Annotated in this window: 34 protein-coding genes and 1 pseudogene; 8 read left to right on the plus strand and 27 right to left on the minus strand. The window is 60.6% G+C overall.

Features of this window, described 5'->3' with window-relative positions:
- Nucleotides 1–1,227: 1,227 nt before the first annotated feature.
- Nucleotides 1,228–2,559, plus strand: coding sequence for an oxygen-independent coproporphyrinogen III oxidase (gene hemN / locus OHD58_RS27365; protein WP_065518348.1), 1,332 nt, complete (start codon nt 1,228–1,230; stop codon nt 2,557–2,559).
- 487 nt (nt 2,560–3,046) lie between these two features.
- On the opposite strand, the gene OHD58_RS27370 is transcribed toward hemN, so the two are convergent.
- Entirely contained in the window at nt 3,047–3,325 is a 279-nt protein-coding gene (locus OHD58_RS27370) for a hypothetical protein (RefSeq protein ID WP_263806786.1), read from the minus strand.
- Nucleotides 3,326–3,603: 278 nt separating this feature from the next.
- Between OHD58_RS27370 and OHD58_RS27375 the strand changes: the two are divergent.
- A pseudogene (locus OHD58_RS27375) lies at nt 3,604–3,819 on the plus strand (ATP-binding cassette domain-containing protein); the annotation flags it as partial.
- Nucleotides 3,820–4,019: 200 nt separating this feature from the next.
- The gene (locus OHD58_RS27380; protein ID WP_263806787.1) at nt 4,020–5,450 is read left to right on the plus strand and encodes a hypothetical protein; all 1,431 of its coding nucleotides are present in this window, start codon (nt 4,020–4,022) and stop codon (nt 5,448–5,450) included.
- Nucleotides 5,451–5,921: 471 nt separating this feature from the next.
- On the opposite strand, the gene ssuD is transcribed toward OHD58_RS27380, so the two are convergent.
- From ssuD to OHD58_RS27415, 7 genes are all read right to left on the minus strand, one after another.
- A complete protein-coding gene (gene ssuD / locus OHD58_RS27385) occupies nt 5,922–7,073 on the minus strand; it encodes an FMNH2-dependent alkanesulfonate monooxygenase (protein ID WP_263806788.1) in 1,152 nt (383 codons plus the stop codon).
- Between the two features lie 44 nt (nt 7,074–7,117).
- The gene (locus tag OHD58_RS27390; protein ID WP_263806789.1) at nt 7,118–7,966 is read right to left on the minus strand and encodes an ABC transporter permease subunit; all 849 of its coding nucleotides are present in this window, start codon (nt 7,964–7,966) and stop codon (nt 7,118–7,120) included.
- Entirely contained in the window at nt 7,963–8,757 is a 795-nt protein-coding gene (locus OHD58_RS27395; protein ID WP_263806790.1) for a taurine ABC transporter ATP-binding protein, read from the minus strand. The genes OHD58_RS27390 and OHD58_RS27395 overlap by 4 nt, the downstream gene beginning before the upstream one ends.
- 67 nt (nt 8,758–8,824) lie before the next feature.
- Nucleotides 8,825–9,832 carry a taurine ABC transporter substrate-binding protein gene (gene tauA, locus OHD58_RS27400; protein ID WP_263806791.1) on the minus strand — a complete coding sequence of 336 codons (1,008 nt, stop codon included), beginning with the start codon at nt 9,830–9,832 and terminating at the stop codon, nt 8,825–8,827.
- Between the two features lie 543 nt (nt 9,833–10,375).
- Entirely contained in the window at nt 10,376–12,532 is a 2,157-nt protein-coding gene (locus OHD58_RS27405) for a peptidase domain-containing ABC transporter (RefSeq protein ID WP_263806792.1), read from the minus strand.
- 33 nt (nt 12,533–12,565) lie between these two features.
- Entirely contained in the window at nt 12,566–13,651 is a 1,086-nt protein-coding gene (locus tag OHD58_RS27410; protein ID WP_263806793.1) for an HlyD family secretion protein, read from the minus strand.
- A gap of 324 nt (nt 13,652–13,975) precedes the next feature.
- Nucleotides 13,976–14,137, minus strand: a complete 162-nt coding sequence (locus OHD58_RS27415; protein WP_156788635.1) for a hypothetical protein — start codon at nt 14,135–14,137, stop codon at nt 13,976–13,978.
- Between the two features lie 216 nt (nt 14,138–14,353).
- Here OHD58_RS27415 and OHD58_RS27420 point away from each other — a divergent pair, with 216 nt between their 5' ends.
- On the plus strand, nt 14,354–14,530 hold the full coding sequence (locus OHD58_RS27420; RefSeq protein ID WP_263806794.1) for a hypothetical protein: 177 nt from the start codon (nt 14,354–14,356) through the stop codon (nt 14,528–14,530).
- A 265-nt stretch (nt 14,531–14,795) separates the two neighbouring features.
- On the opposite strand, the gene OHD58_RS27425 is transcribed toward OHD58_RS27420, so the two are convergent.
- From OHD58_RS27425 to OHD58_RS27450, 6 genes are all read right to left on the minus strand, one after another.
- Nucleotides 14,796–15,923, minus strand: a complete 1,128-nt coding sequence (locus OHD58_RS27425) for a PLP-dependent aminotransferase family protein (protein ID WP_263806795.1) — start codon at nt 15,921–15,923, stop codon at nt 14,796–14,798.
- 19 nt (nt 15,924–15,942) lie between these two features.
- Nucleotides 15,943–17,532, minus strand: a complete 1,590-nt coding sequence (locus tag OHD58_RS27430; protein WP_263806796.1) for a class I tRNA ligase family protein — start codon at nt 17,530–17,532, stop codon at nt 15,943–15,945.
- Nucleotide 17,533: 1 nt separating this feature from the next.
- Nucleotides 17,534–17,857 (minus strand): cupin domain-containing protein, encoded by a 324-nt coding sequence (locus OHD58_RS27435; protein ID WP_263806797.1) that lies wholly within the window; start codon nt 17,855–17,857, stop codon nt 17,534–17,536.
- Nucleotides 17,858–17,886: 29 nt separating this feature from the next.
- The gene (locus OHD58_RS27440; RefSeq protein ID WP_263806798.1) at nt 17,887–18,666 is read right to left on the minus strand and encodes a phytanoyl-CoA dioxygenase family protein; all 780 of its coding nucleotides are present in this window, start codon (nt 18,664–18,666) and stop codon (nt 17,887–17,889) included.
- A gap of 63 nt (nt 18,667–18,729) precedes the next feature.
- Nucleotides 18,730–20,109 (minus strand): lysine N(6)-hydroxylase/L-ornithine N(5)-oxygenase family protein, encoded by a 1,380-nt coding sequence (locus OHD58_RS27445; RefSeq protein WP_263806799.1) that lies wholly within the window; start codon nt 20,107–20,109, stop codon nt 18,730–18,732.
- An 81-nt stretch (nt 20,110–20,190) separates the two neighbouring features.
- Nucleotides 20,191–21,384 carry an MFS transporter gene (locus OHD58_RS27450; RefSeq protein WP_263806800.1) on the minus strand — a complete coding sequence of 398 codons (1,194 nt, stop codon included), beginning with the start codon at nt 21,382–21,384 and terminating at the stop codon, nt 20,191–20,193.
- Here OHD58_RS27450 and OHD58_RS27455 point away from each other — a divergent pair.
- A complete protein-coding gene (locus OHD58_RS27455) occupies nt 21,374–22,882 on the plus strand; it encodes a PLP-dependent aminotransferase family protein (RefSeq protein ID WP_263806801.1) in 1,509 nt (502 codons plus the stop codon). The genes OHD58_RS27450 and OHD58_RS27455 overlap by 11 nt on opposite strands.
- Before the next feature lie 808 nt (nt 22,883–23,690).
- Here the strand turns inward: OHD58_RS27455 and OHD58_RS27460 are convergent.
- The gene (locus OHD58_RS27460; RefSeq protein ID WP_263806802.1) at nt 23,691–26,333 is read right to left on the minus strand and encodes an AAA family ATPase; all 2,643 of its coding nucleotides are present in this window, start codon (nt 26,331–26,333) and stop codon (nt 23,691–23,693) included.
- Nucleotides 26,334–26,366: 33 nt separating this feature from the next.
- Nucleotides 26,367–32,348: a DUF3320 domain-containing protein gene (locus OHD58_RS27465; protein WP_263806803.1), complete on the minus strand. Its 5,982-nt coding sequence runs from the start codon at nt 32,346–32,348 to the stop codon at nt 26,367–26,369.
- Between the two features lie 362 nt (nt 32,349–32,710).
- Here OHD58_RS27465 and OHD58_RS27470 point away from each other — a divergent pair, with 362 nt between their 5' ends.
- Nucleotides 32,711–33,970, plus strand: a complete 1,260-nt coding sequence (locus OHD58_RS27470) for a metallophosphoesterase family protein (RefSeq protein WP_006205502.1) — start codon at nt 32,711–32,713, stop codon at nt 33,968–33,970.
- Nucleotides 33,967–37,431 (plus strand): AAA family ATPase, encoded by a 3,465-nt coding sequence (locus OHD58_RS27475; RefSeq protein WP_006205503.1) that lies wholly within the window; start codon nt 33,967–33,969, stop codon nt 37,429–37,431. Before OHD58_RS27470 ends, OHD58_RS27475 begins: the two co-directional genes overlap by 4 nt.
- A gap of 122 nt (nt 37,432–37,553) precedes the next feature.
- Here OHD58_RS27475 and OHD58_RS27480 read toward each other — a convergent pair whose 3' ends face one another.
- The 8 genes from OHD58_RS27480 to OHD58_RS27515 all read right to left on the minus strand — a co-directional run bounded on the left by OHD58_RS27480 (nt 37,554) and on the right by OHD58_RS27515 (nt 46,372).
- Complete coding sequence (locus tag OHD58_RS27480) at nt 37,554–38,630, minus strand: ABC transporter ATP-binding protein (RefSeq protein ID WP_263806804.1); 1,077 nt, start codon at nt 38,628–38,630, stop codon at nt 37,554–37,556.
- Nucleotides 38,627–39,427: an ABC transporter permease gene (locus tag OHD58_RS27485; protein WP_263806805.1), complete on the minus strand. Its 801-nt coding sequence runs from the start codon at nt 39,425–39,427 to the stop codon at nt 38,627–38,629. The genes OHD58_RS27480 and OHD58_RS27485 overlap by 4 nt, the downstream gene beginning before the upstream one ends.
- Nucleotide 39,428: 1 nt before the next feature.
- Nucleotides 39,429–40,289, minus strand: a complete 861-nt coding sequence (locus OHD58_RS27490) for an ABC transporter permease (RefSeq protein ID WP_263791420.1) — start codon at nt 40,287–40,289, stop codon at nt 39,429–39,431.
- A gap of 68 nt (nt 40,290–40,357) precedes the next feature.
- Nucleotides 40,358–41,392, minus strand: a complete 1,035-nt coding sequence (locus tag OHD58_RS27495; protein ID WP_263806806.1) for an ABC transporter substrate-binding protein — start codon at nt 41,390–41,392, stop codon at nt 40,358–40,360.
- An 82-nt stretch (nt 41,393–41,474) separates the two neighbouring features.
- Complete coding sequence (locus OHD58_RS27500) at nt 41,475–42,953, minus strand: aldehyde dehydrogenase (RefSeq protein WP_263806807.1); 1,479 nt, start codon at nt 42,951–42,953, stop codon at nt 41,475–41,477.
- On the minus strand, nt 42,950–44,002 hold the full coding sequence (locus OHD58_RS27505) for an LLM class flavin-dependent oxidoreductase (RefSeq protein WP_263806808.1): 1,053 nt from the start codon (nt 44,000–44,002) through the stop codon (nt 42,950–42,952). The genes OHD58_RS27500 and OHD58_RS27505 overlap by 4 nt, the downstream gene beginning before the upstream one ends.
- Before the next feature lie 5 nt (nt 44,003–44,007).
- On the minus strand, nt 44,008–45,792 hold the full coding sequence (locus tag OHD58_RS27510) for an alpha/beta fold hydrolase (protein ID WP_263791414.1): 1,785 nt from the start codon (nt 45,790–45,792) through the stop codon (nt 44,008–44,010).
- Entirely contained in the window at nt 45,785–46,372 is a 588-nt protein-coding gene (locus tag OHD58_RS27515) for an amino acid synthesis family protein (RefSeq protein WP_263791413.1), read from the minus strand. Before OHD58_RS27515 ends, OHD58_RS27510 begins: the two co-directional genes overlap by 8 nt.
- Nucleotides 46,373–46,513: 141 nt before the next feature.
- Here OHD58_RS27515 and OHD58_RS27520 point away from each other — a divergent pair, with 141 nt between their 5' ends.
- Entirely contained in the window at nt 46,514–47,191 is a 678-nt protein-coding gene (locus OHD58_RS27520) for a GntR family transcriptional regulator (protein WP_263791411.1), read from the plus strand.
- A 230-nt stretch (nt 47,192–47,421) separates the two neighbouring features.
- Here OHD58_RS27520 and OHD58_RS27525 read toward each other — a convergent pair whose 3' ends face one another.
- The 3 genes from OHD58_RS27525 to OHD58_RS27535 form a co-directional block, all read right to left on the minus strand.
- The gene (locus tag OHD58_RS27525) at nt 47,422–49,065 is read right to left on the minus strand and encodes an MFS transporter (protein WP_263806809.1); all 1,644 of its coding nucleotides are present in this window, start codon (nt 49,063–49,065) and stop codon (nt 47,422–47,424) included.
- A gap of 1,069 nt (nt 49,066–50,134) precedes the next feature.
- Nucleotides 50,135–50,587 carry an aspartate 1-decarboxylase gene (gene panD / locus OHD58_RS27530; RefSeq protein ID WP_006205530.1) on the minus strand — a complete coding sequence of 151 codons (453 nt, stop codon included), beginning with the start codon at nt 50,585–50,587 and terminating at the stop codon, nt 50,135–50,137.
- Nucleotides 50,588–50,642: 55 nt separating this feature from the next.
- Nucleotides 50,643–50,831: 3-oxoacyl-[acyl-carrier-protein] synthase III C-terminal domain-containing protein (locus tag OHD58_RS27535; RefSeq protein WP_318528300.1), on the minus strand; the 189-nt coding region annotated here is incomplete at its 5' end.

The following is a 50,831-nucleotide window of genomic DNA, read 5'->3' on the forward strand; positions in this document are numbered from 1 at the left end:
GTAGTGCTTGTCAACGTCTAGGGTGACGGCTGGAGCTGGAGCGGTCATTACAATGGCCAACGCCGTGGCAGCAAGGATCGTTCGTGGCCAGCGAGACCGCAATTTCTGGAGCCTCGAGCGCCCCACAGCGTCTTTTTCTGAGGTAGGCATGTTTCGTTTTCCTTTTGGATCATCACGGATTTGAAGAGGATCTGGTGTTATGTCCCGTTGGGACAGCCGGCGAAGCGGCCGATATTCATGTGGTCGAGTCATAAGTTCTCCTGAATGTTTGTTTTACGAGAACCCTTATGGCAGCCCCAGCTGACAACAGGCTGAAAGCGGTCTTCGGGATGGCAATCCTGTCTGCCGATCGCAGCGAGATCCAACCGAGCTGGGGGGTCCCATGGGATGCGCAGCCTGTATTGCGTTCGGGCGAATGTCATGTGAACTCCTGGGCTAAAGACTGCGCGACGAGCCATGTCGGAACACGTATCATGGCTATGAATATGCAATTGGCGTGCCACCAAACGGGTTGTGAGCAGCGACCACAAATCGGAGGAGTCGCCCTCTGGCCGGCTTGATCCTAACCCCTAGGATGTCTGGATCTGAACACAGATTGTCGTCAATCGGACTCGGACAAAATGCTGTGACCGGCTTCGGCACCGGCTGACGCTAGAGTCCTCGGTTGAGAATTGCGCGTCTGAGGGCGGATTGGGCAACAGGCGATCGCCGGGGCCGGTCGATTTGCGCAGCCGTGTGTTGCGGTTAGCGTGGCGGCATAGGGCCGTACGTGCGAGCCCGCCTCGTAGCAGAGGTGGATCCGATCGAACTTGGCGGCGATCCGTTAGATAACGCGGCGCATGCTTGTGTCCGATGCATCGACCTCACCGAAGTAGAGAACCTCTCCTTCCCGGCCGGCTTCCGCAATCGTCGGGACGCACAGGCTCCGCCGTCAAAATCTCGAATGTTCGATGATGGCTCATACTGTCGCTCATAGGATTCTCCGCATGATTCATGCTGAAAATGAGCGATCAACCGCCTTCACACTACGTGGGGACGCGGGGCGGTGTCTTTGGGAAGGTGATGGTGCGCTTGTCGCTGACGGCGAGGTGCTCATACCATCACCATCCAGCCAAAAGATTGCTGCGAAATACAGGTTTTGTGAAGACGGAACGGACTGACATAGCGCAAAGACACAGGCGAGCGCGGTGGTAGGGATGACAGTTATCAGCATAGGAACGGTACCTGTTGCAAACCTCACTGACAAAATATCGCGAGGCCCGCCTGCCTTGGTACACCATCTATCCGACTGTGTCGGAGTTCTCTGGGGCGGTTGGAGCCGAGGCTTATGAGGAATGGCTCAGGAACCTGCCGGCTGACGATCCGGTGTCACTCTATTTCCATGTTCCGTTCTGCCGATCAATGTGCTGGTATTGCGGCTTCCCCACCACCATCACCCGCCATAATGCACCGATCCACAACTATCTGGCGGTGCTGCTTGACGAGATCCGTTTGGTCTCAGAACGAGCGCCGCAGGCGCTGCCTGTGAGCGACGTTCATTTCGGCGGCGGAACGCCGACTCTCATCGGGCCAGCTGATTTCCTCGCTCTGATGGGATTCCTGCGCCACCGCTTTGCGCTCACGAAAACAGCTACGGTCGCCGTCGAGATTGACCCACGCACGCTCACGGCCGAGATGGCCGATGCCTTAGGAGCAGCCGGCGTCAGCCGCGCGAGCCTCGGCGTGCAGAGCTTCGACCCCATTGTTCAAAAAGCGATCAACCGGGTCCAGAGTGAAGCACAAACGGTGGCCGCCGTCGAAATGCTGCGTCGCAACGGAATAAGCCGCATCAACTTCGACCTCATCTTCGGTCTCCCGCATCAAACGGTGCAGTCTTGCGTCGAGACCGCGAGGACGGCGGTCGCCATGCGCCCCAGCCGGCTCGCGGTGTTCGGTTACTCGCACATTCCGTCCTTCATAAAGAATCAGCGCCTCATCGAGGACGCATCTCTTCCGGGCAGCGCTGCCCGCGCCGAACAGGAGGCGGCCGTGGCCGTGACGCTGATTGCCGCCGGCTACCGAGAGATCGGGCTTGACCATTTCGCCTTGCCGGATGACGAGCTCGCGCTGGCCCAGAAAACCGGTCGCCTGCGGCGCAACTCGCTGGGCTACTCGGGCGACACCTGCAAAACCCTGATCGGTTTCGGCGCGTCGGCTATCGGCCGTGTCGGCGAGGGGTACGTCCAGAATGAGGTTACACGGGAGTCCTATATCGGACACGTCGCAGCTGGCCGTCTGGCGACGTCAAAGGGCTGCCGCCTTAGCGACGACGACCGCGTGCGAGCTGCAATCATCGAGCGACTAATGTGCGATCTCGAGGCCGATGTGCCTGCAATCTGTGCCGCCCACGGATCTGATACGATCCGTTTGCTCGATTCAGCTAAAGGCTTGGCTATGCTGGCCGAGGACGGGATAGTGGACATCGAAAAGGGTTTTATCCGCGTGCGGCCGGAGCATCGATTTGTGGTTCGCTCTGTTGCTGCTGCATTCGATTCTTTTCTCGACCGGATTGTCCCGTAACGGCGCGCCCTATGGGCGGACAGGTCTCCGGGCCGTTCTGCAGGGCGACGATACCTCGGCGTTGGCCGTTGCAGAAGGTAAGACCAGGGCGACTTCAACTAAACGGGGCGTTCCGCCTCCCGCCGATTTCGCGCGCGCGAATCTGGAAATCAAGCCCATACAGCGCCGGTGGCAGCCATTCAGTCGGACCGTGAGGGCGAGCGCACCCCGTGCGACCGCGATAGGCCGAGACCGCTGCTCCGCCCACGCCCCGAACAGTTCCATCTGCGCAGGGAATGGCAGCCGCTTCGGGACCGCGTGCTAGACCTCCTCCGTCCAACTACGGTGATTGCGCTTTAAGGGCGTACGCCTCGTGTGCGAGCTGCCGCAGCTGCCGTCCCCATTCGCGAGCCTCAGCCGTCTTGGTGCAGTTGAGGAGAGTGTGAGCATGCGGCTTCTCACAACACTGTGGATTGTCCAACGGCAACTTGGTGCTGGCGGTGCTTTCTCAGTTGAACTTGAGGCCTGCCTGCACGAACACGCCATACCGCTCAGCCTCCCAATGCAGTTCCTTCGGCCTCCCCCCGAGCGGCGTCTCCTCGAAATGCGCGGTGCCAGTAGATGCCGCGCATTGGCAGCGGCCGATCTTGAACAAATTCGTGACCTTGTAGTTCAACACCGCCTCGAGCTGGACGCCATGCCCGTCGCCGTCGTCGGGAAGCGGGTTGATCCCGGGGCGCAGATGGTGGCGATCCTTGCCGTCAAGCCGCGTGAACCGAAACGCCACGTCGCCAGAGAGGCTGAGTCGTTCGGTGAGTTGCGTCTGCCGGCCAGGCCGAGTCGCAGCGATGCCAATCGTTGTCCTGGCTGATGATACCGACGTTGGTTGGGATGGCTGGTACGCAAATCCGCTGCGCGCAACCGACGGCGTCGTAGCTCTTGCTCCAGAAATTGTAGCCCGACAAGAGCAGCGATGCGGTAGCGCGGCGTGTTCCAGAAATTGTAGCCGAGCCGCGAGACCAGCACCGTGCCGCTAGTGTAGAAAAGTCCTTCGATGCTTCGCCGCTATCCCTCGACGTCCGGTCGGGCGAATGCCTGGTCATCACGGCGCCGGCGGCTCGTGCAAGACCATGCTGTCGCGCATTCTTGTCGGACTGGAGACCGCCGACAGCGGCCGTTGCGCCATCGACGGCAAACCGGTGCATGGGGTCTGCCGAACGCGCGCTGATCTTCCAGGAACCACGCCTGCTGCTCTGGCTGACAGTGCTCCGCAACGTCGCCGTCGCCGCGGTTGAGGCGGCGCGGCACGGTTGATGCTCCATCGCGTCTTGTGGCCAAATTGCTGCCAGAACGTGTCCGCTTTGCCTCCTAATTGCGACGTGGAACGCTCTCCGACACACGTAGGCGGACAGCACCAATTTGGCACCGCTGCGGCGAGCAGTTCGAAGTTCCATTCAATCGAAACCAAAGAGGAGGAGGCAGTGGCGAAGGCGAAAGGTTCGATGAAGACGGCCAAGACGGAGGGAAGCAATTCGGTTTCCGTATGGGAGGACGATCCTGGAACGGGGGTACTGGTTAGCCGACCCATTCCAGACCTTTCCAGGAAGCCTCTTGCCTTTGGGTTTCCCAAGCCTGCTCCAAAGCCAAGCGTATATCCTCCCGGAGCGGCCGATTTCAGGTATTGGACTGCAGCCGAAGCGTTGCGACGGGGCGCAGACTTCTGGTCGGCGCGCGTTCCGCTGACGAAGTGGCAGGTCGGTGCGACGCTGAAGGTCATCCTCGACGAAGGAGTCGATCTCAACGCCTATTATGATCGCACGGCGCTTAACTTCTTCCACGGCCACTCTCCAACGGGCACCGTCTATTCGGGAGAGAGCCCCGATGTGGTTTGCCACGAGATGGGACACGCGGTGTTGGACTCCTTCAAGCCGGAGTTGTGGGACGTAGGCAGCCAGGAAGTCGCGGCATTCCATGAATCTTTCGCGGACATCAGCGCCATCTTGTCGGCCATCCAGCTACCGTCGCTCCGCACCAGCATACTGGAGGATACATGCGGCCGCCTGTACAGGAACTCACGGCTTTCTCGCCTCGCTGAGCAGCTCGGAGCGGCCATCCGCGCGCGGCATCCGGACACTGTAGATGCGGACTGCCTGCGCAACGCAGTGAATTCCTTTGCGTACCAAGATCCGAGCACGCTCCCCAATTCCGCTCCGGCAGCACACCTTTCCTCCGAGCCGCACTCGTTCTCGCGAGTTTTTACAGGCGCGTTCTTCGAGTCGCTCGGTACGGCTCTTTCCGCCAAGGCGCAAAATCCGGCGATGCCGACGGAGGCTGAATTGCTATCAGTTGCAAGCGATCTGGCTGGCATTCTCATAACTGCGATCAAAGCTTCGCCGGTGGTGCCCAACTGGTACGCCCAAGTGGCCGCGAATATGGTGATCGCAGCTGGCTCGGTGGATGCCAGATACCCGCCGATCATCAAGGCAATCTACGTGCGTCGTTTGATCCTCTCTCTGCACTCCGCAGCGAGTATTGCCCATGTGCCGCCGGCGCGAGCTGCCGTGGCTGCCCCCACTACCGCACAGGAAGACCTGGCCGAGACAGCGTTGCCCGCAGACGACTACGGCATCAGCGGGGTGCTCTTCGTCAAGACGCCATCTCAGAGTTGCCATTTCGTCGCATTAAGCGCGGCCGGCGACTTGTCTTCGGTACAGCCTCTGGGCGCAGCGACCGCGGCTCAGATGTTCGTCGACGATCTGTTTTGCCGAGGTCGCGTGGACTATGGCAAGGTGGTCTTGCCTGAGGCTCGGCTGGATCACGGACATAACCTAAAGTCACATCGGCTGGTGATGGCCCCCGGCGGCGCGCGCTTGGATAGGCTGCTATTCGATTGCGGCTGTAGATGCCAATGATAAGTTGGGCAATATGATAGTGGAACTTGATTGAGAGAGCGAAGGTGCCATCTAAAAGGGAGGCCGATCTAATCGTCCCGGACGACGCCGAGAAAGCGGCGTTCGTACGAGGTTTGATCGAACGGGGCGAAGCCGTAGAGGCCAATCCCGACGGCTCTTTGCCTCCTGGGGCCACGCATCTAATTGTCGGCAAGACAGAGAATGGGCTGCCGATCGTAATGCGTGCCAGGTTCAGCGCATTCTAGACCCACCCACCACATCGTCCTGGAAGACTATGTCAAAGATCGGCAAAGCTGACCTCAACGACCGACTGCTGCGCAGAGCAGCTATTAGGTGAGAGCCTCAGGAAGTTCACCTATGAATCAGAGGCCGACAATCGGCTGGTGGGCCGCTGGTACGGCGCGCGCTAAGTTGCCGAAACTTCCGTTTGTCGCTTGAAGCCAACCTTGGCGAATTAACAAATGGCGTGCCCTACGATGCGGATGCTGCGACCTTGGAAGGCACACCGCGTCCGAACTCGACGTCCCAGCTTCGCTCCACGGGTGCGGCTTCGCCACTCAACCCGAGTTTGGGGAAAAGCAGTTCGGCGACGTTGAACGCCTCTTCCAGGTGCGGGTAGCCGGACGCGATGATCGTTTCGATGCCGATGTCCTGATACTCACGTATGCGCGCTGCAACATTGTCGGGATTGCCGACCAGCGCCGTTCCCGCGCCGCCACGCACCAGCCCAGGTCCAGCCCACAGATGCGGACCGACAACCAGCCGGTCGCGCCGGCCCTGATGAAGTGCCGACATTCGCTTCTGCCCAACGGATTCCGAGATGTGGACAAATCCGTTCTGGGCTTCGGCGATCAGGTCGTCGGTGACGTGGCTGATCAGCCGGTCAGCGGCAGCCCAGGCCTCATCCTCCGTTTCGCGTACGATCAGATGAATGCGAAGGCCGAAACGGATCGTGCGGCCTTGTGCAGCCGTTGCTTTCCTCACGCGATCGATCTTCTCAGCAAGCTGGTCCACCGGTTCGCCCCAGCTCAGATAGGCGTCCACATGCTTGGCGGCGATTGCAATGCCGGCGTCGGAAGAGCCTCCGAACCAGAGTGGCGGATGGGGTTGCTGAACCGGCGGGAAGGAAATGTCGGTGCCGTGGGCGGACAGGTACTTGCCCTCGAAATCCGCTGGCTCACCCGAAAGGATCCGCCGCCAGATGGTCAGGAACTCGTCGGTTTGCGCATAGCGCTCGTCATGGCCGAGCTTGTTGCCGTCGCCGGCGAGGTCGGCTGGATCTGCACCGGTGACGACATTGAGCAGGACGCGGCCGCCGGAGATGCGGTCCAAGGTGGCGGCATGACGGGCAAACAGGGCCGGTGTTCCGCTGCCCGGCCGAAGCGCCACGAGGAACTTCAGCCGTTCGGTGAGCGGGATCAGCCCGGCCGCTACGATCCAGGCGTCCTCACACCGCGTCCCCGTGGGCAGCAGCACGCCCTTGAAGCCAAGCCGGTCGGCGGCCTGGGCGATCTCCTTGAGATAGCCGAAGGTTGCCGGGCGGTGGCGCTCGTCGGTGCCGAGATACGGTCCATCGCCATGCGTCGGCAGGTACCAGTAGAGGTCGAGCGGCTTGCTGGGCATCGGATTGTTCCTTCAGCGATTTGGAATGTGTGGGCAGGCAAGCTTCAGAGCTTGCCCTTCCAGGGGATGAGATGGTGCTCCAGCCAGCGCATGCCGCTGGTGAAGGCAAAGGCAAGGATGGCGATGACGATGAGGCCGACGAAGACGACGTCGGTGGCGAGGAAATTGGCGGCCGACATGATCATGTAGCCAAGGCCCGACTGGGCCGCGATAAGCTCGGCCGCGACCAGCGTCGACAATCCGGCACCGATGGCAATCTTCAGGCCGGTCATGATTTCCGGCAATGCGGACGGCAGGATGATGGTGGTGAACAGTTGCAGCCGGCTGGCGCCGAGCGACAGCGCGGCATTGATGCGTTCAACCGGCACTGACCGGACACCGGCCTGTGCGGCAAAGCAGATTGGGGCAAAGGTTGACAGCGACAGGAGCACGATCTTGGAAGTCTCGCCGATGCCCAGCCAGATGATCAGCAGCGGCAGGTAGGCCAGCGGCGGCAAGCCCCAGTAGAGATCGATCGGCACGCTGAAGATGCCTTTGACCCAGCGATTGAGGCCCATCAGCAGGCCAAGCGGAATGCCAAGGAAAATGCCGACGCCGAGCGCCGCCGCGATACGGCCCAGGCTTGCCAGTGTGTGGTCGAGAAGCGTGCCGTTGGCATAACCGTCGGCCCAGACGGCACTGAACTGGGTCAGCACCTCGGCCGGAGACGGCAGGAACAGCGGCGACGCCCAGCCAAAGCGCGCGGCGATGAACCACAACGCAATCAGCGCAGCCAGCGTGACCAAGCTGATGCCGAGCGTGCTTGTCGACGCGGATCGGCGTGGCCGGAGGGACGGCCTGCGCTGGGTCGTCGAAGGTGGGAACGAAGTCGGAGAATTGGCGGCAAGCGTCATTGCAAGGTTCCTGTGCGGGCGCCTTCCGGCTGGTGGATCAGCGAGCGGATTTCCTGACGCAGTTCAATGAAACGAGGGTGGGACTGGATCGGCCCGATGTCGCCACTCCTGGCAAACTCGCGGACGAAATCGGCCTCGAACCTGGCAACGATACGGCCAGGTCGTGGAGACATCACAACGATGGTCGTGCCGAGCGTGAGGGCTTCCTCGATGGAATGGGTGATGAACAGGATCTGCTTGCCGGTCTTGGCCCAGACCGAGGCCAGAAGCTGCTGCATTGTCTCGCGCGTCAGACTGTCGAGGGCGCCGAACGGCTCATCCATCAGCAGGATCTTCGGATCGGTGGCCAGGGCTCGCGCGATGCCGACGCGCTGGCGCATGCCGCCGGACAGTTCATAGGGCGGCTTTTCGGCGAAATCGGCGAGCCCGACCAGTTCCAGCAGACGCCTTGATCGCTCATGGCGTTCGCTGCGCCGCACGCCCCGGTATTTCAGGCCGAGAGCAACATTTTCCAGCACATTGGCCCAGGGCAACAAGGTATCCTTCTGGAAGACGACACCACGATCGCCGCCGGGCGCGACAATCTCCTTTCCATCCAGAGTGATCGTGCCCTCGGTGAGCGGCAAGAAGCCGGCGATTGCGTTGAGCAATGTCGACTTGCCGCATCCGGAAGCACCGACGGCGACGACAATGGAATCAGGTGCAATGTCGAGCGAGACGTGATCGAGCGCGTGAACGTCCTGGCCGTCGGAAGCTGGAAAGGTGACGCTGGCGTCGCGAATTCGAAGCATGGTGGCCTCCAGGCAGTCTGGCTGGCGAGATTGCCGCCAGCCAGAACCGAATGTCGTTCAGGGATGTCTAGTTGGAGGCCTTGGCGGCCTGCACATATTGCGGGTCGGCGGCTGCGGCGTAGCTGTCCTTGATGGCGGTGATCTTCTTCTGGTCCTTCAGGAAGCCCGCAGTGTCCTTGAGGATTTTCGCGACGGCGCTCTTGTCACCACCGCCCAGCCATTTATCGGAAACCTGCTCATCGAGTGGCGGAACAACCGTCGTCTTCAGCTGCTCCGAATTCTCGGCCGCCGTGCCGCCCTGCAATTTGGCGATCGCCTTGGCGCTCTCGGAGTCCGGTCCCCAGGAAGCTGGGTTGGTCAGGTATGACGTTGTGTAGCCATCGATCAGCCGGACATACTGGCCGAGGAAGTCGGGATTGGCCTTGGCGAATTCACCGGTCACGACAAGTGCGCTGAAGGTCGGAGCGCCACGATCGGCGACCTGGCCGGCTGTGAGCAGGACCTTTCCGTTCTTCTTGAGTTCGGAGAGTGCCGGATCCCAGACGAAGGCGCCATCGATGTCACCGCGCTTCCAGGCAGCGACGATTTCGGGCTGCGGAATGGCGATGACCTGGGTTTCCTTCTCCGTGATACCTTCCTGCTTGAGTACGGCGAGAAGCTGGTAATGGTCAGTCGAGACGGGTGCTGCGGCGAGCTTCTTGCCCCGCAAGTCGGCCGGCGACTTGATCTCGGGCCGCACCACCAGGGCTTCGCCGTCACGAGAGACCGAGGAGATGTAGAACGCCTTCACGTCGATGCCCCTGCTGACAGCAGCGGCGAACGGGCTCGATCCGACATCGCCAATCTGGACGTCGCCGGATGCAATGGCGGCGAAAATGTCGGCGCCCGAATTGAAGCGGCGGAATTCGATGTCCCAGCCGGTCTTCTTGGCAAGATCGCCATTGGCAATGCCGAGATTGTATGGATTGGCACCCGTCTGGTAGGCGATGACGACTTTCTTGTCGGCGGCAAGCGCTGCGGCGGAGCTGGCAGCCAGGGCAAGCCCGACAAGGGCAGCGGAAATCAGTTTTCGCATGGGCGTAATCCTTTGAAGGAGGTCATGGCCTCGATTGCCAGCCCCATCGTGGGGACCACGCATTATAGTCCACTAATTTTATAGACTTAACAGAAATGAAATCCTGAAAACGCGTCTTGGGTTGAAAAATTGACCAGCTTAAAGGCCACGAAGCCGTTCTAGAAATGATGCCCGCCCCAAAACGCGGCGTTCTCAATTACTCGGGTTTATGGGCTCAGTGGCGTGCGCGCTGGTTGTTAAGACCAATAGCGTTCGCAGCATCATAGCAATTTATCGTCCGGGACTAACACGAGGCGACCTACTGCGTGGTTCTCGGTTATGTCCCGCTATAAGGAATTGACAAAGCTAACTTCCATCCGGTTTCGCCACCAGTCTCGAACGCTGGCTCGCCTCCTACAATGGTAATCGTGAGAATTCGCTGCGTTGCGCCGGAGTTCAGGAGATTGTCGAGGTGGCCCGCCCAGGCGGCGCCCAATCGCCTGCCTGGAATGGTCGTCGTGCCTAGGATCCCGGAAATTCTGCGATAACCCCCACCTGAACCCGTCAACTGGATCCGGTTTGCGCCCGCCACAGGCGAGCGTAAGCGCCTTCAGCTGTCAGCAGATCAGCATGCCTTCCCTCCGCAACAACCCGCCCCTTTTCCAAGACCACGATCTTGTCGGCCCCACGAATGGTGCTGAGTCGATGAGCGATGACCACGATGGTCTTACCAGCCCGACGCAGATCTTCAACGACCCCCAGGACAAACGCTTCGGCGATCGAGTCAAGAGAGGAGGTCGCCTCGTCGAGGATCAGGATCTCTGGATCCCGGTAGAGAGCCCGAGCCAATGCAAGGCGTTGCTTCTCGCCGCCGGAGAGGCGTAGGCCGTTCTCGCCAAGATAGGCCTGGAAGCCACCGGGCCAGCGCTCAGCTAACTCCCGTAGCCCTATTTGATCGCAGATTTGCAGGATCTTCTCCATGTCCGGCTCGAACTCGCCAAGGGCGATGTTCTCGATCACCGAGCCCGAGAACACGTCGATCGATTGCGGTACCGCTGCGACAACCTTGAGCAGCGATTCGGTCGAGAGGTCCTGGAGGGCATAGGGGCCGATCCGGATGCGTCCACCCTCAAGCGGGTAGACATTCTGCAGCAGCGCCGCAAGGGTACTCTTGCCGGAGCCACTTTCCCCTACCACGGCCGTCATCTCGCCCCGACGGAAGGTGACGCTGAGATCCTCGAAAAGATGCGGCTGCGCGCCATGGCGGAACGTCACGTTTTCCAAACAGACATTGCCAAGGTCGGACTTGGTGGCATCGATGCCCCCGCCGCTTGCCGACTCCAGGTCCAATATCTCGAACAGGCGATCCGCCGCGATAAAGGCATCCTGAACGATCCGGTTGGTTTGGATCAGGCTGGCAACCGGTCGGGTGACATAGCCAAGCAACGTATAGCAGGACAGCAATTCGCCGGGCGTTACGGTCTGATCGAGGACAAGCGTCGTTCCGAACCACATCAGCACGATGGTGAATATGGTCGAGACGAAAGTCGAGGCATTATCTCCGAAGATCGAGATGAGGCCGGAGCTGTAGACGGAGTGCAGCATCTTGACGAAGCGGGTCTCCATCTTGAAGTTGGCGAAGCTCTCCATGCCGGAGGTCTTGATCGTGGAGACAGCTCCAAGTGATTCCACCAGTTGCGCCTCCAGATCGGCGGCATTCTCCATAATGGCGCGCTGGCGCTTCCTATTCAGCCGGTTGATGGTCCAATAGACGAAGAGGTACAACGGGATGGAGATCGCCACGACCAAGGCGATCTTCCACGAGTAGATGCACATCAGCCCGAACGAAAACAGTATCACCAGCACGTCGACGAACATGTTGATCGACACGTCGTTCAGGAAGCTCCTGATCTTCACCGCGTCGTTCATGCGGGAGACGATTTCGCCCATGCGCATGCTGTCGAAGAATTTCTGGGGCAGGCTTAGGATGTGATTGTAGTAGCCGAGGATCAAGTAGACATCGATCTTCTGCCCCGTTTGCAGGACGAGCCGGTTTCTGAGGAGATTGATCAGGATCTGCGCCACCAGGATCAGCACCATAGCGACGCTCATCAGGTTGAGGAGGTTGCGGTTGCCCGCTGTGATCACATGATCAACGACCTTCTGGACGTAGATAGCCGTCGAGAGGCCGAGGATTGTCGTCACCAGTGCCCCGACGAGAGCCTGCGCCATCACCGCCCTGTGTGGCGCAAGCACACTGGCGAGGCGGGCGAGGGGCGAGGTGGTCTCTTCGCCGCGCTTGAAGGTGTCTGCCGGAACCAAGAGCACCAGGACGCCAGTCCATTGCGTCTTGAATTCCTCGTGTGGCATCTTGCGGATTTCGCCATAGGCTGGGTCCATGACGGTGATCCACCTCGCGTCGATCGACTGGATGACGACGAAGTGGTGAAGGACCTCCTTGACGACGACGTGCGCGATAGCGGGTTTGGGGATTTTGTATAGGCTGTCGAAGCCGCCCTTCACCCCCTTGGCAACGAACCCCAGCTTCCGGGCCGCTTCCGTGAGGCCCAGCACGGTGGTCCCGGAGCGGTCGGTCGAGGCATACTGGCGGATGCGCGACAATGGCTGCTTGTGGCCATAGAAGGCAGCGACAGAGGCAAGGCTGGCGGCCCCGCAATCGGTGATGTCGCGCTGCTTGAACTTGATGACCTTGCTCGACATGGCGGCTCGCTGGCGTTTTGGAAAAATGAAGGATCAGCGGCCCGCCAGAAGCGGATCGAGCCAATCGTCGATCTCATTGTAGAGGAGTTGCAGGAGGGTGCGGTCGGCCACGAGGAAGCGGGCCCGCACGGTCATGCCTTTCTTCAGGTGACCGGTGACGCCGTTCTTGAGAACGAGATAGTTGCGAGAGAGCGCGCAGCGGACCTTGAAGACCGGGCTCCTGTCATGGAGGGTGAAGTCCTGCGCCACGTCGAGTACTGTCGCATCAATGACACCCCATTGATTGTAGTTGAAGGCATCCACTTGGAGCCGCACCGACTGGCCCGGCCGCACGAAGCCGATGTCGTTGGGGGAAACGTAGATTTCCGCCACCAGTCCGCCGTCCGGCGAGACCCAAGCGACGGTTTGCCCCGCCTGGATGTAGCTACCGGGGGTGAGGCCGGAGAATTCCTCAATAGCGCCTGACACGGGGGCTCGAATGCGGGTCAGATCCCGTTCGTTCTCGAGCTGATGCAAGGTGGCCGTGAGTTCCTTGAGGCGTAGGCAAATATCGAAGAGCTGCTGGTTCCATTCAGCGGATTTGCGCCGGGCGAGGATCTCGCCCTGAATCTCAATGCTCTGGAGGGCGAAAGCCTTCTCGTCAACCACCTTTGCGGGCGTTGCGGCAGCGGAGAGCAGTTGCTTAGCGCGGTCGAGTTCCGCTGCCGCATTACTGCGGGCATATTGGTTCTCCCGCAGCAGGTTGAGAAAATGTGCCCGCTCCGCCGTGGCGAACTCGGTCAGGAGGCGGATCGGGTCCTTGGCCTGTGTGCCGGAGGAGATCAGGGTTTCGAGGTCACGGGCAAGATCGCTTTTAGCGCGGATGTCGCCAGTAAGCGCCAGGAGCTTTTCCTCGACCACCTCATCATCGAGGCTGAGGATCTCCTGCCCCTGAGCAACGGGATCGTTCTCAACGGCAAGGATACGGGAAATTCGTCCGGAGACAGGTGCGATCAGGGGCGTCTTCTCGATCGTGGGGCGAATGATACCGGCACTTTGGGCAGAGACCGTTACGGTGATGAGTGGTAGCGACCCCAATGTCGCAACCACAGAGAGCACAATCATCCAATAGATGATCAAAGATCGTCCTGATCGTCGGGAGAGAATGCTCTCTACAGTGTAGCGGGCAATTTCAGGAGGAAGGGGAACTGCCGATCTGTGTTCAGTATGAAGAAAAGCTAGCTTGCGCACTCATTTTCTAACCGCGGTTCCTCCCGCGTACTGCCCCTTCCGCTATAGTTGCAGCTGCAAAAGCGAGTAGCGCAGAAGCTGACCAAACTATCTGCCAGAATAGCCCTCCCGAAATTGCAGATGCTTCTTCAGGTGCCAGTTCGTTCACGCCATAAGCTGACATATCGGTTTTCATTGTGGTCTCCTTTCCAACAGATCAAATACGAGGAATAATCAGCGACGCCCACCGACCGCGTTTGCCGCTATACTTACAGCTGCAAGGCCCACGACCCCGAAAACCACGAAAGCGAGTGCCCAGAATACCCCTCCCGAAATTGCAGATGCTTCTTCAGGTGCCAGTTCGTTCACGCCATAGGCTGACATGTCCGTCTTCATTGTGGTCTCCTTTCCTAGAGATCAAATACGAGGATCAATCAGTGCTTCCGGTCGGCGCGTGTGCCGCCGCACAACGAGAACATCAAGAGTCGTGCCAACCGCGCAGGAAGCGCCTCAGGCAAACTGTTTCGCATTCTATTCAGCAGCTTAGCTGGGAGTGCGGCAGGGCACCGGATGAACACACCGTGTCGAGGATGCGACAAACCCGACAGCACTGTGTCAACGCAAGCATATGCACGCACCTGGTTGCGCCGCCAGGTGGCGAATGACGTTGCTGTCGTAGGCGCGATCTACGAGCAGGATCGCGGCGGGCTGAAGTATGTCGAGCATGGCGACTGCGCACTTGCAGGCATGGTGAGCCTTACACTGCTGCGCGGCTGGTGGGTGCAGTAGCTGGTGAGTAGAATGTCGCGAGCCAGCGCTGCTTGAGTTTGGCGAACGCGAGTCGAGTCGGAACACCCCGCGGCCACGACACGCCGGCGGTCGTCTACAAGGGCGGCGAGTACACTTTCTCCAAGGCCGATATCGGCCCATGATCTGTCGTTATGGCCGCCCGGCATTCGTGAACCCTCCCGACCCGCCGGGGACGCCGCCTTGTTTTTCCCAGACTACAATTCGCAAGCGCGGGCACGATTATCGCTCAATTGGCTACACGGGCCTACAAGAGGCCTTTATAGGCTGCCTCAATGTCGCGCAGGCCAGACTGCACTTTTTCCATCGGCATATAGCTGAAGCAGAGTCTGACGTGCTGCCGGGAAGTAGGACCATGACGGTATCCTTCTACCAAATGCACGTCATACTTCTTCCTGACGGACTCCAACAAAGCTGCAGGGGCTACAGCGCCAGCTAGCCGTACCCAGAACGAAAATCCCCCCAGAGGCACCTCGTATGATGGTTCGCAGAACGTGCAGCTCTGCAGGAGGGCGTGCATGCTGTCTCGCTTGTGACGGTAATGTTGCCGAAGTCCAGCAATATGTGCCTTTAATTCCGGTGTCCCCAACAACGCAAGAGCGACATTGCTCGCTACGGGGCTGACGCCGCCGTCACATTTCAGGCGCGTCAACTGCGCTATCATCTGCGCTTCCGCCACAACCCAGCCCACCCGCAGCCCGGGTCCGGCGATCTTTGAGATACTGTATACATTGATCACATGCTCTCCCGATGCAATGATTGCAGGTGGTGGGTCGTCATATGGTAGATCTGCATAGACGAGATCCTGCACCATGAGCACGCCATACCTTGCCAGCAGGGCTGCTACTTGGCCCATACGGTGCACTGAAAAACGGCGTCCGGTCGGATTGTGGAAAACTGGCGCGGTGTAGAACAGCCTGACCCGCCCAGTCGTGCGCAAAGCCTCTTCCAGTTGACCGAGATCAACACCATCCTTATCCATACCTAATTGAACCATCGTGGCACCAGCAATCGAAAATATCCGTAGTGCGCCAAGATAAGACGGGTCTTCGGTCAGCACTACATCGCCAGGGTCGAGCACTGCATCGGCGATCAGCTGTAGTGCCTGCGATGCGCCATTGGTGATAAGGACGTTGTCGCACGCGACTGCATGCTGGTGGGCCAATTTCTCCCGCAATTGCGGGAGGCCGCTGCCATCGGTGTATTGCAGCAGATCGGAGAAGCTGACACCGGTGTGTGTCGAGATTGCCTCTGGCCATCGCAGTTTCCCGAACATTTCCGGATCGGGAAGCCCGTACGCAAAATTGATCGATTGCTTGGTCGATGAATAATCGAAAGCGCTATATGCAGTGGAAATCCGGCTGCGTATCGACATCTTTGCTCCAGGGAAGAGGCTAGGTGGTGGCAGGAGCCGCTCTGAAGCGCTGTTCATAAGCAGCAATGAACGCGTCAGGAATGGGTTCGCCGAACAGGGGGGCATCCATCACTGACAACGTGTCTGCACTTGGCCAGACTGCACAGTTATCGAGCCCAGGTCGCCATCCGGCGCCAAAAAAGAACGCGCCGTAACGCGCCGCGAGCACCGGCACCACGGGGTGTAGCATGCTCAGGAAGACCGAAATTTCCGTGGCGCTAGCCCCGGCCTCGTCCCTTGCAAGGCCTCCGCCTTCAAAGAAAGCATCTATAGCATCGAGTGCAGCCCACACGCGCGCCTCATGCATGGCTTGGCAATAGCGTTCAACATCAAGCACTCGCTCAGGCTTCAGGGTGTCCACCGTCAGCTTTGCGTTGGATCCAGCATGTTTGCGCAAAGCGGTCTCGAAGAGATGGATCCGAGCTGCCGCCCGCACCAGCCCTTCGATTTGAAAATCGTTGTCGTCGCTGCCAAATGCTTTGGCAATGCGCGCTAAATAGTAGCGCAGCACGCTCGGATCGATATCTCTCGCCACCTCGTCGGCCCATATGGCGTGGTCACGACCTGTGGAAAACTTTGCTCCTTCGAGCTTATAATAATCTTGAATCGCATGATTGTGTGGAATTGCATATCCTCTTGCGAGCAAGCTGGCGGTAACACCGATTGTGTAATAAAAGCGGTTGTCCTGCCCCATGAAGAACAGGAGTTTCGTGTCAGGGCTGCGCATGGTGTCATCATAGTCGGCGCCATTCTGCTTGCAGATGCGTTCTATGCCCGTATCGAAGCACCATAATCCTTCAAACCAAGTCAGTAAGGTCTGGCCTGCCACTTCTGCCGGGGCGACCAGGGTCACTCCGCGGTCGAAATGGCGCGACATAGGCAAGGCCCGCAATTCGGTCCGAAGCCACTCGATTTCCTTGTGTTTGATGGTGTCTGGCCATCCACTGCCTTCGATAGCGCGATCCAGCGTCGGGGCAAGCCGCTCGAAGTTGAAATGCGCCTGGCGGATCGGACGTAGCGTCAGGGCATGGCCGCACGGTGTGTGGACCGGATCGCGGAGCAGACTGTGCTGGATTGCAAGGCCGCAGTTTTCACAAAGGTTGCTGTCGGCCGCGGCGTTGCAGGCCGGGCACTTGCCGACGGCAAGCGAGTCCGCTGCAAACTCATCACACGACTCGCAATAGAGTTGCTCGGCGTCCCGCAGCTCGATATAGCCTGCCGCATCGAGCTGCTTGTAGATCGCAAGGCTACGTCGTTTGTGCTCTTCACTTGAAGTCCGGACAAATACGTCCGGAGCAATATGCACTGCCCTCAGACATTGCAGGATTTCGTCGATGTGCATTTGTGCGACATCATCGACCGACCTGCCAAGCTTGCGAGCCTTCACCAGCGTGTAGGTGCCATGCTCGTCCGCGCCGGTTACATGATAGGCCACATGGCCGATCATGCGCTGGTAACGCACGAAAATGTCGGCAAGAAGGTACACGCCGCCAATATGGCCAAGATGTAATTTACCGTTTGGGCACGGCGGGGCGGGGCATACGAAATAGGTTTGTCGATTCTCGCTCACTTCAATCCCACCACATCGAAAGGAAGTTCAGGCTGATTTCGGGGTCGGTATTTCTGATGGCATGCATCTGATGCGGCGCTATGTAGAACAGCGTGGTCCCCGTGACTGGCGTGGTTTGTCCATCCGCTTCGAAGAGGCCGCTGCCCGAAATCAGTACCCACAGTTCATGCTCGTGGTGCGAATGAAGGTCTACCGCCCCGCCCGGCACTACCTCCACAATCGACGTCCCGAAGCCCGTCGCAACGGGCTTCGGGAGATGCTCCAGTAAGCGGCACACCAGAACGCCATATTCTGGGCGCATTACTGAGCGATCAATTTTTTTCATGTACAATGTCTCGCCTCCGCTCTGCGAGTTCACTCACGATAAAAAATGCCGTTTGGAAGCTTAAGGTTATCGAGGTCCGACACTTTGTTCTCGGGCGGATTATAGGCGCGCTTAAGTGCGTTATATTCAGCGCGCGTCGGTCCACCTGTTGATGCTCGCTGGAATACCAGGTAGATTACTCGCCGGGAACGGTCACTCTTGTTCGGTAGCGAGTAGTGCGGCGCGTAGTCGTCGAAGATGAAGACGTCACCAGCCTTCCACGACACTGGTTCCCATGAGAACGTTTCGGCCACTTCAGGGTCGATCACACCACCGGCATCCATGGGGAATACCCCTTTCTTGTGGTTGCCAGGGCTGAAGAAAAGGCCGCCATTGTCCGGGCCAGAATCGTCGATACCGATCGCAGCTATTGCATGAACCATCCGATCAGGCAGCTTGTGCGGGATGTGGTAAATGTCCTGATGGGGGCGATAGCCACCGCTGTCGGGATACTTGAAGATCAGCAACTCTTTGAGCCTGCGTGCATTTTCCTCCAACAGCGTCTCGACGACCGACTTGATACGCTGATCTGCAAGGAGCAAATCGCGTAGCTGATCGTTGAAATCGAGAAAGTTCTCGACCTTAGAAACAATCTTTCTATTGTCTGTCGTCTTCTCAAACCACATAAGCCATTTGTCGTCGCTGACATCCCATTGGGAGACATCTTCCACAAGACTAGCGATACGCTCCAGAGCAATAGGATCAAAGAATCTCTCGATCGTGACATATCCATCGTCCTGCCACTTTGTTTTTTTTGCTTCACTTATCATACGAAGAACCTCCTATTTGAAAGAACCATATTCTTGAATAATCTAATTCCAGCGCCGGTCAGGTTATGGGTCCTCTGAAATGGCAACGCTGGCACGGGGAGCGACGCTGTCGGGCGCAGATGAATTCCGTTGCGGTGGAATTGTGCGATTCTGTTGCGCTTCCTCGTCAGAAAGATCGCCCAGGCTCTTAAGGAGATGTCGATCCGGTGCGTATGTGTAGTATTCTTTGCCAATGATACTGTTAATGATGCGACTGTTTCGAAAGGCAACCAGCGATAAATTTACACTCTGCAAACCGTTCTGGAAGAGAGTCCTGTTCTGCAAGTAGACGCTGCCAGAGATATTATCCTTAAATTTAACGGCGTAGTCGTCTCTCACGACCGGCAGGCCTTCTTCCATGCAGGCAGAGGCCAGCAGCGTGTCGATAAAAGGCAAAGTGCGCGGCTGGAATCCGGTGGCGAGGATGATGCGATCAACCGCCACGGCGCGCCGCTGGCCTGTGTTGTGTGAAGCGAGCAGCGCATGCCAGCATTGCACATTGGGAGAGAGGTCTTCGGGAAAGAGGTCTTCCATAACGACAGCGGGCAGAAGTTGGATGATATCGTCGATATTGCCGCTTGCGCTGCGTTCATAGACCATCTTGTAGATGCAGTTGCTCAGCTCCGACGAGATGCCATCGCTGGTTAGCTTCTCGTTTTCGACGATGCTGCGGCGCTCTTTCAACGGCAACGCATGAAAGCGCAGGCTGTAGGACGGCATGTACGATTCGTTTACGAAGGCGCTATCATCCATCGTGAACAGATTCGCACGCGACGTTACCCACGTGATCTTGCCGATGGCTGGATTGCCGAGCAGATGTTCGATGATCTCCGCCCCGCTCTGACCGCCACCGACGACCATGACGCGTTCACCGATACCGATAGGTAACCGGTGCAGATAGTTCGCCACATGGTAGACATCCTTGCCGAGCCAGGGCCTGGCGCATTCTGGGATTTTTGGAACTATCCCGACGCCAATCGCAACTGCGCGTGCAAGATAACGGTCCTTGGTCGTCGTCACGCGGTAACCTTTCTCGATCTTGGCGATGTCAGTGACCTCTTCGCCAAACCTGAGATTGGGTAACTGCCGTGCCACCCACTGATAATACTGCGTGAACTCGCTGCGCGACGTAGTCGTTTGCCGCCGGTTAATAAAGCTGTAAAGCCGTCCGTGCACCGAAAGATAATTGAGAAACGAATATGGGCTGGTGGGATCTGCAAGCGTTACGCAGTCTTTCAGAGGAGATACCTGCAGACGGCTATTGGGAAGCAACAACCCGGGGTGCCACGTGAAGCCAGCTTCCTTCTCGAAGAACATAGTGCGTAGTGGCGTGGGCTGCGCCAGTGCGGCCAGACTGAGATTGAACGGACCGACGCCGATACCGATGAGATCGAGCATTTCCATGCATTACGCCTTTCAACGATCGAGTTTCTTCATCGCTCTTTAGTATCGTGCGTTTGTGCACTGCCGGGATGGCTGGAAAGCTCAGGGGAATCGCGAAATGGTCTCGGTTTCCATCCTTGGCCTCCACGGTATCCGGCTAGCAATTGCGATGTTGGTAACCACCAGCCCCGCCATCACCATCAGTGCGGCGTCGAAGCTATAGGCAGCGATCAAACTCCCCGCGAAGAACGGGAAGCCGAACGCGCCGACGAAGTGTCCGAGCGTGAACACCTGGGAGGCCACCGGAATCGATAGGCCCCGCTCGCCCGCCAGGTTCACGACCATCGCATTTAATGTCGAATAGGTGAGACCATAGCCTGTCGCAAAGAAAACGGTCGCAAGGACATACAAGACCGGGCTTCCCGCGTTCACCACCAGAAACCCAATCCCGATAAGCGTCGTGACAAACAAGGCAAGCGCGAGACGCTCGAGCGGGAGTTTCCCAATCATCGACGCGACCGAAAAACGCAAAGCCACCGTCGTTACGGTGAACGTCAGGAAGAAGATATCCGGGGTTAGTCCGCGCGATCCGGCATAAAGGCTCTGAAACGTGGATAGGCCGGCGAATGTGCAGGCGGCGAGGCTCATCATAATGACTGGCAAGACCGTTTTCGCGCGCAGAATGGACAGGGTCGCCCGAACGGATAACGCCACGGCTACCATCGGCAGTTGCGGCTGGTCCCTCAAGCGCCTCTGTATGAGAATGGCGAAGGCTGCAGCCATCGCGCAGAAGACGGCATAAAATGCATAAGCAGTGCTGGGGCCGCCAAGATGGTCGGCGATCAAGTGGCCAAGCGGCGCTGATCCGCCGACGCCGACCATCTGCGATCCCGACAAGAGGGTCAGTGCTTCCAGGCGTGCGGAAGGCTTGAGACAGTGGATGAGTTGGATCGGTGCCAGCATGTAGAAGATCGCCCAGCCGAGGCCGAGCAAGAGGCCGCCAGCATAGGCGAGCAGCAGGCCGCCTGTTCCGATCAGAGCGAAGCATCCCATGGCGGCCGCCATGACCAGGGCGGAGACGGCGACCAACGGCAATATGCCCGTACGTTCGGCCAACCGTCCCGCGAACAGGGAACCGATCAGGGTTGCTACGGTGCCTGTGCTGACTACGGCCCCAGCCGTCGATGCTTGAAACCCAGCCGAGCGCAGGCTATCCGCCAGCAGAAAGCTTGAGCCGTAGGCCATGGCAAGTGCGACGGCAGTGACGAGATAGGGGGCAAAGACGTTGGCCGGCAATCTGTCGAGCAGGCTTTGGGTCGTGTCGGCTGTGACGGGCTTTAATGTCGAAAGCGTTTCCGTCTTTTCACGAGTAGTGTTATCCATACATCTCATGAAAACAGATAACAGACTCCTTGCCGTTATTCAATCCCTACGTGATGCGGTGGCCTTGGCTCGCCCGGGTACGCGCCTGCCTTCCGTGCGAACGCTGATCAAGGAGCACCATGTCAGCCCGGCGACGGTCGAGCGGGCCTTCGCCCAACTCGTCGTTGAAGGCCTCATCGAGCCCCGCCCGGGCCAGGGAACCTTTGTTCGCGAAGCGCCGGAAAGTGCGTCCGAAGGGTCCGATTTTTCGTGGCAGTCGGCAGCGCTTGGGGCCGCCCGCGGAGATAGCGGCTTCCTGGGCAAGTTGTTGAGAGTGCCCCCGGCTGACAGCCTCATCCTCAGCATGGGCTATCTGCCGCCCGACCTTCAGGCGTCAGGGCTCCTGGCGACTGCGCTCCGCCAAGCTGCCGGACGGTCCGAGCTTTGGGACCGCTTGCCGATCGAGGGCTTGGAACCTTTGCGAACGTGGTTCGCGCGCGAGATCGGAAATGGCGCAGTGTTCTCCCCCCACGATGTCATCATATATGGCGGTGGGCAGGCCGCCATTGCCTCCATTTTTCGGGCGCTGGTGCCTCCCGGACGTCCGATTCTTGTCGAGACGCCGACCTACACGGGTGCCATTTCGGCTGCCCGTGCGGCGGGCCTTTTACTGGTCCCCGTGGCAATGGACGAACACGGGGTTCGGCCGGAATTGCTGGCGGACGCCTTCCGGCAAACGGGAGCGCGTGTTTTCTATAGTCAGCCGACCTTCTCCAATCCGCCCGGTATCGTCATGTCCACTGAGCGGCGCGCCGTTGTCCTCGACATTGCGGCAAAGGCGAGGGCCTTTATCGTAGAGGATGACTGGGCGCGCGATCTCCACCTCACAGGTATCGCGCCAGCGCCGCTGGCGGCGGGCGACCGGAATGGTCATGTTGTCTATGTCCGCTCTCTCGCCAAATCGGCTGCGCCTGGGTTGAGGGTCGCGGCCGTCATGGCGCGCGGGGCGGCGCTGGCACGGTTGAGATCCGCTCGCGGCAGCGACGACTTTTTCGTTTCTGGTCCATTGCAGGCAGCAGCTTTGGCCGTTGTCTCCGCGCCAGGCTGGAAACGTCATCTTAGTGCAATTCGCGCTGCTCTGATCGAGCGGCGTGACGCGCTTGTCGGCGCTTTGCACGTGGAACTGGGAAATTGCGTTGCGTTCCAGATACCCACTGGAGGCATGCATTTATGGCTGCGGCTGCCTGATCACATCTCGGATATTGAGCTCGCGACGGAAATGGCTCGGCAGGGCGTCGTCGTCAGCGCCGGTCGGGCATGGTTTCCTGCCGACCCTGAAGGTTCGTTCCTACGGCTGACATACGCAAGTGTCCCCGCCTCCCTTCGTGAGGGGATAAGACGGATAGGGCAGGTTATTAAGCCGCAAATCTAGTATGCCGACGATAGGGGGAATCGAGGGCTTCGCTGTTCTCGCACCAAACAGCCTTTCGCCCAGCTTCTCCACCGGCCGGAGTGCCGGCGCGCCGATCAGCCCGGCCTATCCCGGAAGGCACGGCGACCAATGCCGCCAAGCTACCCCGCAACCTGGGAGTACGTCAGGCAAAGAGCTGATATTGCTTCTGGGTGCAAGTCCCAGCCGGCCAAAGCGGTGAGGGCGTCGCGGCAACACGCGGTCTGAAGTGTAGACAGGAGCCATGCCGGGTGCGGGAATGAGCCTCGAAAGGTGGATGTTCGCGGAGGCCACCGTTGTGTTCCTTGGTCACGAAGGCATCGTTGGTACGCGAGACGATGCCGCTCCGCCAGGTCGATAGCCGGAATGCCAGAGCTGCGTCCGAGCTGAGGTCGGGAGTCGGACTGGTTCATCGCACCCGTGGAGGCGTCGAAGGAAACGAGGGAGTGGAGGGAAGGGACCTGCCTGAGCGGAGCCTGCGCGAGATCGCGTATGATCCTGTCTGGGGCTGAGCAGATGTTTGCGGCGCTGCAGGCGCTCGGCGGATTGAGGACACCGCCGTGCGTAACACCCAACGCTTGCTCTGCTTCGTCCGTCGAAAACACAACACGCCCGGCAGAGAGTAGGTTACCTTGATCGTGACCTATGTAATGATCTGTTCGGCGTGGATAAGTCGTGTCGAAAAATCCGCGCCCAGCGCGGAAAATTCAGCGCGCGGGCAGAAGTCTCCCCCAAGCATTGTCGCTGAGAAGTGACGGAGTCCAAGTTCGAACCCCGTCAGCGCAGGCCGTTACTTCTTAGGTTTCATCTGCGGACGATCTGCTTCTGCAGCCTCGCTCTCGGCCTTGAGATCAACAATCAGGGCTTCGAGCTCAGAAATATGCTCGGTGAATTCGTTGGGAAGCGGAACGGCTACCGTGTCGGCCGCTGGATTGTCATGGCTGTGAGTGTTTGCGCGGGTCATGCCCTCGTGGAATCGGATTGCCAATGCGTCAGGAAAGCGAACGTAGCGCAACAACTGGGTCTGGATGACATCAGTTCCACGTCGCACGATATCCCGGAAGATCACTTCCTCCACCACGCGCTCATAAGTGTCGCGCAGTCGGCCATAGAGGTTCTTCACCTGATATTCATATTCCGCCGGGCTCGCAGCATGCAGCTTGGGCAGTGGTGCGGCGTCATTTTTCAATCGGCTGATGCGCTTGGCGACGTTTTGCCCCTTCCACGGCATCCCTGCCGTGTCCACTTTGCCAGCGGCAGACTTGTCGCTGAACAGTGCCACCGTCACAGGCTCGATGCCCACTTCGTCAGCGGCGCGGGACAGCTCGTTAAAGAAGACAATATCGTGGGTAAACACGACTACCTGTCGCCGAGATGCCTCCTCCGCGATCCGCTCGGCCACCTTGGCGCTTCTGTCGCGATCGAGGGACGACACGGGATCGTCTATCACAATCGGTCCTGAACCGTCGGTCAAGGCGACTTCGGTGAGGAACCCAGCAAGAGCCAATGCACGCTGCTCACCCTCGCTCAGGATTTCCGACGTCACCTTGGTCAGCTTGGTCCTGGGATCAACCTCGAATTCCGCCTTGGTCTGACCGCTCTTGCGTGCCAAACCGACGTTGAGATGCATGATATCGAAGCGTGCGCGTTCGGCATCAAAGCGTGTGACAACCGCAGTGGTCAGATGAGCGTCCACAAGCTCATTCGCGCGCTGCGTAATCCCCCGGGTCTGAACGTTGGCGAGAGCCTTCGTGTAGCCATCATCAACGACGAGCAAGTTCCGCCGGGTGGTGAGCAGCAACTTATTGGCCGCCAAGAGTTTCCGATCCTCGAGCTCTGCTTTCTCGGCCACGAGCTTGGCCCGCTCTTCGCTATTGCCAGCCTGCGCCAGCCCATCCTTTTCGGCTTTCAGTCTGAGCGCGAAAACCTTCAGATCGTCGATCGGCACGACGAGGGGAGGAACCATCCCGTTTTCTTCGCCCCCCTGTTTCGCGAGCGCTTCTTCCCGCCGTATAACCGCTGATGTCCGGAGGTTCGCGAGCGCATCAGCCAGCGCCTCATCGCGCTTTCGGACCTGTTCGATGCGGTCGGCAAAGTCAGAGGCGCGAAGACATATCAGCTCGTGAACACCTCTCAGTGCATCTTCGACCGCTTGCTCCGCCTTCCTGGCCGCGGCATCAAGGATGTCGTCCATGTACTTCTGAAATCGCTGCATGCGAGCAGCACCTTCCGGCAAAAGCGACTGCTGGCACAACACGCATGCCGCGGCCCCACCATCTGCCATCAGAACCGGGAACGTCTTCTCTTTGTAGGCTTCCGTCACCGAGTAGTCACGCGCCGCAGCCCAAAGCGACCGCCAGGCATCACCACCGACACCTAACAGGGGCTCGTCGGTGAACAACGCGCCGGCGGCCACCGTGGCCGCCTGGCGTGCCGCAGCTGCTGTTGAGCGGAGTTTTCGAAGTTTTTCCAACGCGCCATCCGTGAATGCCGATCCAACGGCCTCGGATTCGAGCAGGAGGGCGTCTGTCCATTTCGAAAGCGCATTGACGTCAGCGGCGGCGGCAGCACCTGCGGAAAGGGCAGCGGTGAGTTCTTCGATACGCTGCTCATCGGCATTGCTGAACGACGTTGCTGACTCAATCTGGGCGTCGGTTGTCAACTTGTTCAGCTGCTTGTCAAAGAGCTGAGCCTTACAATTGCGCTGAGCGGCGAAAACGATCGAGGTCAGGCCTACCTTGTTGCCGACTGCTACCGCCCGTTCTGCCTCCAGTTTCTCCTTCAGGGTGATGCAGATGGCGTTCAGCCGATGCGGAAGGGCCAGTCCGAAGGGTAGAAAGCGGATTTGATTTCCGCCATCGACGTAAAGTTGTGCGGATGCCGTATCGAAGACCGCAACCTGCATGAGCTGCGGCGATGCCGCCTTACCGGGCGACCAAGGAATTACCACCTCACCATCGCCGGCATTGACCACGATTTCGGCCGTCTGCGGACCGGGCGTGCCGCCATAGACGTCAGCAAGAACCTTGAGCTTGACCGGATTCTCAACGCGCGTACGACAAGCTGTGCGCAGGATCCTTACGAAACCGCTCTTGCCGCTTCCGTTTCGGCCATAGACGATCGTCAGAGCCTTGGGGCAGAAGGCGAGAGATGCCTTGGGCACCAGCCGATTCACGTTCTCGACATTGGCGATGCGCGTCAAGACGATCGGCTGATGCTCCCCGTTTCCAAAATGAGCTTTCGTGAACGGTATGGCAGGTTGCGGCCCAGCCGCGAGTTTGAAGCCGGCCGCGGACTTGACCATAGCCAGCAGAGCGTCAATGTCAGCATCTATAAGCTCATTGCTGATCGCCAGTCGGCGAAGGGCATCCTGCTTCCAAGATGAGAGCGTCTGCGACCATTCCATAACGTCATCAATCGGCGCCCCCGCCATCATACTTCCCCCGATAACATCGTTTGCTCATTCCTATTCGCTCTGAACGATATGCTGCTTGGCCCTGGCGATTGCCTCGTCCAAGCGTGCACGTGAGATCGCCGCAAGACGTTCTACCCCAAGCAGACGAGCTAGATCGCGTGCGGGATCGTGCATGTCCAGAAGATCGGGGTTGCCAATCACCATCGAGGCAAGTTCAGCCAGCGGTATATCGGCAATCGAACGTCGCGCTTCCTCATCGACCGGTTGACGATATGGCAGGAGGTCCAAGACCTTGCCCTTTTTCCAGATGAACTCGCCGCTCGACTCTTGTGTCCTGTCCAGATCCCGCAAATGAAGGTCGATCCTCTCGCGGATGCGTCCACCGGTGCGGAGCCAACCATGGACCCGAGCAATCCGTTGGGCGAGGACATCTGTTCGCAATGGACTTTCAGTTTCGATGACGGTTTCTATCATGCCATGCAGCGTGGCTCGGTAGCCAAATTTGAAGAACTGTTCGGGGTCTGCGCGGAAACCGGTGAGATCGGCCACTGCGTAACGCCCTTCCGCGGCGCCGATGGCATGCTGGCCGGTCGTCGTTGATGGTGGGGTTCCCTCAGAGTGGCTGGAAGCCGCGGGAATGTTCACCGATACGAGTTCGGTTTCGGCAACCGTCCACGGCAGTGGAGGCTCTTCGATCGGCCTCGCGTGGTCTTGCGCACTCTCGTCGATCGGGTTGACCTGGCGCCCCATGTCCCAGTGAGACTCAGTCTTCGGTTCTTCGGTCGCGCGTTTCGCCCGGCCCTCCTCCAGCAGGGTTTCCAGGCTGGTGTGCAACCGTTCGGCGCATCCGTTGGCGTCGAACCACCAATCCGTTGACCAGACGCGCAGGATGTTCCAGCCCAGCCCCTTCAGCACTTGTTCGCGAATCTTGTCGCGATCTCTTGCCGTTGACGACCGGTGATAGGTCGCACCATCGCATTCCACCCCAGCAAGGTAGGCGCCAGCCAAATCCGGGTTCTGGATCGCGAGATCGATGCGGAAGCCGGAAATCCCGACTTGCGGGACGACAACCCATCCTCTTCGTTCCAACTGCGTGGCCACGGCTTCCTCGAAGGGAGAATCGAAACCTCCGACAGAGCCAATGTCCTGGGCCGGCAGCGCGATAGCGCCTCTCTCGGCATAATCAAGGTACGTCTTGAGATGCTGAACGCCGAGCGCCTTGCTTCTGGCCGGGTCGATCTGGTCTGCCGTGAAACCGGAGAAGACGATGAGTTCCTGACGCGCGCGCGTCACGGCGACGTTGAGGCGACGCTCACCCCCATCGCGGTTCAGTGCCCCGAAATCCATTGGTGGGGGCTTTCCGGAGGCATCTTTCCAGAATGTGATCGAGAACAGGATGATATCCCTCTCGTCGCCTTGCACGTTCTCGAGATTCTTGACGATCGTTGGCTCGACGCGATCTTCGGCGAAGAACCATTCGAGCTCCGGGTGATCACGACGCGCTGCGTCAAGCAGATCCAGGATCAAGGACTGTTGCTGGGCATTGAAGGTAATCACGCCAAGCGTCGGCCGGCCGATTTCGGGGAGTTTTAGCCAGCTCTTCAGCCGCGCGACCGCTTCAGCCGTCACAGCTTCCGCCTCGATCCGGTTCGTACGGCTCTTGCCACGGTCATAGATGCCATTCGGCACCTTTCGCAGGCGCACCGCGCGATCCTCGACCGCTGGCGACGGAAATGTCACCAGCCGGTTCTGATAGTAGTGATGGTTCGAGAAAGCGATCAGGGATTCGCTTCGGCTGCGGTAATGCCACCTCAGGTCGCGCACCGGAATGCCGGACGCCCTTGCCTCGTCCAGGATGCTTTCCAGGTCCTTCTCGTGGTCGGCGACCTCCTGCTCATCCTCGTTGCGTCCGAAGAAATTGGTCGGTGGCAGCTGCTTGGGATCGCCCACGATGATTGTCTGACGCGCCCTGGCAATGGCGCCGACCGCGTCCCAAGTGGTAATCTGCGAAGCCTCGTCGAAGATCACCACGTCAAACAGAGCCTGGTTCGAAGGAAGATACTGGGCAATGGAGAGCGGCGACATCAACATGCAGGGCGCAAGCTTGGAAAAGCACTCCGGCATCTTGCCGATCATGTCTCGGATCGACTGGCTCGGCCGCTGAAGCTCCATCTGGTGACGCAGCAGGCCCAGTTCCGAGTTGCGAGAGACACCCTGGACTGCCGGCAGGCCATGCGCGATCGAACTGATGACACGCTGCGTGGCGTGCGACCGCACCAGATCGTCGATCTCACGGAACTCCTTGATGGCGTTCTCGTGTTGAAACCTGCGGAAGTTTCGCAAGACAAGGTCTTCATCAAGGACCTTCGGGAGCCACCATCGCGCATAGCCTACCCGAAACGCCGAACGCGCATGCTCGGGGCGGATTGCTCCCGTCTCGATCTGCTCGACCAGAGGGGCAAGGTTGTGGCGGATTGCCCTGCTCCGGGCCCCACACCATGCCGACCAGTCGCGCAACAGATTTCGCGCGCCTATCAGAGCACCGAGCTTCGTCTTGAGTGCAGCAAGACTGGCGCCGTCACCGCTGTCGGGAGTGTCGCGCCCGGCAATCTCACCGAACACCCGACGCGCGACCTCGAGACTTTTCGTGGCAGCGAGAAGCCGGTCTCCTGCCTGGCGTACCCTGTCATTTTCCAGCGTGCCGCGAAGGCTCGGCGCAACAGAACGCAACACGGATCGTATTTCCTCTTGTGAGCACCCGGGAATACGCAGGGCACCGCGAAGGCGTTGGGCGAGTTCCAGGATGTCCGTCACTGCCTTGACATCCGTGGCCAGGCCCTCGAGCCGTAGCGGCTTCCCAGCCAACAGGTTTTGGTCGATGGCGAAGAGAGCCTGCTTCATGCGCTGCAGCGGCGACAGGTCGCGGCCGGGGTCTGCGGTGCCAAGGTCGGCATAACCCTGCAGAAGCTTCTGGACCTTGCGCCTGCCAAGCATGGAGTTCGGCCAGAACGATGCCTTCGCTTCGCGCCATTGGCGGTCCAGACCGTCGGGATCCAGCTCGCGAACCCGATCAACGCCATAGGTAGCGGCAAGGCCGCGCTCAGCGTCGCGATAGGTTTCGATCGAACGTCCCAGATCCACGAGGGCGGTCCTGCACTGAGCGAAGTCCCGGTCGAAGGCAATTGAGATGTCGCGACCTCGGCTTTGGCTCAGGACCTCCGCCAGGCTTGCAAGGCAATTGAGTACTGCGTGCGACACCGGCTCTTTGGCGCCGAGGCCCAGACTGGCGAGGTAGTCCCTGATCGAGCTCATCAAAAGTTCGATTGCAGTCTGAAGCGATTTCGCCGCGGAAAGCAGGTTTTCTTGCCAACCGATGCTCCACTCGCCAACATCGATCAGGTCGAGTGCCGGCTCGCGGTCGACCGAAGCAAAGACAAGGCCGACTTCTGCGGCAAGCTCTTCCAGATCAAAGAGTGTTTGCGCGTCGTGCGTATCGCGCGCCTGCCATGTGAGCACAGGCGCAGGCTCATCTGCCGATCTAAGGGCGATCCCCAATGCCAGATAGGGTGTCCAGCCATTTGCGTAGCGTTGGTGAAGCGCCTCGACATAGGCATTCAATTCGTCGCGCCTCACCCGCAGCCGCTCATTGATGGCGACCCATTCGGACGCGTCCGCCCGCCCACCATGCTCCCAGGACGATTTCAACTGCGCGAGAAAATGCCTGCGGTCGGCCTTGTTCGAATGCAGCTCGATACAGTGATTTCCCAGGCCATGTTCCCGCAGCCGGCGATAGACGACGTCGAGAGCGGCCGTCTTCTCGGCCACGAAAAGGACGGTCTTGCCCACACCCAGGCAGTTGGCGATCATGTTTGCGATGGTCTGGCTCTTGCCCGTTCCCGGGGGGCCCACGATGACGAAGTCATGGCCCTCGGCAGCCGCGAGACTTGCGGCCGTCTGCGATGAATCCAACGGCAGAAGGCTTATGATGCTTGAGGGCGCATAGGCGCGATCCAAGTCACTTTCTTCTCGAAACGGCGACTGTCCATCTGCTGCCTGAAAGGCCTGCTCCGGTGTGTCGATGAGGTGGCGCACGACCCTGTTTTGGCGCAGCGCCTCGGTACGCTCGACCAGATCCTTCCACATGAGGAATTTTGCGAAGGAAAAGGTTGATAGCGCGGTTTCGTCGATCACCTCCATCCCGGGAACGTCACGCACCGCCTGGCGCATCATGGTGAGGACCCGCGGCACATCAATGCCATTGTCGTCCAGCGGCAGATCGCCGCCAAACTGCGGAAGGCGCAGATCAAAGTCCCGCTCCAGAAATTGAAGAAGCGTTGCGTTGAAACGGGGCTCGTCCTCATGGAAGCGGATCGTGAAGCGCGAAGTCGCACTGCGGCGCTCAAGCCGTGCCGGCACAAGAAGCAGTGGTGCCCGATAGCTGCGTTCATCGTCCGGCTTCTTTTTCCAGCGCAGGAAGCCCACGGCGAGGAATAAGGTATTTGCCCCTCCCTCGGCGAAATCGTTACGGACCTGTCGATGCAGGTCGATCAGCCTGGCGTCCAACTGACGGGCGTCCAGCGTCGAGGGCAGCTCGTCCCTGAGCAGAGCCTCCGCCGCGAAACCGCGCTGAAGGTCGCGTCCGTGAACGTCGCGGTAAAGCACCTCGTCGCGCTCACCCAACGGATTCTGTTCGGGCAGGGATATGAGACGGATAGCGACACCGTTTGCCAGCCGATCCTCCAGATAGGCCACATCGGTGCACAGAAACGGGATCGTCTTCTTCGAATCCGGGAGATTGAGGAGCCGGTTTCGCAGCGTCAGGTCGAGCAGCTTTTTCTGCCAGCGCTCGATACGGCCAGCGGCACTGGTCGGCTTTACCTCGATAGTCTCGGCTGGCAGTTCGCCAATGGCCGGGGCAGGGGGAAGTGGTAGAACGGCGGCGACCTCGGCCTCATCCTCGACGACATTGCGACGGATCGGCTCGTGTGAAGCGAGCGGCGTTATGCCGCCGCTGCGAGAGCGGCGTACGTCTATAGCCGCCACGAAGACGTGTGCCTGGTCCTCCGCCAGACGGTTGCTCAACGCACTTTGCGCGCCGTCGAGCGTGAGCGCAGGTCGATGGGTGACGCCAGTTGTCTCGAAAGCGATGAATTCGCGGGACGCCAATGCCTTGCGGACCTCCATCTGATCCGTCTCGATGGCATTGCCGAAGGTTCTCTTGGCCAGCCAGACGCCGACCGCTGCATGCCCATCGAACATCAAGACGACCGGGTGCAAGCCGGCGGCCTCCAGGGCAGCGGCAAACAGGAGGGTGGTGTCGAGGCAAGTCGCGAGGCACTCCTGCGCGATCGTCGTCGGACGCCTGATCTTCTGGCCGCGACTCTCAAAGCTGGCCGGCGGCTCCGCATAGTGCAATCCCATGCCGGCGATCGCCGAATAGATGGCCGCCGTCAGCATGTATGTCCGCTGGGGACTTTGGGACTGATATCCGTCCAAGCTACTCGGGTGACCATGTGCGGCAAGACGTTCCGCTGCGGCCCGCAGAATCTGCGCCACGCCCGGATCATTCGGCATGGCGAATGCCGGCAGCAGTTGAGCCATGTCCGCGACGCCACCCCACTCGTCGCGAGCGAGCAGTCTGACTGTCAGACGTCTTTCATCGAGAATCTTTCCCCCCGAGCTGAGGCGAAGCGTGATCTCACCGCGTTCGGCCTCGTTCAAGCCGGCGAGATAACCGGCATCGAGCTCAACCTTGCGGTCGCTTAACTGAAGGCTGTCACCAGGGATGAGCCGATCGACCGTCCATGTCTTCGGCCGCAGGAACGACGGTGACGATGTCAACTCAACGCGGCAGTTTTCAAAATGAAAGGTCGAGTTGTTCTCAATTCGTATCGAGCGGATGACCGGTATCGCATTCTGATAGGACCCATACGTAAAGCTGGGAGCGACATCGGCAACGATGCAGGGCGCAGCAGAAATATCGGATGCGGCACTGTCAATTGTTGCGTACTGAGAACTATCGTGTGATTCCATTGATGCAGCACCCCCCTTGAGAGAATAGCGGCTTTTTGTCCTTTGAAGAAGGCTCTTGTCGTGTTTTTGGATGTCTTATCAGAACAAGAAGCTCTCAGTCCGATAGTTTAGAGTACAGATAATTTTTGGAGTGAGCTGACCGCAGCATTTCCCGGCGAAACTCATCAAGGCCCGATCACGCCGTTCCAGGGCCATAAAGAGAGTTGCCGAATGCCGTTGAGCTTTGCTAACCGGGTATGAGGGGTAGCGAAGCCGGGCCAGCAACGCCTGAATGAAGAGTCGCCTGAACTCAGCCCGCTGAGACCGGGTGCCGAAGAATTCTCGTCGAACCACATCCCTTGTTCGGGACCGGAGATCGCCCAGTGGCATTTCGCTTCATCCATACGGCCGATATCCATCTCGACTCGCCGCTGCGCTCGCTGGCGATGCGAAACCCCGATCTTGCCGAACTGGTGGGAGACGCCAGTCGTCAGGCGTTTGTCTCCATCGTCGACCTTTGCCTTGCCGAGCGTGTCGATGCCCTCGTCATTGCCGGCGATCTTTACGACGGCGATCAGACGTCGATGAAAACGGCACGCTTTCTGGCGTTGCAGATTACCCGGCTCCACCAGGCCGGTGTCAGGGTCTTCATGATCCGAGGAAATCACGACGCCATGTCGCGGATTACGAAACAGCTCGTGTTTCCCGATACCGTGACGATCTTCGGTGGCCGTGCCCAACCGGTGCTGCAATCAGCCGGAGGTCTGGACGTCATGGTCCATGGCTTGAGCTTCGCAAACCCAAAGGCGCCAGAGTGCCTGCTGCCCAAATATACGGCTCCCCGCGAAGGGGCGGTCAATGTCGGGATCATGCACACCAGTCTGGCAGGATCCCCCGGTCATGACGTCTACGCCCCCTGCAGCGTTGCCGACTTGCACGGCCACGGTTTCGACTATTGGGCGCTGGGGCACATTCATGTTCGGAAAGTCCATCCCGGCGCGAGCACGGTGGTGATGCCGGGAATGCCACAAGGCAGGGACATCAATGAGGCTGGAGAGAAATCCGTCAGCCTGGTAACGATAAGCGATGACCGGACCGTCACGATTGAAGAGAGGCTGACCAGTGTCGCGCAATTCGAGCGGATGAATGTTGATCTAACCGGGACGCTGGAATGGCCCGAGGCCGTCGGACGGATCCGGTCCGCGCTGGAGCAAACCCGGGCCGCCGTTCGATCCCGCCATGCTGTGGTCCGCCTCGGCCTGACCGGTACGTCGCCGCTGTCCTGGAAAATAATCCGCGACAGGGATCTGCTGCTCGGGGAGGCTGAACAGGCTGCCGACCAGGTGGGTGATGCGTGGATCGAGAAGCTCGAGCTGGACCTGTCAACGCCTAACAGTGAGGCATCCGACGGCGTCGCCGATCCGGTTCTGGAGCTCGCGCAATCCATGCACACCGTTGCCAGGTCGGAAGCTTTCCGAGCGGAAGCCAAAGCCCTGGTTTTGAAAACCATCGCGGATCTTCCGCCGGACGCGCGCGACTTTGCCGGAAAGGACGAAGCCGCGCTGGACGTGTTCCTCGACGGGGCTCTCGCCCGTGGTGCCGGTCTGGTCACGGCCCGCCTCAAGGCAGGCGGGCAGCAATGAGACTACGGCGCCTCGACCTCATTCGCTACGGGAAGTTTACCGACAGGGCGCTCGACTTCGGGCCAAAGCCGGAGTCCGGACCCGATCTGCACATTGTGTTCGGCTTGAACGAGGCTGGAAAATCGACGGCACTTTCCGGTTATCTGGACCTGCTGTTTGGCATTGAGGAACGCAGCCGCTACAATTTCCTGCATGAGTATAGCGCCATGCGCGTCGGCGGCGTGCTCGAACTCGCCGGCGAAGAACGGACCTTCTCGCGTACGAAACAACGCAGCAACTCGCTGCACGATGCGGCCGGCCAGCCGGCAAGTGAAGTGGCGATATCGGCACATCTGGCAGGCCTGTCGCGCGAGGCCTACAGCACCATGTTCTCACTGGACGACGAGACGCTGGAAGCAGGCGGAAAATCGATCCTGGAATCGCGCGGAGACCTCGGCAAGCTGCTTTTTGCGGCCAGCGCCGGACTGGGGCACGCAAGTGACATCCTGAGCGCGCTCGAGGCGGAAGCAGACAGCCTCTATCGCAAGCAGGCACACGGAACCGAACTTGCGCTGCTCAAAAAGCGGTTTGCCGAACTGAAATCCCGCAAGGATGAAATCGACACGTTGGCCTCCACTTTCGAAACCTTGGAGGCGGAACGTGTCGAGGCCGCGGAAAAATACGATCGAAGCGTAGCCGAACGATCGGTGCTGTTGGCTCGACTGGAGACAATCGCGAAGTATCTGCGCGCGGCTCCCCTCGCGGCCGATACGCAGCGGAGGGCCGCTCGGCTTGCCGAATTGCCTGACCTGGCTTCGCCGCCCCGGACCTGGACGGGGAGTGTCGCCGAAATGATCGATCAGGACGCCAGCCTGCGAACGCGCCAATTGGCAAACGACGACGAAATGGAGAGACTAAGGGCGAGGATCGCGGCGATCGCCGTGGATGAGGCGATCCTCGCAATCTCCGAACAGGTTCGCGCACTGGCCGATCGCAAGGCACGATATGTGTCTGCTGGCCTGGACCTGCCTACCCGCAGGATGGAGCTTCAAATCCTCGACAACGCCGTGGCGAATTGCCTTGCCGCTCTGGGGAAATCCACGGAACAGGAGCCGGCCTCGCTTCTCCTGCCCGCTGCCATTGTCGGGTCTGTTCGCAATATGCTCGAACAGCGATCAGGAATAACCACCAGCGTCCGCGTCGCCCGCGATGAATCCGCGGCAGCCCTGGATGCGCTTCACACGGCAAGGCAACGGGTCGGTGAAGAACGGGCTGTGCCTGAGCCTGCCCGGGCAAGGCTGACGTCGGCGCTGTCCAAGGCGAGAGGAAGCGGGCATCTGAGCGAGATTAAGGCGGCTTGTGAGGCGGAAGACGCAAGTCAAAATCGTTGGCAGGCGGCGATCCGGCGACTGAAGCCGTGGGAGGGGAACGCCGAGACGCTCTGTGCGATGTCAGTTCCGAGCGCCAGCAAGATCGCGGCCTGGAAGACACTTTCGGCAGAGCACCAGAGGAACAAAGCCATCCTTTCCCAACGTCTGGCGGAGCAGGAACAAACGCATGCTTCGCTGCTGGCACGATTGGAAACCATCCGGTCCTCGGTCGATGTGGCGGATGATGAAGCGGCAATGGCTGTCCGACGCAAGAGGGACGAGGCTTGGAAAGGACATCGAGAAAAGCTGCTCGCCGAGACGGCAGACATTTTCGAGGCGGCGTTGGCTCGTGACGACGGTGTTGCAGCGATACGTCTGGTCCATGCGCGCGAACTCGCTGAAATCCGAACAACACAACGTAGCCTTGCTGAGAGCGCCGCTGTCATCACGCGCACGGCTGATCAACTAGGGCAGTTCGCCTCCAGTGGGGAAGCGGCAGTCTCGGAAATCATCGCCGCAGCGACAGACTTGCTTGGCGCATGCCAGGAACCCTCGCTTGAGCTTTTGATCGGGCTGATCGAGGAGCGTAGTTCCGCCCGCGCCGATGCACTCTCGGCCTGGGACGAGATCCTGGTCGCGCGCAAGAAGCTTGAGCGGGCAACTGACGACGGGAATCTCATACGCCTTGAGGTGAGCGCGGCCCTCGAAAGCGTCGGGATACAGCCGAACGAGAGGCTGGAAGTCATGGTGGCCGTCGCGGAACGGTTTCTCGACAGGCAAGCCAAGGTGGACGCCGAACGCGCGGAGGCGGTGAGGACCGTAAGCGCGAGGGAGGAAGAACTGGCAGTCAGGCGACGCGCCCTGGAGGTGGCGGAAAGGCGCGAGGAGGAATGGGTGGCCGACGTCACCGAAGCACTCAAGGGAACCTGGCTGGAAAGAGGGATTTCCGTGCCTGGCGTCGGCGGCGTACTCGATCAGTTGGCTGAGCTGTCAAAGGCTATTCAGGACCGGGACGCCATGCGGCTGCGTATTGCGAAGATGGAGGCAGACAGAAGCATTTTCATCGAGGAGATTACCGCTGCCGCGGCACTAATGGCTGAACCGGCGAACGACGAGGACCCGGAACAGTTGGCCATCAGGCTTGCCGAGCGCCTGGAGCGCGCCGATCGCGCCCGTGAGGCAAAGCTGAGTCTCCTCAATGACCTGCAGCGCCTGCAAGATGTTCGTGACGCTCTCGATCTGGAAGTCGCGGTTCATGAACGACGCAAGCGAGATGTTTTGGGCGCCTTCGGCGTGGCCACCTTGGCGCAAGTCGTTGAGCGCGACGAGCTGCTCAAGGAAAGGGACCGCTTGCGTGCCACCGTCACCGATCTCGAGGAACAGCTGTTGGCTGAACTCACGGTGGACACGATCGAGCAGGCCCATTCGATCCTGGATGGCCTCGATTCGCATATCCTTGCGATCGAGAAGGCCGACAGCGAGCGGCGGCTTGGCGATCTTGACGAACTGATACAGCACCAGCTCATCCGGCGGACCCGCGCGGCCGACAAGCTGGATGCCATTGGCGGCGACAGCGCGGTTGCCCGAATAGACGCGGAGCGTCGCACCGTGCTTCTGGAAATCGAGGAGAAGGCGGTTCGGTATATCGAGTTGAAGTTGGGAGCAATGTCGGCCTCAAACGCCCTGAGGGTCTATCGTGAGCAACATCGTTCCGGGATGATGGTGCGGGCATCGGATGCCTTCGCGCTCATCACACGCTGTCAATACACGGGCTTGGCGACCCAACCGGCAAAAGGTGGTGAAGTCCTCATCGCCATGCAACGCGACGGGCAGTCCAAGGTCGCAGACGCCCTGTCGAAGGGCGCTCGGTTTCAGCTCTACCTCGCCCTGAGGCTCGCAGGCTACTACGAGTTTGCGCGGCTTAGACCTTCTGTGCCCTTTATCGCCGATGATATCATGGAGACCTTCGACCACGTCCGATCCGAGGAGGTTTTCAAGCTGTTTGGTCAGATGGCATGTGCGGGCCAGGTGATCTACCTCACGCATCACCAACACCTGTGCGAGATCGCCAAGGCCGTTATTCCCAGCGTGACGATCCATGAGCTCGGATAGGTGTGCACGCTTTGCGTTGGTGCAAACGATCGCCTTGGACTCGATCCAAGCGTCCACGCCCATGTCATGGGCAATTTGAATCAGACACCTGCGGGGAATGTTCCTCAACTCGCTCGGAAAACTCAGGCGGGAAACAGAAACGCCGCCGCCGGGTCGAAAAACACCTGCCGGCTGCAGGGCGACACATCCTGCGACGGCATGGCGGCCGAGGTCGGCCTGATGTCGACCCCCTCGCCGGCGGCGGTGCGCGCGACGATGCGCCGCCGTTCGCCATAGAAGGCGACATCGACAATCTCGACGTTGAGCTCTGCGCTCGCCGGGCTCCGTTCCATGCCAAACGCCTCCGGCCGGATCATCAGCCTGGTTTTCTGGCCGTTGCCAAACGTGCCGTTGGCTCTGACGCCGGAGATGACAGAGCCGTCGGCCAGCCGGATCGTTGCCGTGCCGTCGGTGGTGTCGAGATGTTCGGCGGCAAGAAAATTCGAATTGCCGATGAAGCCGGCGACGAAATCGGTCGCCGGCCTCAGATAAAGGTCTTCGCCGCTGCCGGTCTGCTCAATGCGACCGTCCCGGAACAGGGCGATCCGGTCCGACAGATGCAGCGCTTCCTCCTGGTCGTGGGTGACGTAGAGGATGGTGACGCCGGTCTCGCGATGGATGCGGCGGATCTCGCCCTGGATTTCCTCGCGCAACTTCTTGTCGAGCGCCGACAGTGGTTCGTCCATCAAAAGGATCGGCGGATCGTAGGCCAGCGCCCTGGCCAGTGCGACGCGCTGCTGCTGGCCGCCCGACAGCGCGCCCGGCAAGCGCGTGGCGAAGCTTTCGAGCCGCACCAGCGCCAGCATGTCGGCGACCTTCTTCTTCACCTCGGCTTCCGGCCGGCGGCGAACCCGAAGCGGAAAGGCGACGTTCTCGGCCACCGTCAGATGCGGAAAGAGCGTGTAGCGCTGGAAGACCATGCCGATGTTGCGCTTGTGCGAGGGCACGGCGAGCAGCGACTTTCCTTCCAGCTGCACATCGCCGGAACTCGGATCCTGGAAGCCGGCAATCGCGTAGAGCGTCGTCGATTTTCCCGAACCCGAAGGCCCGAGGAAGGTCAGGAACTCGCCTTTGGGGATCTCGAGGGTGACGTCGTGCACGGCGGTGATCGCCCCGAACGCCTTGCGCAGATTGCGGATGGAGAGGAAGGGCTGGGTCATGTGCGGACCTTTCGCTGCAGCAGCGCCGTCACCACCATCAGGGCAAGCGTCAGCCCGACGAGCAGACTGGAGGCGGCGGCGATCACCGGGCTCAAATCCGACCGCAAACTGCCCCAGATCTTGACGGGCAAGGTCTGCAAGCTGGGGCTGGCCATGAAGATCGCCACCACGACTTCGTCCCACGAGGCGAGGAAGGAAAAGATCGCGGCGGAGAAGATGCCGATCCGGATCGACGGCAAGGTGATCCTGAGCCTGGCCTCGAGCGGGCTGGCGCCGCAGACGATCGCCGCGTCCTCGATCGACTTGTCGAAGCCTTCGAGCGCGGTGGCGATCGGGATGATGGCGAAGGGCAGCGCCAAAACGGTGTGGGCGATGACGAAGCCGATGCTGGTGCCGCCGAGGCCAAGGCGAAGGAAGAAGGCATAGATGGCGATGGCGAAGACGACAACGGGCAGCACCATCGGCGTCAGCAGCAGGCCGCGCAGGATCTCACGCCCGGCAAACTGTCCGCGAACCAGGGCAAAGGAGGCGAGCAGGCCGATCGCGACCGCCAGCATCGCCGTCATGGTGGCGATCTTGGCGCTGGTCAGCGCCGCATCGAGCCAGGCCGGATCGGCAAAAAGCTCCTGGTACCATTTGAGCGTCCAGCCGGGCGGCGGGAAGGCCAGCCAGCGCGACGAGCCGAACGAGAGCAGGACGATGAAGACGACCGGCAACAGGAGAAAGCCGGCGACCAGAGCGGTGAAGCCGAGCAGGGCAATCTTCAGCCATCCCATGCGGTCATAGTCGAGCAGCATCTCAGATGCCTCCGCTCATGCGCCTGGCGCCGACGAGGCGCAGCTGCAGCGCGTAGAGCGCCATGGTGACGACAAGCAGGATGAAGGCCGCGGCGCTGCCGAGCCCCCAGTTGAGCAGCGACTGGATCATCTGCGCGATCATTTCGGCGAGCATCATGTTCGACGTACCGCCGAGCAGTGCCGGGGTGACGAAGTAGCCGAGCGACATGACGAAGACCATCAGGCCGCCGGCCGCCACGCCAGGCAGCGACAGCGGCAAAAGGATGCGGCGGAATGCCTGGAAGGGGCTGGCGCCGCACAGTGCCGCCGCGCGCAGCGTCATCGGATCGATCGCCCGCAGCGTGCCGACCAGCGGCAGGATCATGAAGGGCAGCATGATGTAGACCATGCCGATGGTGACGCCGGTGAGATTGTTAATGAGCGGCAGCGGCTGGTCGATGATCCCGGCGGCCATCAGCGTCCGGTTGATGACGCCGGTGCGCTGCAGCAGCACCATCCAGGCATAGGTGCGGGTCAAGAGATTGGTCCACATCGACAGGATGATGACGCCGAAGACGATCGAGGCCAGCGCCGAGGGCATGATCGCCAGCATCCAGGCAACCGGAAAGGCGACGAGGACGGTGACGATCGTGACCACCGACGCGACCAGGAAGGTGTTGAAGAAGACCCGCGCATAGGTGCCGTCGCCAAGCAGGGCCGCGTAGTTCTGCAGGCCGGGCTCGGGCTCCGTGACGCTGCGCAAAAGCAGGGCCAGGACCGGGACGACGAAGAACAGCACGATCAGGATCAGCGCCGGCAGCAGGCCGTTGAAGCCTGCCGGCATGCGGAATGTTGGTGGGCTCTGGCGTGTTTCGACCGACATGGCAGCGACCTGGGCTACGGGACGAGACGACGCAGACCGTCCCGTCCCTTGCTGTTCAAGGGGCAGGCTTATTTCGCCTGCCAAGCATACCAGCGCGTGGCGATCTCGTCGCGGTGCTCGGCCCAGTAGTTCATGTCGAGGTTGATCTGTCCGTCGACATGGGCGTCCGGCAGCGCCTTCACCGCATCGGCCGGCATCTCGGCCTTGGCCTTGGTGTTGATGGGCGCATAGCCACTGGCTTCGGCGAACTTCGCCTGGCCGGCCGGGCTGCTTGCCGCGGCGAGGAACTTCATCGCGGCGTCCTTGTTCTTGGCGCCCTTCGGCACCACCAGGACGTCGGCGGCGGTCAGGTTCTGGTTCCAGGAGACGCCGACATCGGCGCCATCCTTCTCCAGCGCGAAGACACGACCGTTCCACAGCTGGCCGAAGGTTGCTTCGCCGGACGCGATCAATTGCTGCGACTCCGCGCCGCCGCCCCACCAGACGATGTCCGACTTGATGGTGTCGAGCTTCTTGAAGGCGCGATCGAGATCGAGCGGATAGAGCTTGTCGGCGGGAACGCCATCGGCCAGCAAGGCGATCTCGATGACACCGGGCGCCGACCATTTGTAGAAGGTCCGCTTGCCCGGGAATTTCTTCAGGTCGAACATGTCGGCCCAGCCGGCCGGTTCGCCCGAAACGGCGCCCTTGTTCCAGGCGAGCACGAAGGAATAATAGAAACTGCCGACGGCATGATCGGTGGTGAAGCGCGGATCGAGGTCGGCCTTCGGCACAGCAGTGAAGTCGATCGGCTCGAGCAGGCCGTCCTTGGCCGCCTTGATGGCGAAATCCATCTCGACGTCGACGACATCCCAGTTGACGCTGCCGCTGTCGACCATCGCCTTCAGCTTGCCGTAGTCGGTCGGGCCGTCCTGCATGACCTTGATGCCGGAGGCGGCGGTGAACGGTTCGGCCCAGGACTTGGTCTGCGCTTCCTGGGTCGTCCCGCCCCAGCTGGTGAACACCATGTCCTCGGCCTTTGCGGCCGTCGTTGCCAGAAGTGTTGTTGCGAGCAGTGTCGTTGCAAGAAGGCGGGCAAGGGCGCCGGTGATGATCAGTTTCATGTCGTTCTCCTCTGTTTGTTTTCGTTGTTGGCTGTTCGCGACCGGCGTTTTCGCCTTGATCGCGAATCCCCGTCCGCGGCGGCTACCGCATGACAAAAGGATCGGGAATCGGGTCGTCCGAGATGCGTATCCACACCGACTTCGAACGCGTGTAGTCGCGGATCGCATCGAGGCCGCCTTCGCGGCCGAGGCCCGACTGGCCATAGCCGCCGAACGGAACCAGCGGCGAGACGGCGCGATAGGTGTTGATCCAGACCACGCCGGCATGGATGCCGCGCGCCATGCGATGGGCTTTCGCGAGATTGGTGGTGAACACGCCGGACGCCAGGCCGAACGGCGTGTCGTTGGCCAGCGCCAGGGCTTCGGCTTCCGCGTCGAAGGCGATCACGGAGAGCACGGGACCGAACAGCTCCTCGCGCACGCAGGGCAAGCCGGTGTTGTCGTTGGCATCGATGATCGTCGGCGCGTAGTAGAGGCCGCCGGCGTGACCGGCGGGCCTTTCGCCGCCGGTGACCAGCCGTCCACCTGCGGCAAGGCTTGCCGCCACGATCTTCTCGATCCATTCGCGCTGCCGCGACGTGGCCAGCGGCCCCATTTCGGTTGCCGGATCCTGCGGATCGCCGATCCGGATCGCCTCGGCCTTGTGCTTGAGCCGGGCGAGGAATTCGTCCTTCACCGAACGCTCGACCAGCAGGCGCGAGCCGGCGACGCAGCTCTGGCCGGTGGCGGCGAAGATGCCGGCGACGACCGCGTTGGCGGCGCTGTCGAGATCGGCATCGGCAAACACCACGACCGGGCTCTTGCCGCCGAGTTCGAGCGTCGTGTAGGCAAGGTTTTCCGCGGTGTTCCTGACGATCTGCTGGGCGGTTGCCGGACCACCGGTGAAGGCGACACGGGCGACGAGCGGATGGCTGGTCAGGCGGTGACCGCAATCATGGCCGAAGCCGGTCAGGATGTTCACGCTGCCGGCGGGAAAGCCCGCCTCATGGACGAGCTCGGCGAAGGCCAGCAACGGGGCAGGGCCGTCCTCGGACGCCTTGAGGACGACGGTGCAGCCGGCCGCCAGCGCCGGCCCGAGCTTGACGGCGGACAGGAAGAGTTGCGAATTCCACGGCACGACCGCGGCGACGACGCCGATCGGCTCGGGCCGGATCGTCACTTCCATGTCCGCCTTGTCGATGGGGACAAACGAGCCTTCGTGCTTGTCGGCCAGCCCGCCATAGTAGCGGTAGTAGTCGCCGACATAGGCGATCTGGGCGCGGGTCTCGCGGATGATCTTGCCGGTGTCGCGCGTCTCGAGTTCCGCCAGCCGGTCGGCATTGGCGACCACCAGGTCGCCGAGCCGCACCAGCAGCTTGCCGCGCGCTGTTGCCGTCATCGCCGCCCATGGGCCGGAGCGCAGCGCCCGGTGAGCGGCCTCGACGGCGCGGTCGACATCGGCCGATGATGCAGCGGGCATCCTGGCCCATGCCGTGCCGGTCGACGGGTCGATGCTGTCGAAAGTCGCGGGCGCGTCCTCGAAGCTGCCGTCGACATAGTTCCTGAATTGAGCGGTGCTCATCGCGTATGCGGTCCCTGGAAGGCCGGCATCACCCTATCGATGAAGAGCTGCAGCGATTTCTTCTTGCGCTGGTGGGAGAGGCCGCTGTCGATCCAGATCGAATACTGGTCGTAGCCGAGCGCCTCATAGGCCTTCAGCCTGGCGATCACCTCGTCGGCTTCGCCGATAACAAGGTTCTGCCGGATCTTGTCGGGCGCATATTGCGGCATGGCCGCGATCTCGGCCTCGGTTAGCGCCTCCAGAACGCCCTGGCGCACCGGCTTCTTGTTCTGGAACCAGGCCCCGAACTGGCAGTAGAACTGCGACAGGTCCTGCGCCAGGCGATCAGCATCGGCTGCGTCCTCGGCAACGAATGTGTGCATCAGCAGCATGATTTCCGGCCGCGCTATGTCGGGGTGAGCAGCGCAGGCGGTGTTGAAGCGCTCCATCAGGCTGGTCACCTCGCCATCGCCGGAGGCCAGCGGCGTCACCTGCACATTGCATTTGCTGGCGACGGCAAAGTCATGCGAGTTCGGATCACGCGCCGCCACCCAGATCGGCGGATAAGGCTTTTGCAGCGGCTTGGGTGACGAGGTGGTCGACGGGAACGACCAGAACTCGCCAGTGAGTTCGAAATCGCCATCCCACAGGCCGCGGATCGCCGGCACCATCTCGCGCATGCGCTGGCCGGCGCCCCAGGCTTCAAGCCCAGGAAAAAGCCGCTGGTATTCGTAGGCGTAGGCGCCGCGCGCAATGCCGATGTCGAGGCGGCCGCCGGAGATGACGTCGGCCATTGCCGCTTCGCCGGCAAGCTTGATCGGGTGCCAGAACGGCGCGACGATGGTTCCGGTGCCGAGCCTTATGCGCCTGGTCTTGGCGGCGAGCCAGGCGATGTTGATGAACGGGTTCGGCGAGATGGTGAATTCCATACCGTGATGCTCGCCGATCCAGGCGGTCTCGAAACCTGCCTCTTCGGCCTGCACGACCAGCTCTTCCAATTCACCGACAAGCTCGGAATGCGGCTTGGCCAGATCCGAGCGCTCCATGTGGACGAACAGCGAGAATTTCATCAGCGTCACCCGCGACCGGAAAGAAGAACTGGCGAAGGCTTGGCGAGCGGCCGGACTTCGCCTTCGACCTCGTTGCCTACATAGACGCCGAACGCATCTTCCATGCGCTCGCGTGCATAGCGGGCAAGCATCGACCGCACCGCAGGGTCGGCAATCCTCAGATCGGCGATCTTCTCGATGTCGACAAGCCGCACATGGCGATCGTCGGAATGAGGGCCGTCGACCGTGCCGCGATAGTAGACATGCGTGCGCGAGGGGTCGGCGGCATCGTCCCAGACGGCGAACAGGAAGCCGAGCTGGGCGTCGATGGTCCTGGCGGCAAGGCTCCCCTTGAGGCTGCGCGCATCTTTCGGTGTGCCCAGTCCGCGCCCAGCCGGCAATTCATGGAAGCCGTCAGATGTCTCGAAGAACAGCACCCGGCCATCGTTCTCGAGAATGGCGCCGACTTCCGTATCGGGCGGTGCAGCCGCCAGCGCCTCCTGGCTGAGGCCGGGCGTCACATAGGTGCCCCGGCAATAGCCGAGCGGCTGTGCTCCGTTGTGGCTGAAATCGCGGACGCGGCCGATGAGGATCGAATGATCGCCGGCATCGACCAGCTGCTGCATGGCGCAATCGAACACCGCGACGGAACCGTCGATCAGCGGATTACCGGTCTGGCCCGGTTGCCAGGCCACGCTCGCGAACTTGTCGGCGGCCTTGGAGGCAAAGATGCCGGAGTGGGCTTTCTGGCTCTCCGACAGGATGTTGATGGCGAAGCCCTTCGATGTCGAGAAGGCGCTGTGTCCCAGCGCCTTCTTGGCGATGCAGACAAGCACCAGCGGCGGTTCGAGCGAGACCGAGGTGAAGGAGTTGGCGGTGAAGCCGCGCGGCTCGCCTTCCGCACTGATCGTGGTGACGATGGTGACGCCGGTCAGGAAGGAGCCGAGCGCGCGCCGGAATTCGCCGCTGTCGAAGGCGAGATCGGCCTGCGGCGTCGCGGCTTCGGCGTCGACAAAGGCGCTGATGTGGTGAGTCACTTTTTCGGGCGAAGCCATTGCCATCATGTGCCTTTCTCCGCCGAGCACAAGGCATTGCCCGTGCGGCGCGAGCCTCGCCATCGCCGCCGACATGGCCGGGGTCGAATTGCTGTCGTCGGACCCGGTCATGAACAAGGCTGGCGCCGCCAGCCCGGCCAGGGCATAGGCATGCTCGGCATCGGCATGGGCAAAAAGGCGATAGGTGCGCGCGTAGCCTTCCGGGTCGACGCCTTCAAGAGCCGCGCGTGCGGTGGCGGCCGCACCCGCTAGGCTCTCCGGCAGCGGGTCGCCGAACCAGCGGGCAAGCGTTGCCGCGATGGCGGAAGGATCGCCATGCGTGCCGAGTGCCGCCGCTCGTTCGCGCACGGCCTGCGCCAGGGCTTCGGGGCGGCGGAAGACCGCGTTGAGGCAGACGATGGAGCGGACGCGCGACGGCGCGCGAAGGGCGATTTCCAAGGCGACCAGCGCGCCCATCGAATGGCCGACGATCGATACCGAGGCGAGACCGAGATGATCGAGCAGACGCAGCGCCTGCTCGGCGAAATCCGACAGGGCGGCATTTTCCGGCGGCAGGGGCGAGGTGCCGTGGCCGAGCATATCGACGGCGATCAGGTCGTGGCGATCTTTCATCGAGGCTATCTGATCCTGCCAGATCGTTGCGTTCATGCCGACGCCGTGGATGAGCAGAACCGGCGTGCCGGAACCGGCACGGATGAAGCCGGTGCCGTCGGGAGCTATGCCCCGGACCCATGCGGAGGCGGCGACGTCAGCCATGCAGATCCCCGACCTCTTTCAGATCCTGATAGCGGTCGCCTATGCGATGGTGCGGGCGGCCGCCGATCGAAGCGCCAAGCGCCACCACCAGCTCGTCGGGCCCGGGCGCGTCGCCGATCTGGAAATGCACGGTGAGATAGTGGGAGCGACGGCCGTCGTCGTTTTTGTCCATCAGCGGGATCATGATCGGCGTGTTCGGTCCGCCGCGCAGATTGGTGAAGGCCAGATAGGTTTTGGCGCCGACAGCACGGCGATAGTGATTGCCGAAATGCAGTGTGTGGATCAGCGCCGAGGCGTGCTCGATCTCGCCTGAGGTGCCGCAGATGGCCGCCTTGCCGTAGCCTTCAATCGCCTCGCCCGAACCGGCGACGGCGATGATCTCGCGGGTCAGCATCTCGCCGAGAACGGGGGCAAGGGCGCGGATTTCCGGCGACAGGTCGTCAGTGAAACCACGGCCGGCCCAGGGGTTGGTCAGCACCGCGGCAACGCCGATCAGGCGCAAGGGCTTAGGCGCCGCCTTGCCGCCCTCGATAAGCGTGTTCTCGATGTAGGTGACGGTCTTCCGAATGGCAGGTCTCATGAAGGTCCTCGGTCGCGACGGCGTTGCCCAACGCCGCAATCTTTGATATCATCTTATGGTATACCATACTATGGAGCGCCGAGAGCCTTGTCAATCGCCCTTGGAATCTGTTTTGTGGCAGCACGAGGACGCGGAGAAAAAATGTCAGACGATACGCTGCGGATCGACCGCTCTGCCAAGACGTTGAGGACGCTGGCGCTGGAGCGCATGCGCGAGGCGATCATGGGCTTCCATTTCCAGCCTGGTGAAAGGCTGGTCGAGCGGCCGCTTTGCGATCAGCTCGGGGTCAGCCGGTCGGTCGTGCGCGAGGTCCTGCGGCAACTGGAGGCGGAAGGCCTGGTGCAGATGATACCGGGCCATGGGCCCGCCGTCGCCAAGCCGGATCTCGGCCGCACCGACGAAATCTACGAATTGCGGGCCCTTCTGGAGGGCATCGCGGCGCGGGCTTGCGCCTTAGCGGCCACCGACGCGCAGATCGCGGCGCTCGATGCCGCCTTGACGAACCTGCTTGACGCGTGGGCGTCAGGCGCGCCGGTCGAGGTGATGCGGGCCACGACCAAGTTCTACGAAGCGCTGTTCGAAGCGGCCGACAAGCGCATTGCCTGGGAAATCGTGACGGGTCTGAATGTCCGCATCAACCAGCTCCGCTCGATGACCATCGCGTCGGAGAACCGGCGCGAGCCGGCGATCGCCGAAATGACCGAAATCATGGATGCCATCCGCTCGCGCAAGCCGGACGAGGCGGCGGCGGCAGCCCGGCGGCATGTCGAATCCGCCTGGCAGATCGCACGTAACACGCTGCGCCTTGGTCCCCCTTAGCGACAGCCGCAGTCTTTACAGCGCTCCACCCCGTAACTGGCCAGCGCGGCATCCTATCGTCCATCCTGGCCTTGCGATAGGGCTCGGTATCGTGTCGGGCGTGTAGATCAGGCGGCCTTGTGCTGGGGTTTGAAGTGCCGCATCTACACGGTCCGTGGCGTGCGAACCCTGTGCTCTTGAAAGCCCAGGGGTGATCGCGGCTTTCCATCGACCAACAGCTCATCATGACGTCACCTCGGAGGACGAGAAAAGACTGTTAAGGCACGGGTGCGAGCTGCCTCCGTCGTTCGCTCGATCGAAAGCACCGTGCGTGGAGGAAGTTCGCCATCATGCAGCGCGAGAAGATGTTCGTCTGCTTCCTTATCCGCCGCCGTAAGCCGGTGATTTAGACGAAGAAAGTCCATCCAGGTGGGCGTGCGGAATGTCTCTGTCCAAAGTGAAGGCGTTTGAAGATTTCGCTGGAGCGTCCAGTTTCGTGCACCGGCGCGGCTAAGAGCGTGCCGCTTTGTCCGCATGCAGCCGAGAAAGGCGTCGATATTCTTCTCTGATATGGAATAGTCGACCTTGGCAACGATCGGGCCACTTCTGGGCTTCAGATCGAGTGCCAGCTCCGGTGCGCGAAAATCCGAACTTTCTTGATCCGTTTCTTCCCATGGACGGACCGGCAGCACTATTCCCGCTGCTGCAACCAGCAACAGAGCCCCCGCAGCGCCTTCCAAAGCCCAGGGCAAGGAGTAGTTCTGCGCGACAGAACCCCAAATCCAGCTGCCTGCTGCCATGCCCCCGGCGCTCAGGGCGTAGTAGATCGAGAGCGTCCGGCCGACTACCCACCTTGGGCTTGCCAGCTGCACCGACACGTCAATGCCCGTCCAGGTGAGAAGCCAACCGGCGCCACCGAATGCCAGCGAAATGGCGGCCACAGCGACCGACGATGTAAGCGCAAGGGAGAGGCAACATGCTGCACAAGCGACAGAGGCGCACGCCACCAGTCTGTTTTGAGACGTGATCCGCCTCAAGAAGCCGTTGCTCATGCCCGCAATGAACGCCCCCATTCCGAATCCGGCCAACAAGATGCCGTACACGATTGGCCCGCTCCTCAATTGATCCCGCACGACAAGAGGCAGAAGCGCGAGGATGGAGATGCTTGCCAAGCCGAAAAGGGTTGCACGGGCGATTGCAACTCTGATCTCCGACGATAACGCCGTAAAGCGCACTCCATCATGAATCGCCATCGTCATTCTCTCACGAGGGAGAGGCGAAGAGCGGACTTGCCATTTGGTGCGCCATATTGCGCCCAGCGGCGCCAGATCACTCAGCGCGGCCAAGGCGAAAGCGGCAAGCGGCCCAAAGAACGCCAGAATGACGCCTCCCAAAGCCGGACCAACGCTGCGCACAATGTTGTATCCGACAGACATAAGCGTCACCGCAGCCGGAATTTCGCGCTTGTGAAGAATATCGCCCACGGACGCATGCCAGGCCGGATCGGTTAGCGCGAAGCCGCAGCCAGCCAGGAAACCCAATCCGAGTATGAGCCAGGGACTAACAAATCCAAGGCCGACAGAAATCATCAGCGTTGTTGATGCCGATGCTATCAGGCAGTGCCCCGCAAACATGACCCATCGGCGACTGAAGTTGTCGGCGATGGCTCCGGCGAGAACTGAGAGGAAGAACACCGGCAATGTGGATGCGGCCTGCACGAGTGCAACCATCAGGTCTGAGGCAGAAATAGTGACCATGAGCCAACTGATGGCTACTGTTTGCACGAGCCATCCCAGGCTGGATATCTGTGTAGATACCCAGATCGAACGAAAAACCTGGTTCCGAAGCGGGGCAAGCGTCGTTGGAACGGACGGATGAGGATTTTCGTGCGGCATGCGTTTCTTACCTTCGACGAGCCGATTGTTTAATTCACGGCTGCCACTTCCTTTTTGCCTCTATGATGTTGAGCAATGGGTCAGTGCTTCCAAGGCGTAACCAAGCACCTGCTTCCGCATGCTTTTGCGTTCATCCTAGGAACCGGCATACCGGTTTGGGATCCCCCGCTCAATCCGGAGGTCTTAGCAGAGAGTCGGAAGTGTAGCATTGAGCCACATAGCGGAATGCGCGGGGCAAGTATCCGTTTTGGTGAGCGCGAATTTCCTGCCCATTGCCGCACGCCTCGGCTGCGGCGTGTCCGGCGATTGTGCGTTCCATGGTCAGAGCTCGCTCGAATGCAGCCAGCGTGGGATGACACGATCGAAGGTAACGATAGAGTAGATGTTATTCTTGATAACGTGGAAACAATACCATTTCGGCAATGCGGCAACGACTCGCGTGCCCGGCCGCGAGACCCGCGAACCTTCCGAGCTCTTGTTCGTCGCAGGCAAGTTCGCCGAATACCAACGCTTGGGCGATACCGCGATCGCGATTCTTGGCGACGAGATCCGCCCAATAGTCGATAGGTCGGTAATCGCAACCATCTCAATCTTTTGTCCCAGACTGAGAAACCGGTATTTTGCCTCTGGCTTGGAAAACCGCAGCCCCGCGAATATGCAGCAGATTGACGCCGCAGCCATCAGTGCAGCGATCGCCCGGAGCTCAGGGCAGACCAGATCCCGCCCCGTAAGCTGGTCCCATGTGCCATCGGCAAGGTATTCTTGGTGCCTGTGAGCATGAAGGTGATGGCAATCTGGTCGAGCGCACTGCCAACGATGGCAGTCGTCAGGTTCGTTAGCACGACGCGAAAAAGGTCTCGCTGGTTCCAGCGCCTAAGTCCTGGCTTGCTTCCTCTAGGCGCGGATCCAGTCGCCGCAAGCGGTCGTTGGCACGCCATCCTCACCGTCCCAGCGCCAGTATGAGCTGGATCAGGTTCAACGGGTCTCTGCGTCAAGCGTATTCGGCCCGCGGCGACGACAGGCGCTCGATTATTGCGGTGCAAAAGCTCGCACACGTGTCGGATACAAGTCACGCGCCGGAGAGCAGGGCAGGGGTGGCCAAAGCCTCCCCCGCCTCGTCAAGGATGGAGAAACAGTAACGGCCATGGGCGTCGAGATCGACGGAGTAGCTCAGGCGGTCGAGTATGTGGTTGTCCTGATCGAACGTGACGACCCGCGGCTTCAGCGAGGTGATATGCGCTTCATCCAGGTAGATGGAGCTGCAGACAATGATCTGGTCGTCTGGCTGGCAGGTGCGGGCGGCCGCTCCGTTGAGGATACAGCAGCGTGACCCGCGTTCGCCGAGAATGACGTAGGTCGAAATCCGCGCGCCGGAGTTCTTGTTCCATATCTCGACAAACTCCATCGGCAGGATCCCGGCTTCTTCGCAGTGGTCAGGGTCGAGCGTTATCGAACCGTGGTAGTTGAGGTTTGCTTCGGTGACGTGGATGCCGTGCAGCTTGCCGGCGACTAGTTTTCGCATGGTCTGTTTCCTATCCATCATGAATGACCAGTCCGTTGGGCGGCCGGTTGCTCGGCTAAGTTCCGACGACGAGGGCGCCGCCGCTGAGACCCGCACCCGCTGCAGCGAGAAGGATTTTCTCCCCCGGCCGAAACGGTTCCATCTGATGGGCTAGCGAAAGCGATAGCGGGATCGTCGCGGCGGAAGAGTTGCCGTAGTCGGCGATTGTCTTGACGATTGCGTGATCTGCAATGCCGAGGCTCCT

This window comes from Mesorhizobium sp. ZC-5, assembly GCF_025753855.1.
Classification (GTDB): domain Bacteria; phylum Pseudomonadota; class Alphaproteobacteria; order Rhizobiales; family Rhizobiaceae; genus Neomesorhizobium.

Coding starts and splice junctions, on each gene's coding strand:
- OHD58_RS27405 (WP_263806792.1), bottom strand. CDS start 12,532: ATGTCGAGCAAGGTCATCAAGTTCAAGCAGCGCGACATCACCGATTGC.
- OHD58_RS27395 (WP_263806790.1), bottom strand. CDS start 8,757: ATGCTTCGAATTCGCGACGCCAGCGTCACCTTTCCAGCTTCCGACGGC.
- OHD58_RS27460 (WP_263806802.1), bottom strand. CDS start 26,333: ATGGCGGGGGCGCCGATTGATGACGTTATGGAATGGTCGCAGACGCTC.
- OHD58_RS27440 (WP_263806798.1), bottom strand. CDS start 18,666: ATGATAAGTGAAGCAAAAAAAACAAAGTGGCAGGACGATGGATATGTC.
- OHD58_RS27390 (WP_263806789.1), bottom strand. CDS start 7,966: ATGACGCTTGCCGCCAATTCTCCGACTTCGTTCCCACCTTCGACGACC.
- OHD58_RS27510 (WP_263791414.1), bottom strand. CDS start 45,792: ATGGCTGACGTCGCCGCCTCCGCATGGGTCCGGGGCATAGCTCCCGAC.
- OHD58_RS27515 (WP_263791413.1), bottom strand. CDS start 46,372: ATGAGACCTGCCATTCGGAAGACCGTCACCTACATCGAGAACACGCTT.
- OHD58_RS27485 (WP_263806805.1), bottom strand. CDS start 39,427: ATGCTGCTCGACTATGACCGCATGGGATGGCTGAAGATTGCCCTGCTC.
- OHD58_RS27505 (WP_263806808.1), bottom strand. CDS start 44,002: ATGAAATTCTCGCTGTTCGTCCACATGGAGCGCTCGGATCTGGCCAAG.
- panD (WP_006205530.1), bottom strand. CDS start 50,587: ATGCGAAAACTAGTCGCCGGCAAGCTGCACGGCATCCACGTCACCGAA.
- OHD58_RS27480 (WP_263806804.1), bottom strand. CDS start 38,630: ATGACCCAGCCCTTCCTCTCCATCCGCAATCTGCGCAAGGCGTTCGGG.
- OHD58_RS27525 (WP_263806809.1), bottom strand. CDS start 49,065: ATGCCGCACGAAAATCCTCATCCGTCCGTTCCAACGACGCTTGCCCCG.
- OHD58_RS27490 (WP_263791420.1), bottom strand. CDS start 40,289: ATGTCGGTCGAAACACGCCAGAGCCCACCAACATTCCGCATGCCGGCA.
- OHD58_RS27520 (WP_263791411.1), top strand. CDS start 46,514: ATGTCAGACGATACGCTGCGGATCGACCGCTCTGCCAAGACGTTGAGG.
- OHD58_RS27465 (WP_263806803.1), bottom strand. CDS start 32,348: ATGGAATCACACGATAGTTCTCAGTACGCAACAATTGACAGTGCCGCA.
- OHD58_RS27425 (WP_263806795.1), bottom strand. CDS start 15,923: ATGTCGATACGCAGCCGGATTTCCACTGCATATAGCGCTTTCGATTAT.
- OHD58_RS27495 (WP_263806806.1), bottom strand. CDS start 41,392: ATGAAACTGATCATCACCGGCGCCCTTGCCCGCCTTCTTGCAACGACA.
- OHD58_RS27500 (WP_263806807.1), bottom strand. CDS start 42,953: ATGAGCACCGCTCAATTCAGGAACTATGTCGACGGCAGCTTCGAGGAC.
- OHD58_RS27475 (WP_006205503.1), top strand. CDS start 33,967: ATGAGACTACGGCGCCTCGACCTCATTCGCTACGGGAAGTTTACCGAC.
- tauA (WP_263806791.1), bottom strand. CDS start 9,832: ATGCGAAAACTGATTTCCGCTGCCCTTGTCGGGCTTGCCCTGGCTGCC.
- OHD58_RS27435 (WP_263806797.1), bottom strand. CDS start 17,857: ATGAAAAAAATTGATCGCTCAGTAATGCGCCCAGAATATGGCGTTCTG.
- OHD58_RS27445 (WP_263806799.1), bottom strand. CDS start 20,109: ATGGAAATGCTCGATCTCATCGGTATCGGCGTCGGTCCGTTCAATCTC.
- OHD58_RS27415 (WP_156788635.1), bottom strand. CDS start 14,137: ATGAAGACGGACATGTCAGCCTATGGCGTGAACGAACTGGCACCTGAA.
- ssuD (WP_263806788.1), bottom strand. CDS start 7,073: ATGCCCAGCAAGCCGCTCGACCTCTACTGGTACCTGCCGACGCATGGC.